This is a genomic window from Pseudomonas sp. VEM90 (assembly GCF_054611535.1).
This window is the reverse complement of sequence record NZ_JBTRAR010000005.1, coordinates 56194-110351: the sequence shown is the minus strand read 5'-3', so window position 1 is coordinate 110351 and position 54158 is coordinate 56194. Positions and strand designations below refer to the sequence as shown.

Here is a 54158-nt window from a genome sequence, read left to right as displayed (position 1 = left end):
CAGGTGGCATCGGCCGACACTGGCGGGCAGTACAGTGCGCCAACCAGTACATCGTTGCCGCGTGGCTCCAGCAGGCAGGCGCGGCGCCACCGGTCGTGCAGTTCGCGCAGTTCGTCGCGCTGTTCGGCCATGCTGCGGCCGTGCAGTTGCGGAAAGCCCTTCATCACCAGGCGGGTCGGTTCGCCGCCAGTGTGGGAGTCGATGACGTGAATCTGTTTCATGGGCTTGTCCCTTGCGTAAAAGATCAGGAAGCGACGGCAACAGGGCGGCCGTTAGAGGTTTCAGCGCAGGCTTCGCTTTCGTCGTCGCCTTCCAGGCGTACCAGGTGGGCAGGCACGCCTGTAGCCGCGCCCCAGTAGTAGATGCCCAGCGCGCAGGCGGCCACGACCACGGTGTCGAGCGGGTGGCCGATTACCCCCAGGCCGCCGAAGCTGCCCAGCCACGACAGCAGGATGGTCACCGCATAGAACCCGATCAGCCACGCCGATGAGCGAACTTGCTGGGCCAGCGAAAGGTGCTGGGTGGGTACGAAACGGCTGCACAGCAGGTACAGCACGAACATCACGATCTGCAGGGCCAGCAGCCACGACACGGTTTTCCAGCCAGACCAGTACACGATCAGGGCAGCGATGATGAACGACAGCGGGCCGAGCACGGCCATGCCCTTGACCCGGAACGGACGCGGCATGTGTGGTGCATTGCGGCGCAGGGCGGCGACGCTGACCGGGGCCACGGCGTAGCTCAGCACCAGGGCAGCGGACACCACGTTGATCAGCGCTTCCCACGATGGGAACGGCAGGGTCCAGAACACCGACAGGCCAAATGTCAGCCACAGGGCCGGGCGCGGGATGCCGGACTCTGCATCGATGCGGGTGAAGTACTTGAAGAAGGTGCCGGTCTGCGCCCAGCCATAGATCACGCGTGGGGTGGCGTTCATGTAGATGTTGCCGCAGCCGCTTGGCGAGATCACTGCGTCGGCCACCACCAGGTAGGCGAGCCAGCCCACACCCAGGGCCAGGGCGATGTCACGGTAGGGCAGGGCCAATTCCTTGGTCACGCTGGCCCAGCCGTTGGCCAGCATTTCGGTCGGCACGCTGCCAAGGAAAGCCAGTTGCAGCAGCGCGTAGATGGCGGTGGACAGCAGTACCGACAAGATCAGTGCAATGGGGATGGTGCGTTGCGGGTTCTTCACCTCGCTGGCCACCGAAATGATCGGCGTCAGGCCCAGGTAGGCGAAGATGATGCCACCGGCGGATACCGCCATTTCCACCCCGGACAGGCCGAACGGGGCAAAGCCCTGGACCTCGAAGTTTTCCGGTTTGAAGAAGGTGAACAGCACGCCGATCACCAGCAGCGGCACGATGAACTTGAACACGCTGACCAGGTTGTTGGCCTTGGCAAAGGTTTTCACGCTGCGGTAGTTGAGGAAGAAGAACAGCCCCAGCAAGGCGAACTGCACCAGCCAGCCGAGCACGGTCGGGTCGCTGGAGCCGGCCTTGGTCAGCCCGGGAAACCAGGCGGCGGCGTATTGGCGTGAGGCGACCACCTCGATGGCGATCAGGCTGGAAAAGGCGATCAGGGTGATGAAGCCCATCAGGTAGCCTAGCAGCGGGCCGTGCGAGTACACCGGGTAGCGAACCACGCCACCGGCGCGGGGCAAGGCGGCGCCCAGCTCGCAGTAGACGATGCCCAGCAACAGTACGGCGAACCCGCCCAGGAACCAGGAGAGGATGCCGGCCGGGCCGGCGATGGCCGAGACGTGGCTGGCGGCAAACAGCCAGCCGGAGCCGAAGATGGCGCCTAGGCCGATGAAGGTGAGGTCCAGCAGTGATAACTGTTTTTTGAATTTGCCTGACATGGGTTCGCCTTTTTGTTGGTTATTGGATAGGCAGGTCTGATGTCACGAGATGCGGCTTTTGGGGCCGCGCTCTTGTAGGACTTGGGCGGCTTGCGTGGGGCATAGAGTGAACCGGTTGGGGCGGCGGTTCTTGATGGTTTTCTGCAGAGGGGATGACGAAATCGGCACAGTTGCAGAAAAAAAGTGGTAAGGCGCAAAGCGGGGGGATAGGCTCAAAGCCATACCGGATAAGGGTTTGAGAGATGCAGTGCTAGTGTCGGCCCTTTCGCGGGTGAACCCGCTCCTACAGGTACGGCGCAGAATTCGAAATCTGTGGGGGCCCTGTAGGAGCGGGTTCACCCGCGAAGAGGCCGGCCCAGCCAGCAGAGAACCGACAGATGACCGACACCCCCCTGGCAACCCTCTACCAGTCCCTGGACCAGCACCGCCCCGCCACCCTCGAGGCCCTGCTCGCCGGTGTATCGCTGTTGCTGCCGATGCTCGACGCCATCCCCAACGCCGCGATCTTCATCAAGGATTCTGCCGCCCGCTATGCGTTGGCCAACAACACACTGGTCCAGCGCTGTGGCCTCAAGCGCCTGCAACCGCTGCTGGGCAAGACCAGCGCCGAGGTGTTTCCGGCACAGTTTGGCCCCGGCTATACCGAGCAGGATCGACGTGTTCTCAAGGAAGGTCTGGTGCTGGAGGACCAGTTGGAGCTGCACCTCTACGGCAGCCGTGAGCCCGGCTGGTGCCTGACCCACAAGCGCCCGCTGTACAACCCTGCTGGCGAAATCATCGGCCTGGTCGGCATCTCGGTCGACTTGCAGTCAGCCGCTGACAGCCACCCCGCCTATCAGCGCCTGGCTGCGGTGGACGAGCACATCCGCCGGCATTTTCATCAGCCGATCAGCATGGGCGAGCTGACCCGCATCGCTGGTATCTCCGTGGCTCAGTTGGAGCGCTACTGCAAGCGCGTGTTCCACCTCACGCCCCGGCAGATGATCCACAAGGCACGCCTGGAGCACGCCCACCGACTGCTGCATTCGGAGCTGCCGATCACTGAAGTGGCGATGTGCTGCGGCTACACCGATCACAGCGCCTTCAGCCGCCAGTTCAAGCAACTGACCGGCTTTACGCCGCGCCAGTACCGCCAGGCTACCGCCGATCAGGTTGCCTGAAACAGCCCACGGGCCTCGGCAAAGCACTGCTCGGCAATCGCCGAGCGCGGCTCGCTGCGGCGCAGCAGCAGCCCGACCGGGCTGAGGATGGCGGCGTCGGCCACTGGCAGGATTCGCAGGTGCTCGCTGAGGTCTTCCAGGCCGCAGTCCAATGGCATGATCGCGCAGCATATGCCGGTGTTGATGGCCTGGATAAGCTGGAAGCTCGAGTCGCTCTCAAGCACCGCATTGGGTTCAAGACCACGGCTACGGAAGCTCAGGTCCAGCGACTGGCGGTAGTGCATGCCTTTGCTCAGCAGCCCCAGCGGAATGTCGCCGAGCTCGTCCCAGCGCAGTCGGTCGCTGGCGAACTGGAAGTGCCGCGTGTCGTGCAGCAGGCCCATGGTGGTGGTGCCGAGTTCGATCACTTCGAAGAAGCTGGTGTTGACCTGGTCCAGGTAGCAGATACCCAGGTCGAGCTGGTTGCGGCTCAGGCCGTCGAGGACCTGTTCCGAACTCAGCGAGCTAAGCTGAAAGTGCAGTTCGGGGTATTTTTCGCGCAGGGGCAGCAGCAGGTGCATGGGATTGAAGCTGGCCAGCGGCACCGTGCCCAGGCGCAGGCTGCCGACCACTTGGCCACGGCAACTTGCAGCCTCGGCCTGCAGGCCGTCGTGGGCCGCGAGCAGGGTGCGGGCCCAGGCCAGGATGCGCTCGCCGGCCTCGGTGAAGCCTTCGAAGCGCTGGCCACGCTTGACCAGCACCAGGTCCAGCTCATCCTCCAGGTTGCGCAGGCGCATGGACAGCGTCGGCTGGGTGATATGGCACAGCGCCGCCGCCTGGCCGAAGTGGCGGGTCTGGTCGAGTGCGATGAGGAACTTGAGCTGCTTGATGTCCATGGAAGTGCCTGGCGTCTGATTGTGCAGACCATAACCCACGTCTGCGATAGATGTCATTGATCGGCCGGTACGCCATATCGATTGGACGCACCTGGGGCTATGCCTCTAGCGTGGTGAAAATGCCCTTCAAGGAGCTTCATTGTGCGCGTCCAACTTGATGCGGTCTTCGTACCGCTGAACATCGCCGTGCTGACTGTCAGCGACACCCGTACCTACGACAACGATACTTCCGGCGAGCTGCTGGCCAACCGCTCGGTCGAGGTCGGTCACCGGCTGGTGGCGCGAGCGCTGCTCAAGGACGACCTGTACAAGATCCGCGCTCAGGTGGCCAGCTGGATTGCTGATGAACAGGTGCAGGTGGTGCTGATCACCGGCGGTACCGGCTTTACCGGGCGCGACAGCACACCCGAAGCGGTCGAGTGCCTGCTGGACAAGCGTATCGATGGGTTTGGCGAGTTGTTCCGGGCATTGTCGATTCTCGATATTGGCAGCTCGACCGTGCAGAGCCGGGCGTTGGCCGGGTTGTCCAACCGCACGTTGGTGTGTTGCCTGCCGGGCTCGACCGGAGCCTGCCGCACCGCCTGGGAAGGGATTCTGGCCGAGCAGCTGGATGCACGGCACCGGCCATGCAACTTCGTCAAACACCTGTTGCCGATGTAGGAGCGGGTTTACCCGCGAAGAGGCCAGAACAGGCAACCACCCACGGTCAGCTCAACACATACCCCACCGGCAACAAGGCGGGAGGCAGTTGCTGTTCCCCCAATCCGGCCAGCACATCGCGCTCCACCGTCCGCACCATGGCATCGGTCGGCAGATCGTTCTCATCGCGCCCGAACGGGTCTTCCAGCTCGTTGCCGATCGCATCCAGCCCGAAGAACGTGTACCCCACGATGGTGGTGAACAGCGGTGCAAGCCAGCCCAGCGGCTCGGCCAGGGCAAACGGCAGCAGCAGGCAGAAAATGTAGATGGTACGGTGCAGCAGCAGCGTGTAGGGGAACGGCAAAGGCGTGCCCTTGATCCGCTCGCAGGTGGCCTGCACTTCGGTCAGGCCCACCAGACGTTGTTCCAGCAGGTTGTAGCGCCATTCGCTGATCTGTTGCTGCGCGGCCAACCGTGAACAGTGTCCACCGATTTCACGCAGGATGCCGTCGCACACATTGTGCGGGCTGATCGCATCGGCCTGGGCCAGCCACGGTCTGGCAGCTGCCCGTTCGTCCTCGTTACGCAGCCGGGCATTGAGTGCATGAGCGAAACCACACAAGTTGCGCAGCAGTTCGGTGCGCAGTGTTTCGTCGGCAATCGCCACGCTTTCCCGCACGAACGAGCGGGTTTCGATAATCAGTTTGCCCCAGGCCTTGCGCCCCTCCCACCAACGGTCATAGCACGCGTTGTTGCGAAAGCTCATGAAGATCGACAACGACAGGCCCAGCAAGGTGAACGGCGTGGCGCTGACCGGGTAGAAATACGCCGGGTAATGCCGCTCGACCAGCACGATCAGCGCGGCTAGCAGTGTCACCATCAGGCAACGCAGGGCAATGCGTTTGACGATCGACCCCTTGAGGGTGAACAACACGCGCAACACATCGGTGGAGGGGGGGACGATCATGGAAATCCAGAGACGGCTGCTCAGCCGCCGGTCATGTTCATGAAGCGCAGGATCTGCACATCGCCACCGACTTCGAAATGATGGCGATAGGGCTTGAGGTGCAGCGAGTCGCGAATGGCCTTTTCCAGGCGTTCGGGGTTGCCAGGGTGGGCGCGCAGCACGTGCTTGAGGTCTACCGAGTGTTCGTTGCCCAGGCACAGCAGCAGGCGGCCTTCGACGGTAAGGCGCACGCGGTTGCAGGTGGCGCAGAAGTTGTGGCTGTGCGGTGAAATGAAGCCGACCCGCGTATTCGCGGCTTCGGCCAGGCGCCAGTAACGGGCCGGCCCCATGGACGATTCGGTCGATTCGATCAGCGTGAACTGCTCGGCCAGGCGTGCCCGTACTTCATCGCTGGAGCAGAACGATTCGCCACGTTCATGCTCGCTTATCACCCCCAGCGGCATTTCCTCGATGAAGGTGATGTCCAGTTCACGTTCGATGGCAAAGCGCACCAGATCGACCAGTTCATGGTCGTTGCGGCCTTTGAGGACCACGCAGTTGAGTTTGGTGCGTTTGAAACCCGCCTGGCGTGCGGCGTCGATACCGGCGATTACCTGGGCAAGGTCGCCGGTGCGGGTCAGTTGCTTGAAACGGTCGGCATCCAGGCTATCCAGGCTGATATTCAGACGTGTCACCCCGGCGTCGAACAGCGGCTGAGCCAGGCGCCCGAGTTGCGAGCCGTTGCTGGTCAGGCACAGCTCGCGCAGGCCGGGCAGGGCGGCGATGCGCCCGCACAGGTCGACGATGCCCTGGCGTACCAGTGGCTCGCCACCCGTCAGGCGGATCTTGCGGGTGCCCAGAGCGACGAAGCGTTCGGCCACCTGGAACAGTTCTTCGAGGCTGAGGATTTGCTGGCGCGGCAGAAACTGCATGTCTTCGGCCATGCAGTACACGCAACGGAAGTCACAACGGTCGGTGACCGACATCCGCAGGTAGTCGATTTTCCGGTTGAAGCCGTCGATCAGGGCCCGGCTGTTCTGTTCCACGTTCGCACTCGAATGGGTTGGGACATGACTCCAAGCTATAACCTGGCTGCAGGGCCGTCAAATTGCTTTGCCTGACCGGTTGATCGATGGCCTCTATCGCTTGGTATGGCATCTGGCGGCCCGTGATCGAAACCGCTTATCACGCCGTAAGATCTTTCGATTGGACGCGGCCTCCCCACGCTCCATAGGCTGGAAAAAAGCATCGAAGCGTGAGGATTCATCGCATGAGCCAGGACGAACACATCAGGGACTACAAGGGCGCCGCCGCCGGCTGGGGGGCGCTGAAAAGCGTGACCAAGAGCTGGCTGGGCAGCGACAACGCCTTCAAGAACCTGCGGGCCATGCTCAAGACCAACCAGAACGGCGGCTTCGACTGCCCCGGCTGTGCCTGGGGCGAGTCGCCGGAAAGCGACATGGTCAAGTTCTGCGAAAACGGCGCCAAGGCGGTCAACTGGGAAGCCACTGGCCGTTCGGTGGACCCGGCATTCTTCGCCAGGTACAGCGTCAGCGCGCTGAAGGAACAGACCGACTACTGGCTGGAATACCAGGGCCGCCTCACCCACCCGATGCGTTACGACGCCGCCACCGACCACTATGTCGAAACCACCTGGCAGGAGGCCTTCGAGCTGGTCGCCAGGCATCTGCGTGCGCTTGAGTCGCCAGATGAGGCCGAGTTCTACACCTCGGGCCGGGCCAGCAACGAGGCGGCGTTCCTCTACCAGCTGTTCGTGCGCGCTTACGGCACCAACAACTTCCCTGATTGCTCGAACATGTGCCACGAAGCCAGCGGCGCGGGTATGTCGGAAACCCTTGGGGTGGGCAAGGGCACCGTGGTGTTCCACGACCTGGAGCTGGCCGACGCGATCTTCGTCATCGGCCAGAACCCCGGCACCAACCACCCGCGCATGCTCGAACCCCTGCGGGAAGCGGTCAAGCGTGGTGCCCAGGTAGTCTGCTTCAACCCGTTGAAAGAGCGTGGCCTCGAGCGCTTCCAGCACCCGCAGCACCCGTTCGAAATGCTCAGCAACGGCTCCGAGCCGACCTCCAGCGCCTACTTCCGCCCGGCCTTGGGTGGGGACATGGCGGCAATGCGCGGTATTGCCAAGTACTTGTTGCAATGGGAGCGCGAGGCGCAGGCCAAGGGCGAGCCGGCGGTGTTCGACCATGCCTTCATCGCCGAGCACACCAGCGGCGTCGACGATTACCTGGCGGCGGTGGACGCCACGTCCTGGGAGCACATCGTCAAGCAGTCGGGCTTGACCCTGGCCGAGATCGAGCTGGCCGCACGCATGTATCGCAAGGCCGAGCGGGTCATCATGTGCTGGGCCATGGGCGTCACCCAGCATCGCCATTCGGTGCCGACCGTGCAGGAAATCGTCAACCTGCAGCTGCTGCGCGGCAACGTCGGCAAACCCGGCGCAGGCCTGTCGCCGGTGCGTGGCCACAGCAACGTGCAGGGTGACCGTACCATGGGTATCGACGAGAAGCCGTCGGCGGCGCTGCTCGATGCCATCGAAAAACGCTTCCAGTTCAGTGTGCCGCGTACCCATGGGCACAACGCGGTGTTGGCGATCAAAGCCATGGAAGAGGGGCGGGCCAAGGTGTTCATCGGCTTGGGCGGCAACTTTGCCCAAGCCACCCCGGACACCGCGCGCACCCACGCGGCGCTGCAGAATTGCGCGTTGACCGTGCAGATTTCCACCAAGCTCAACCGCTCGCATCTGGTCACCGGCCGCGATGCGCTGATCCTGCCGTGCCTGGGCCGTACCGAAATCGACCTGCAGGCCGAAGGGCCGCAAGGCGTGACCGTGGAGGACACCTTCAGCATGGTGCACATCTCCAACGGCCAGTTGCGCCCGCGCTCGCCGCATATGCGCTCGGAACCCTGGATCATCGCCGGCATGGCCAAGGCTACGCTGGGCAACCAGCCGATAGACTGGGAGTTTGCGGTGGCCGACTACAGCCGTATTCGTCAGATGATCGCAGACGTTATCCCTGGTTTCGCCAGCTTCAATGAGCGCTTGCAGCAGCCGGGCGGTTTCCACCTGGGTAACACCGCCGCCGATCGCAACTTCCGAACGGCCACGGGCAAGGCCCGGTTCATGCCCCACGCGCTGCCCGAGGAGTTGGTCAATGCCAAGGTGCTGGCCCGGGGTGACAAACCCGACCTGATCCTGCAGACCCTGCGCTCGCATGACCAGTACAACACCACCCTGTATGGCCTGGACGACCGCTATCGGGGGGTGTTCGGCCTGCGTGAAGTGGTGTTCGTCAATGAGGCCGACATCCGTCGCCTGGGCTTCGAGCCGGGTGAGCAGGTGGACCTGGTGTCGCTGTGGGAGGATGGCGTGGAGCGGCGGGTGTCGGGCTTCCGCCTGGTGGCGTATGACGTGCCCGAGGGACAGGCGGCGGCGTATTACCCGGAAACCAACCCGTTGGTACCGCTGGAAAGTTATGGCGAGGGCACCTACACCCCGACCTCGAAATTTGTGGCGATCAAGGTTGAGAAAGCCAAGGCGGGGAACCGCATTGCGGCGGTGTTGGCCTCGGATTGATGGGGTGCCTGTACCGGCCTCTTCGCGGGTGAACCCGCTCCTACGGGACCTCACAGCGCTTGAGGTTGAGGTGATCCTGCGGGTTTGTCCGCGAAGCATCCAGCACCGGTCAGGCGCGATGCACCGGGTAAGCCGTGGTGTACTTCATCTGCTCCATGGCAAAACTGGAGGTGATGTTCGATAGCCCATCGGTACGGGTAATCAGCTTTTTGTAGAACCGGTCATACGCGGCGATATCGCCCACCACCACCCGCAGCATGTAGTCCCAGTCCCCGGACATGCGGTAGCACTCCATCACTTCCTCGAACCCGGTCACGGTCGCGGCAAACTGCTCCAGCCAGGCGCTGTCGTGGCGCTGGGTCTTGAGCTGGACGAACACGGTAAGCCCCAACCCCAGCCGTTCGGGGTCCAGCAGGGTGACACGGCCGAGGATATAGCCGTCTTCCTCCAGGCGCTTGACCCGCTTCCAGCACGGTGTGGTGGACAGGTTGACGGCCTCGGCCAGGTCCTTCAGCGAGATCGAGGCATCACGCTGTAGCAGGGTAAGAATGTGCTGGTCGAAACTGTCCATATCGTGCGCTGGCCGTGCAGAAAAATATTTCACAGATTACCCCAAGGCCAGACGATTTGGGTTGTGCGATAGTTGCAGCTTTCATTCTGCCAATGGGCCTGACCATGTCCGACAAGCCGCGCAATTTCGCCACCCGTACCATTCACGCCGGCGAGCAGTTCAGCGTTGCCGATAACGCCATTTTCCCGGCCATCGTCACCGCCAGTTCGTTCACCAAGCGCAGCCTGGATGACAAGCCGGAATATTCCTATAGCCGCGTCGGCAACCCCACCCGGCATGCCTACGAAACCTGTGTCGCTGCCCTGGAAGAAGGCGTGGGCGCTGTGGCCTGCGCCTCGGGAGTGAATGCCACCGCAACCGTGCTTGAGCTGCTGCCCAAGGATGCCCACGTGGTGGTGATGAACGGCGTGTACGGTGGCACATTCCGCATCATGGAAGATTACCGCAGCCGCACCTCGGGGCTGACCACCACTTATGTCGATCTCAACGACCTTGAAGCCGTAGCGGCTGCGATCAAGCCGGAAACCCAGCTGATCTGGATCGAATCGCCGACCAACCCGTTGCTGCACCTGGTCGACATCAAGGCGGTGTGCAGCCTGGCCAAGGCGCGGGGGATTCTTACCTGCATCGACAACACGTTCTGCTCGCCGTGGAACCAGCGCCCGATCACCTTGGGCGTGGACTTGGTGATGCACTCGGCCAGCAAGTACATCGGTGGCCACTCCGACCTCACCGGCGGTGTGGTGGTCGCCGCCAATGACGCGCTGCTGGCACGCCTGCGCCGCATCAGCATGGCGATTGGTGCGGTGCAGGGGCCGTTCGACTGCTACCTGGCCCTGCGCGGCCTGAAGACCCTGGATGTGCGCATGGAGCGCCAGTGCGCCAATGCCCTGAAGGTGGCGCGCTTCCTGGAAGGCCACGCGCAGGTCGAGCAGGTCTATTACCCGGGGCTGGAAAGCCACCCACAGCATGAACTGTGCAAACGCCAGATGCGCAGTGGCGGGGCAGTGGTGGCGATGAAGGTCAAGGGCGACCGCGCCGCGCTCAACCGCCTGGTGGAGGCACTGCAGATTTTTGTGCTGGCAGACTCGCTGGGCGGGGTTGAGAGCATGATCAACCATTCCTGGAGCATGTCGCACTGCTCGCTGAGCCCGGAGCAGAAAGGGGTGATGGGGATCAGCGAGAACCTGCTGCGGTTGTCGGTAGGTATCGAGGACTACCGTGATCTGGTCGAGGACCTGGATGGGGCGTTGAAAGCGCTGGTTGCTGTGTGAGGGCTGCTGGCCCTTTCGCGGGTAAACCCGCTCCTACGACGGTCTGCGCATTGGCGTAGGTGCGGGTTTACCCGCGAATACGGTAGCGGCGACAACGGTGAACGGCCAGGGACATTGGCCAGCAGGCCCGGCCCTTTCGCGGGTGAACCCGCTCCTACGACGGTCTGCGCATTGGCGTAGGAGCGGGTTTACCCGCGAATACGGTAGCGGCGGCAACGGTGAACGGCCAGGGGCATTGGCCAGCAGGCCCGGCCCTTTCGCGGGTGAACCCGCTCCTACGACGGTCTGCGCATCGATGTAGGAGCGGGTTTACCCGCGAATACGGTGGCGGCGACAACGGTGAACGGCCAGGGACCTTGGCCAGCAGGCCCGGCCCTTTCGCGGGTGAACCCGCTCCTACGACGGTCTACGCATTGGCGTAGGAGCGGGTTTACCCGCGAATACGGTGGCGGCGGCAACGGTGAACGGCCAGGGAAATTGGCCAGCAGGCCCGGCCCTTTCGCGGGTGAACCCGCTCCTACGACGGTCTGCGCATCGGTATAGGAGCGGGCTTGCCCGCGAAGAGGCCGGTGGATTCAATAGATGCCTGTCAGGATTTGGGCGGATGAATGATCCGTTCGATCTTGTCCTTGATCAGCAACCTTTCCTTGCGCAGGCGGTTGACGGCCTCGTCGTTGGTACCGTTGCCTTCGGCGGCGACCACCTCCTTGTCCTTGGCGTTGTACTCCTTGTGCAGTTTGTGCAGGTCCTGATCCTTGTCCATGAGCGCCTGGAATGCATCAGCGGTAACGTGCAGGTCAGCGAGCAGATCATGCGGAACTGGCATTTCTTCACCTCTGTCAGGGTTGTCGGTAAGGCTCTGATCACTGAGGATAGCTGTCTTTGCGCAGGCTTGTGACGGCTGCCCAGGCTGAATGGCAGCTGAATGATTTTGAGATTATTTGTAAAAGACGCACCTTCACGAAATTGTTACCGTCTTTTTCACAAAAATTTGATGGTGCCCTTTCTAGAGTTCGCCCAACTTTCCCACGGTGCCTTCTGGCCTGGGGGGTGAAAATCACTCTTGATTGCGAACGCTGATGCTCAACTTCAAATCCCTGCGGACTGAATGGGTCACGCTGCTGGCCAGTCTTTACCTTCTGATCGGCTTCAACATGTTCCTCTGGGAGCACCTGCAAGCGGTGGTTCCTGCCGGCCTGTCGGGGTTGTGGCTAAGCCTGGCGTTTGCCGTGTTGATGCTCTTCGCCTTCAATCTGATCCTCACGTTACTTGCTTTCCGGTATGTATTGAAGCCGGTACTTATCGTGTTGTTCATGAGTGGCGCAGGCGTGGCTTACTTCATGAACCAGTACGGCGTACTTATTGATACCGGCATGTTTCGTAATATGGCCGAAACCAATATTGCGGAAGTGCGCGACTTGATGTCGTTCAAGTTTGCCGCGTATATCCTGCTGCTGGGCGTGCTGCCTTCGGTGCTGCTGTGGAAGGCGAAGATCGCTTACCGCCCCTGGCACCGCGAGCTGCTGGGCAAGTTAGTGGTCGGTGGTGCCTGTGTGGTGACCATCGGTTCGGTCGCGTTGGTCAATTATCAAGGACTGTCGTCGTTGTTGCGCAATCACCATGAGCTGCGCCTGATGCTCACCCCCAGCAATATCGTCGGGGCGTCCATTGGTTATGTCAGCGAGCGTGTCGGTACGGCTTCGCGCCCGTTCCAGCATTATGGTGAAGATGCCAAGCGTGATGCGGCCTGGCAAAAACATGAGCGCAAGTCGTTGACCGTGCTGGTGGTCGGAGAAAGTGCCCGGGCAGACCATTTCGGCGTGCTGGGCTATGACCGCGATACCACGCCCAATCTCGCCAGGGAGCAGGGCCTGCTGGCGTTTTCCGACGTGCACTCGTGCGGTACGGAAACGGCGGTTTCGGTGCCTTGCATGTTCTCGGGCATGAAGCGCAGGGACTACGACGCCCGCGTAGCGAAAAACCGTGAAGGGCTGTTGGACATCCTTCAACGTGCCGGCCTGGCCGTGCAGTGGCGCGACAACCAATCGGGCTGCAAAGGCACCTGCGATCGTGTGCAGTTCATCGATGTCAGCAACCTCAAGGACCCGCAGCTGTGCGCCAATGGCGAATGCCATGACCAGATCCTGCTGCAAGGCCTGGACGCGCTGATCGACAACCTCGACAAGGACACCGTGCTGGTGCTGCACCAGATGGGTAGCCACGGCCCCGAGTACTTCAAGCGCTACCCCAGTGAAGACGAGCGCTTCACCCCGGTGTGCCAGAGCAACGCGTTGAACCAGTGCAGCCAGGAGGAAATCATCAACGGGTACGACAACACCCTTGCTTACACCGACAAGGTGCTGGCCTCGCTGATCGATATCCTGCGCAGCAAGCAAGACAAGGTCGACACGGCGATGATCTACCTGTCCGACCACGGCGAGTCGCTGGGCGAGTACAACCTGTTCCTGCACGGCACGCCGTACGCCATCGCTCCCGAGCCGCAGAAGCATGTGCCGCTGCTGACCTGGTTCTCCGACAGCTACAAGGAGGACTTCGGTATCGACAACGACTGCCTGGCCCGGCTCAGCGATACCCCGTTGTCCCAGGACAATCTGTTCCACTCGATGCTTGGCCTGTTGCAGGTACACACCGAGCTCTACCAGCAGTCGCTGGACATGTTCGCCGGTTGCCGGCCCTGGCTGGCAGCCAAGCGCTGAAGTCAGTCGCGTGTCATGCAGGCTTGGGTGATCCCTGGAGCGGGTAAGCCCGGGCCATACACCGTGTTGCCTTCATTCGCGGGCGCGCCCGCTCCCACAGGGTGGACTGCCCCCTGAAAGCTGGACAGTTTCACCAGCAGTGCCCTCGCCGTATATACTGCGCGCCAATGTTAGTGGGAGAGCCTTGTGGCCATCGAAATTCACTGGATCCGTGACGACCAGAGCCTGGCCGAGCACTGCCGCGACTGGCACCAGCTGCCCTTCGTCGCCGTCGACACCGAATTCATGCGGGTCGACACCTTCTACCCGAAAGCCGGGCTGATTCAGATCGGCGACGGCCAACGTGCCTTCCTGATCGACCCGCTGCTGATCGGCAACTGGCAACCCTTGGCCGACCTGCTGGAAGACAGCGGTGTGGTCAAGGTGCTGCACGCCTGCAGCGAAGACCTCGAAGTGCTGCTGCGCCTGACCGGCAAGCTGCCTCAGCCGTTGTTCGACACTCAGCTGGCCGCCGGTTACCTGAACCTGGGCTTCTCCATGGGCTATTCGCGCCTGGTGCAGGAAGTGCTGGGCATCGAATTGCCCAAAGGTGAAACCCGCTCTGACTGGCTGCAACGCCCGCTCTCGGAAACCCAGGTCAGCTACGCTGCCGAAGACGCCGTGCACCTGGCCGAGCTGTTCACCGTGCTGCGCCCGCGGCTGAGTGACGACAAGTACGCCTGGGTGCTGGAGGACGGCGCCGAATTGGTGGCTGCGTTGCGCCGTGAAGTCGAGCCCGAAAGCCTGTACCGCGACGTCAAGCTGGCCTGGAAGCTGGCGCCTCAACAACTGGCAGTGCTGCGTGAGCTGTGCGCTTGGCGCGAGCGCGAGGCGCGCAACCGCGATGTACCGCGCAATCGTATCCTCAAGGAGCACTCGCTGTGGCCCATGGCCAAGAGCCAGCCGAACAACCTGTCGGCCTTGGCCAAGATCGACGAGATGCACCCGCGCACCATTCGTCAGGACGGTGAGTTCCTCATCCAGCTGATCAAGCGCGCCGCCAGCCTGCCGGCCGAGCAATGGCCAGCGCCCTTGCCCGAGCCGCTGCCGATCGAGGCTGCCGGCCTCCTCAAGCAGTTGCGTGCCATCGGCCAGGCCGAAGGCGAGCGCCTGGGGATTGCGCCCGAGTTGATGCTGCGCAAGAAAGCCCTGGAGGCGCTGCTCAAGAGCGGTTACCCCAATGGCCCTTATAAACTGCCCGATTCGCTGCGCGGCTGGCGCCGTGAGCGCATGGGCCAGGCCCTGCTGGACAACCTGGCAGGCGCCGGAGAAACCCGATGAAACGCATTTGCTCGATCTACAAAAGCCCACGCAAGAACGAAATGTACCTGTACGTGCTCAAGGCTGACGGCCTGGAGCGCGTGCCTGAAGGCCTGCTGCCGTTCTTCGGCACCCCCGTGCACGCTTTCGACCTGGTGCTCAGCCCTGAGCGCAAGCTGGCCCGCGAGGACATCAGCAAGGTGCTGGAGAACCTCGAAAGCCAAGGCTACCACCTGCAGATGCCGCCGCTGGAAGATGAGTACATCGAGCACCTGCCCGAAGAGCTGCTGCGCCGTAACGACCCCGTCTGACCATGCGCGTACTGATTGCTGAGCATGACCATGCTCGATACGCCGAGCTTTTGCGCGCAGCCGCGCCTGAAGTGGAAGTTCTGACCAGCGGCGACTCTGCCGAACTGGCCCGCCAGGCACCGCAGTGCCCGGTGTGGCTGGGCCAGCCGGACTTGCTGGCAAGTCTGCTGCGCCAAGGCCATAAGCCTGCCTGGATGCAGTCGACATGGGCCGGTATCACGCCGTTGCTGGCCGATGGCCTACCGCGTGATTACCGCCTGAGCCGGGCAGTGGGTATCTTCGGTCAGGTGATGGCCGAGTACATGCTCACCTATATGCTAGGCCATGAGCGTGAGGTGCTGGCGCGTCTGGTCAGCCAGGTCGAGCGGCGTTGGGATGACCACCCGGGGCGCAGCCTGGAAGGGCGCAAGGCACTCATTGTGGGTGTAGGCGACATTGGTCAGCGTGTGGCCGAGTTCCTGCAGCCGTTTGGTGTAGAGCTTTACGGGGTCGCCAGCAGCGCCCGTGAGCAGGCGCCGTTCGTCGAGGTGGCGGCGCTGGCCGACCTGCCGCGCATGGTCGGCCAGGTCGACTACGTGCTAAACCTGCTGCCGGATACCCCCGCCACTCATGACCTGTATGACGCAGCGCTGTTCAAGTGCTTCCAGCCCTCGGCCTTGTTCATCAATGCCGGACGCGGTGTAGCAGTGGTCGATGCCGACTTGGTAGGGGCGCTGAAAGAAGGCCATCTGGCCGGTGCGGTGATCGATGTCTGCCGGCAAGAGCCGCTGCCCAGGCAACACCCGTTCTGGAGCGCGTGGGGCTTGTTGCTGACCGGACACAGTTCGGCACCCACCTCGCCGACAGCGATGGTGCGCTTGTTTGTCGAGAATGTGCGGGCTTATGAAGCGGGGCAGGGGTTGCGGGGTGAAGTCGATTTCGCCCGGGGCTACTGATCGCTGTGGCCTGTACCGGCCTCGTCGCGGGTAAACCCGCTCCAGCTCAGGGTGGTGATCCCCCCCGCAGGAGCGGGCTTGCCCGCGAAGAGGCCAGCACTGCCAACACAAACCTTACAGGCTGAAATCGCCTTCAGCAGCCAGCTCGCTCAGCGGTTTGCGCGGGCTCGGCACTTCACGCGCCTGCAGCGCTTCGTCCAGGCTGGCCTTGTCCCCCAGCTTGCCGATCGCCACCATGGCGTGCAGTACGTAACCCTCGGGAATCTTCAGTTCCTGACGTGCCAGGTCCTGATCGAAGCCGGCCATGCCATGGGTATGCCAGCCGCTGATGCTGGCCTGCAGGGCCAGGTGCCCCCAGGCAGAGCCCGTGTCGAAGGTGTGCCATAGCGCCGGTTTTTCTTCCGTAGCGCCCGGGGCCGCGAAGGTAGTCTTCGAAATGACCAGTACCAGCGCCGACGCCTGTTGCGCCCAGCTGCGATTGAAGGGAACCAGCAGGCTCAGGTAACGCTCCCAGTTCGGCGTGTCGCGGCGGGCATAAAGGAAGCGCCAAGGCTGCGAGTTATAGGCCGAAGGTGCCCAGCGGGCGGCTTCGAGGAAGCTCAACAGGGTTTCTTCGCTGATCGGCTCGGCGGTGAAGGCGCGTGGCGACCAGCGGTTGATGAACTGCTCGTTGATGGCGTAATCGGCAATGCGGGGGGTGGCGCTCATGGCGGCTCCTGCAAACGGACGGGAAAAGCGCACGCTACTGCGTGCCGTCGCGACTGACAAGCGGTCTGGCTTTGCCGAAGGCCAGGCTCTAGACTGGCGCCGCTGCGCGCCGTGGCCCCCAAGATGAAGGCAGGAACCCTGTGTGATGATCGCTGAAAACGCGCCGTTCTGGCGGCGCAAGACCCTCGAACAACTCAACCAGCAAGAGTGGGAGTCGCTGTGCGATGGCTGCGGCCTGTGCTGCCTGCAGAAGCTCGAGGACGAAGACGACAACAGCGTCTATTACACCCGCATCGCCTGCAAGTTGCTGGACCTGGATACGTGCCAGTGCAGCGACTACCCCAGCCGCTTTGCCCAAGTGCCGGACTGCATCCAGCTTACCCCGGGCAAGGCCGACCAGTTCAAGTGGCTGCCGAGTACCTGCGGTTACCGTCTGGTCAGTGAGGGCAAGGACTTGCCGGATTGGCATCACCTGGTCTGTGGCGATCGCCAACAGGTCCATGAACAGCGCATTTCCCAGTCGGGGCGTATGCTCAGTGAACACGATGTGCACGAAGACGACTGGGAAGACCACCTGATCTTCCGCGCCAGCTGACCGGCGCGGCCTGCCTCGGGGAAACAAGGAGTTTCTGTATGCGTTGCCAGCTGTTGTTGCTGTTGGGCCTGATGGCCAGTTCGCCGGCCTGGGCGAAAAAGGTCGACCTCGACTACCAGGTGCGCCTGCTGCCTGCCAGTGGCCAGGCTGAAGTGCGCGTTACATTGGCCGAAGGCAGTGTGGTGCGCAGCCTGGACTTCGACCTGAGCAAGGCTGGGGTTTACAGCGGCTTCCAGGCTGATGGGCAATGGCAGCTGAAGGGCCAGCGTGGTGTATGGCAACCAGCGGCCGGCAAGACCAGCCTCAGCTACCGCGTGCAGCTGGACCAGAAGCTTGCCAGCGGCGCCTATTCATCACGCATCACCCCGCACTGGGCACTGTTCCTCGGCGACCAGCTGATACCTCCTGCGCACCTCGACCAACAGGACGGTACCGAGCTGGTGGCGCGCCTGGCTTTCGACCTGCCCGAGGGCTGGAAGAGCATCGAAACGTCCTGGCCGCGCATCGGCAAGGAGAAGTTTCGCATCGACAACGTGTCACGCCTGTTCGATCGCCCGACCGGCTGGATGCTTGCCGGCGACCTGGGCAGCCGCCGCGCTCGCCTGGGCGAAACCGAAGTGACCGTGGCCGCGCCGGTGGGGCAGGGCATGCGACGCATGGACAGCCTGACCTTGCTCACATTCGTCTGGCCACAACTACAGGCTGTGTTCCCGCGCAACCCGCCCAAGCTGCTCTTGGTCGGGGCGCGTGACGGCATGTGGCGAGGGGCTATGGCTGCACAGGGCTCGTTGTACCTGCACAGTGCCCGGCCCATGGTCAGCGAGAACGGCAGTAGCCCGTTGCTGCGCGAACTGGTGCAACTGTTCGCGCAGGTTCACGGGCGTGACGGTAGTGACTGGCTGGTAGAGAGCCTGACCGATTATTACGCCAACGAGTTGCTGCGCCGCTCGGGCGGGATGAGTGACGACCGCTACCAGGTCTGGCAGGCGCGCCTGAGCAAGCAGGGCGCCAAGGTCAACCGGCTCAAGGGTGAGCGCGCCAGTCCGGCGCAGGTGGCCCGTGGCGTGATGCTGTTGCAGGCGCTGGACAAGGAAATCCGCATTCACACCCAGGCCAGGCGTTCGTTGGACGATGTGGTGCGTGGGCTGATGCGCCTGCCCAGCGTCAGTACCGAAGACTTCGTCCAGATCAGCGAGAACGTGCTGGGACGGCGTTCCGATGTGCTGCAGAGCAAGGTGCTGCACTAGGCCTCCCTGGCCCCTGGCAATCGGCAAGGCGACATCTTCAGCAAGTCGCATTTCAGGTGTGTAAAGTCGTACCTGGAATACACCGCCGAGCAGAAACTCAGCATTGTTCACGGGGCGAAACCGAGGAAGGGGAGCGCGCAGCCGACCATCGTCGGCAACGTTGATCGCGACAACCCATGGTTTGTCGAGGCAATGTTCCGCCCGGTTTCGGTGCTGTTCTGACGGAGCTCAGCACCTGGCCGTCCTGTGTTGGCAGGCCTGTCCTGCTGCCGCAGTGGCGGCCTTTTTATTTGAACTTGGGTCCCGAGCGGGTATTCAGCCCCTTGGCCAATCGGTCGTACAGCACCACATTCACCGTCGCCGCCAGGTTCATGCAGCCCTCGGTTGGTATGTAGATTGTCTCTTCACACCATCCCCTCACCTCTTCGCTCAACGAGCCATCCTCTGGCCCGAAGATGTAAATGGCACGGTCTGGATGGGTGTAGTCCGGCAATGGCCGTGCGCCCTCCACCAGTTCCACCGCCACGGGCGTGCAGCCCAGCGGGATAATGCGCTGCAGGTCGTCGATGCCGATCAGCGGGATGTCGTAGTGCACACGTTTGGTGTCGGTGACGAAGTCACGCGCGCGCTCATAGCGTTTGCCCGTGTAGAACACCGAATTGACGCCATAGCAGCCCGCGGCGCGCATCACAGAGCCGACGTTTTCTGCCGACTTGGGGTTGAACAGGCCGATGCAGCTGTATCGTTTGTTTGCCACGTACCGGGGCCCTTCGCGAAAAAAAGCGCGATTATACGGGCTGCCCGGTAGCAGCGGGGGGCGAATCGATGGTCAGTCTTTCTTCAGCATGCCCGCCAGCCCGGCAAACGGGTTGTGCGTGGCCTTGGCAATGCTCGGGGTGCTGGTGGAGCCTTCGCTGAAGTACTGCTGGTCGGTGTAGCGCGAGTGCTCGTTGTCGTGGCAGTACAGGCACAGCAGCTCCCAGTTGGAACCGTCCTGAGGATTGTTGTCGTGGTTGTGGTCACGGTGATGCACGGTCAGTTCGCTCAGGCGCTTGCCGGCGAACTCGCGGGCGCAGCGGCCGCACACGTGCGGGTACATTCTCAGGGCCTTGTCGCGGTAGCCCATTTCCTTGTCGCGCTTGGCATCGGCCAGGATGCGGTCGAGGCGCGCGGTAGCGGCGGCAGAAGAGGTGGAGCTCATGGTGTTTCCTTTGTTCTGATCAGGCAGGTGACGGTTATGCCATTGAGTCTAGCGCGCTTGCAGGTCAGGCGGACAGGCGAAAGCGTTGATTTAGGCGTAGCCTGTAGCAAGGTTCCCGACAGGAGGTTGCTGATGTTTCACGCGATCCTCGCCGCGCTGTTGATGGCTGGCCTGCCTCTGGCAGAAGCTGCCAGCACGCCACCTCGACTCAATACGCCAGTGCCTGGTGCACCGGGTACGCCCACGCCCACGCCATACCCGCAGATAACCCCGAGTACACCGCCCAAGGCTTATGACAGTCAGCCGGGGGCGCCGTTGTTGCCGCCGATGCCAGTGCCCGGCCCGCCGAAGGACCAGCCATTGCCCGGGTTGCGGCCGGAGCCGCCGAAGCCGCCGGCGCAGGATGATTGAGCATGAGCACTCTGCGCCGCCATCATGTGTGAGCAACTGTCTTGCTCAACTTCTAAAAGCTGGGCGATCGCTGTGGGAGCGGGCTTGCCCGCGAACACCGGCGCAGCCGGTGCCAGGGCACTGCATTGAATTTTTTGCGGGCTTGCCCGCTCCCACAGTGATCGCGCGGGTGCTCAAACCTGGGTTTAGGCAATACCTAGCTCGCCAAACACGAACGCATACTCCAGCGCCACATCCTTCAACCCTTGGTACCGCCCGCTCATCCCACCGTGCCCAGCCCCCATCTCGGTCTTGAGCAGCAGCAGGTTGCTGTCGGTCTTGAGCGTGCGCAACCTCGCCACCCATTTGGCGGCTTCCCAATACTGCACGCGGCTGTCGTTGTAGCCCGCCACCACCAGCATCGCCGGGTAGGCCTGCGCTTTCAGGTTCTCGTACGGCGCATAAGCCTTGATCCGTTCATACACCTCCGGCTCCTCAGGGTTGCCCCATTCGTCGTACTCGGTCACGGTCAGCGGCAGCTCCGGGTCGAGCATGGTGTTGAGCACGTCGACGAATGGCACTTCGGCAATGGCGCAGCGGAACAATTCCGGGCGCAGGTTGAGCACCGTGCCGATCAGCAGGCCGCCGGCGCTGCCACCACTGATGGCCAGGCGATCGGCGGCAGTCACGCCTTGGCTGATCAGGTGCTCGGCGCAGGCGATGAAGTCGCTGAAGGTGTTGTGCTTGTGCTCCTGCTTGCCGGCGCGGTACCAGGCCTCCCCCAGTTCACCGCCACCCCGCACATGGGCGATGGCAAAGGCCACGCCACGTTCCAGCAGGCTCAGGCGCGCATGCGAGAACCAGGGGTCGAGGCTTTCGCCATAGGCGCCATAACCGTAAAGGTACAGTGGCACGGTCTTGCCCAGGTCCTGGCGGCGGCGTACCAGGCTGATTGGCACCTGGGTGCCGTCCGCCGCGGTTGCCCACAGGCGCTCACTGACATAGTCATCGGCATCGAATGCACCGAGCACGGGGGTTTGTTTCAGCACCACCTGGGCGCCCGTGGACAACGCCAGTTGGCGCACCTGGGCCGGGCGGTTGAGCGCTTCGTAGCGCAAGCGTATGCGAGTGCTGGCAAACTCAAGGCTGTCCTGCACGTACAGGCTGTAGGCGGCATCTGGCAGCTCGACGCGGTAGGCCGGCAAACCCTGCGGGCGTACTTCGATGATTGGCAGGCCGCCTTCGCGCAGGCTCAGGGTCAGGGCACCGCTATTCAGGCTGAGGCCTTCGAGCATGACCGTGTCGCGGTGCGCCACCAGCACCTGCCACTGTTCGCGGCTAGGTACTGGCGCGACTGGCGCGTGGTACAGGGCGAAATTGATGCCATCCTGGTTGGTGCGGATGAACCAGCGCCACTCGCCGTCGAGCTGGCCATGGTCGGGGAAGTATTCGTGGCCTTCGACGCGCGGCGCCAGGCAGGTGAACGGCGCCTGCGGGGTTTCGGCGTCCAGTACCCAGGCCTCACTGGTGGTCTTGCTGTTCAGCAGCAGCACCAGCTGGCGCTCGGAACTGGTGCGGTAGCAGTGCAGGAAGAAACGCCCGTCCGGCTCTTCGAACACGGTTTGCGCGGCGTTGGTACCCAAGGTGTGGCGACGCAGGCGCCATGGGCGGTGGGTGTCGTCCAGCTCAGCGAAGAATAACGTCTGGCTGTCGTTGGCCCAGGTCAGGCTACCGTCGCAGTCGTCGAAGGGCAGGGTAGTGACACGGTCACTGGCCAGGTCTTTGATGTACAGGGTATGGATTTCGTCGCCGCTGGTGTCGAGGCTGTAGGCCAGCAGGCGGTGGTCGGGGCTGACGCTGAACGCGCCGAGGGAAAGGAAACCGCCGTTGGCCAGGACGTTGGGGTCGAGCAGCAGCTGCTCCTGGTTTTCATCGACGGTGTTCGAGTCGTCGGCGGGGCGTGGGCAGCGGTAGTGACGCGGGTATTCGTCGCCGGCGGTGGTACGGGTGTAGTACAGGTAGGGGCCCCAGGGCGCCGGCAATGACAGGTCGGTCTCCAGGATGCGGCCTTTGATCTCTTCGAACAGTTGCTCACGCAACGGTGCCTGGTCGGCCAGGCAGGCTTCCTGGTAGGCGTTTTCAGCGTGCAGGTAAGCGAGTACCTCGGGGGTGTCGCGCTTTTGCAGCCAGGCATACGGGTCGGTGGCCTGGTCGGCTTGGGCAATCGGGGGTTGGGGCTTGGTTGGCATTGAAGGTCTCTTGATTGGAGTTGCCTGTGCCGGCCTCTTCGCGGGCAAACCCGCTCCTACAGGGATCGCACCGAGGTAGGAGCGGGTTTGCCCGCGAAGACGCCGGCACAGGCAAACACTGTCTGCGCCCGGAAAAGTGTTTATCATAGGCATCTCTTTGCCTGGCTTGCACGAACACCATGACCGAGAACGACTACACCTTCGCCTGGGGCCTTTACGCAGTGGCCGCCTTAGGGTGCCTGCTGGTGGGCTTCAAGCTCACCGGCTGGATGTGGCGCTGGCTGCGCGAACCGCTACGGGTGGTGCTGGCGGTGCTGCTGCTGACCCCGACCATCGTCGACCCGGTCAAGGACAGTTTCGCCCCTGCAATCGCCATCACCGCACTGGATGTTGCCTTCAAGGTCGGCAATAACGCCTGGCGCGCTGTGTCGGATTTCGCCATGTACGGCATGATCGCCTTTGCCCTGTACTTCCTCTTCGTGCTGCTTCGCTGGCCGCTGGAAAAACGCGCGCGCACGCGCCGTGAACAGACCGAGGCCGCCGCCAGGCGTCAGCTGGCCGAGGATGATCAGCTCGGCGCCCAGGCGCCGCTGGCTGCCGAGCGCAGCGACCGGTACCGTGACGACTTGCCGCCAGCCGCAGCGCGTGGCGCAGGCCGGGTCGAGCCTCGTCTGTAAACGGAGACACGCCTGTGTGCGAACTGCTGGGCATGAGTGCCAATGTCCCTACCGACATCGTTTTCAGCTTCACCGGCCTGATGCAGCGGGGCGGGCGTACCGGCCCGCACCGTGACGGCTGGGGTATAGGCTTTTACGAAGGTCGTGGTCTGCGCCTGTTCCAGGACCCGGCAGCGAGCAGCGAGTCGGAAGTGGCCAACCTCGTGCAGCGCTACCCGATCAAAAGCGAAGTGGTGATCGGTCATATCCGTCAGGCCAACGTCGGCAGGGTGTGCCTGTCCAATACCCACCCGTTCGTGCGGGAAATGTGGGGCCGCAACTGGTGCTTCGCGCACAACGGCCAACTGGGTGACTTCAAGGGCCTGGCCAGTTTCTACCGGCCAGTGGGCGACACCGACAGCGAAGCGGCCTTCTGCGACCTGCTCAACCGCATCCGCAGCGCCTTCCCCGAACCGGTGCCGGTGGAACAGCTACTGCCAGTGCTGGTCGAAGCCTGTGCCGGCTACCGTGGTCAGGGCGTATTCAACTGCATGCTCAGCGATGGCGACTGGCTGTTCTGTTTTTGCTCGACCAAGCTGGTGCACATTACCCGCCGAGCGCCATTTGGTGCCGCACGGTTGAAGGATGTCGACCTGATCGTCGATTTTCATACCGAAACCACCCCCAACGACGTGGTCACGGTGATTGCCACCGAGGCCTTGACCGAGAACGAGACCTGGCACCGCTACGCGCCGGGTCAGTGGGCCCTGTGGCGGCACGGCGAGTGCGTGGCGCACGGCCAGAGCTAAGGACGCTGCATGTTCAGAAGTTACCTGCGATTGCTGTTGTTCACCTTCGGCCTGCTGGCCGGTATCCAGGTCCCGGGGCTGGTCAAGGACTATAGCCAGCGGGTCGAGGCGCACCTGTTCGAATCGCGCGAGGCGCTCGATGGGTTCCGGCAAACGGCCGAGCGCTTTTTCAAGGGCGACTTGCAGGCGCTGCTGCAGCACTACCGCAGCAGCGACGATCCGGTGTTCAACAGTGACGCCAACAGCATCGAAAGCCTGATGATCCGCAACGAACTGCTGGAAAACGAATGGCAGGTGCTGCAAGGGTCATGGGCCGAGCGTACCTGGCATGTGCTGGTGCAGGCCGACCCGCAGTTGCGCGAAGAAACCCTCAATGGCTACAGCTACCAGATTCTGCTGGTGCCCGAGGCGATTGGCTGGGGTGTGGGTGCCGGTTTTGTGCTGGCCTTTGTGGTCGAAAGCCTGTTGCTGGGGATTGGCTGGCTGATCCTGGGCGGGCGGCGCAGGGTGGTGAAAGAGAGCTGGCGCTAAGTTCTGCTGTGCCTGTACCGGCCCTTTCGCGGGCTTGGCCGCTCCCACAGGTACAACCTGGCCCGCCAGGCCTGTGATGACTCCTGTGGGAGCGGGCAAGCCCGCGAAAGGGCCGGTACAGGCGGAGACCGTCGTTCAGACCAGCACGATCCGCTGCCCACCCACATCCCGCGCATACCGCTCCAGCACCTGCCGGCAAACCCCAACCACCTCATCTACCAACACCACCCCGGTCTGCCACGCCACTACCAGCTCCAGGCTCGGCGGCGGCTGCAACCCTTCCAGCAGCACCAGCTCGCCCCGGCCCAACTCGGCATCCACCAGCGCCGGCGGTAGCGCGCCAATGCCAAAACCGTCGCGCAACAGCCGGGTAATCGCCGCCACCGAATTCACGCAATTCAACCGCGGCGCCTCTGCCCCCGCAGTCTGCAGCAAGCTCAGCACCTCCTGGTGCGGCCGTGAATTCTTCGAGAAGGTGATGATGCGCTCGCGCCCAAGTTCGGCCAGCGACGCATAGTCCCTGTGCTGGTGGGCGCCTGCGGCCACCACCCAGCCCATTGGGTAGCGCGCCAGGTCGAGGCTGCGGATCGATTGCTCGCGCAGCAAGTCGGTCTGCAAGATCACGTCAAGAAAACCCTTCTGCAACTGCTCGCGCAAGTTCAGCGCGGTGTCGGCCACCAGTTCGATTTCCACCTGCGGGTAGCGCTCGCTCAACTCCGCCACCAGTGCGCTCATCCAGGTGTGGATCACAGTGTCCATCACCCCGATGCGAATGCGTCCGACCTTGGCCCGGTCGCTGTCCAGCGACTGCTTCATGGCCTTGGCGGTTTCCAGCATGCGTTCGGCGTATTCCAGCACCTTGCCGCCCTCCGGGGTCAGGCTGACCCCGCGAGAGTCGCGTAGCAGCAGCTTCACGCCCAGGTCAGCCTCCAGTGCGGCAATACGGCTGGATTCCGAGGCCTGGGTGGTGAACAGCTTTTCTGCCGTCAAGCGGAAGCTCTTGAGCCGGGCGACCCAGACGAAGGTTTCGAGGAAGCGAAGGTTCATGATCAGTTTTTCTTGTTCCAGACCGGCGGTTTTTTTCGTTGGACGAAGGCGAGGCGGCCTCTGAACAATGGCGCCCAGGCCGCGACGCTTTATGTCGCCCATAAAACAATACCAACAAGCCGAGGCATCCATGAACCCCACCGGCGCGCAGCAGCAGGTCAGTTCCTTCCCTTCGTCCGGGCCTTTCGCCTGGTACCGCGACATCGACAAACAGCAACGACGTACCTTCTGGAGCTGCAAGATCGGCTATGGCCTGGACGGCATGGACACGCAGATGCTCAGCTTCGTCATCCCTACGCTGATCATGCTGTGGGGGCTCACCACCACCGAAGCCGGCTTGATCCACACCAGCACGCTGATCGCCTCCGCTGCAGGAGGCTGGGTGGCCGGTATCCTCTCCGACCGCATCGGCCGGGTGCGTACCCTGCAACTGACGGTATTGTGGTTCGCCTTCTTCACTTTCCTGTGTGGCTTCGCTCAGAACTACGAGCAACTGCTGATTGCCCGAACCCTGATGGGCTTTGGCTTCGGTGGCGAGTGGACCGCCGGTGCGGTGTTGATCGGCGAGGTGATCCGCGCCCAGGACCGCGGCAAGGCGGTGGGCATGGTGCAGTCCGGCTGGGCAATCGGCTGGGGCCTCACAGCCATCCTCTATGCGCTGCTGTTCTCTTGGCTGCCGGCAGAGCAGGCCTGGCGTGCGTTGTTCCTGCTGGGGCTGGTACCGGCAATCTTCGTGATCTTCGTTCGCCGCCTGGTCAAGGACCCTGAGGTATATCGCAAGGCCAAGGCAGTGGAAAACGCCGAGGCACCTTCGCGCTTCTACGAAATCTTCGCCCCGGGCATGCTCTGGACCACCGTGCGGGCATCCCTGCTGACCACCGGCGCGCTCGGCGGTTACTACGCCATCACCTCGTGGCTGCCAACCTTCCTGAAGAACGAACGCGGCCTGAGTGTGCTGGGCACGGGTGGCTATCTGGCCATGGTGATCCTCGGCTCGTACGTGGGCTATGTGGTCAGCGCTTATCTGTCCGACCTGCTGGGGCGCAAGAAGAACTTCATCCTGTTCGCCGTGGGCTCTTTCGTCATTGTGCTGTTGTACACGCAGATGCCGGTCAGCGATGGTGTGATGCTGTGGCTGGGCCTCCCGTTGGGCTTCTTCGCCTCGGGTATCTTCAGCGGCATGGGGGCATTTCTGACCGAACTGTTCCCCACGCGCATTCGGGGTTCGGGGCAAGGCTTCTGCTACAACATCGGCAAGGTCATCGCCGCGCTGTTCCCGTTGATGATCGGCATGCTCGGCCAGAATGTTCCGCTGGGCCTGGGTATCGGTGTGTTCTCTGCTGTGTCCTACGGCATTGTGATCTTGGCGGCGCTGAGCCTGCCAGAAACCCGCGGCAAACACCTGCAGGCGCGGTAAGGTAGGTATATGCACAACGACAAGGGAGACCGCGTGGTGGAACGCCTGCTACTCAATTGCGACATGGGCGAGAGTTTCGGCAGCTGGCGCATGGGCCTGGATGCCGAAGTCATGCCTTACATCGATTGCGCCAACATCGCCTGCGGTTACCATGCCGGTGACCCCGGTATCATGCGTCGCACCGTGGCGTTGGCGTTGGAGCACGGGGTGACTATCGGCGCTCATCCGGCCTACCCGGACCTGGTCGGCTTTGGCCGCCGTTCCATGGCCTGCAGCCCGGAAGAAATCCGCGACCTGCTGCATTACCAGATCGGTGCGCTGGATGGCATCTGCAAAGTGCTGGGTGGCCGTGTGGCCTATGTGAAGCCCCATGGGGCGCTGTACAACGACATGATGGCCGACCCGTTCAAGCTGCGTACCGTACTGGAGGCCGTAGCGGCCTATGACAGCCACCTGCCGTTGATGCTGATGGCCACCGCCGACAACCGAGCCGCCCAGGCACTGGGTGATGAAATGGGCGTGCAGCTGTGGTTCGAGGCGTTCGCAGACCGCGCATACACCGCCAGCGGCCATCTGCTGTCGCGGCGCCTGCCGGGCGCGGTGCATCACGACCCGGCGCGGGTGGTGGAGCAGGCTGTGCGTCTGGCCCGAGGCGAAACGCTGGTGGCTGACGATGGCAGTGCCTTGCAGCTCGCCGCCCGCACCCTCTGCGTGCATGGCGACAACGAGAGTTCGGTGGCGGCGGTGCGGCAGATTCGCCAGGCCCTCGATGGGCTGGAGGCGTGATGAAGCCCCGAATCGAAGTGGTCGCCATCGACAGCCTGATGGTACGCCTGTTCGACCGTATCGATGAGGCCAACATGCCATGGATGCTCGCCGCCAGCCGGCGCTTGAGCGCGGCGTTCGGCGAGCACCTGCTGGACCTGGTGCCGTCCTACACCACGCTGATGGTGCAGTCGGCCCTGCCGCCGGGCGAGGCGAGGGCGCGAATCGCTCAGGCGCTGGACGGCTTGCAGCCTGACACCGGCAATGGCGGCCGCCGACACGAGATCCCGGTGTGGTACGACGCCAGTGTCGGCCCTGAGCTGCCTGTGCTGGCGGCCCGCAGCGGCTTGAGTGAAGCCGAGATTGTTCGCTTGCACTGCGAACGTGTTTACCCGGTGTTTGCCCTGGGCTTCGCACCCGGTTTCGGCTTCATGGGCCTGGTCGACGAGCGCCTGGCCAGCCCTCGTCTGAGTACCCCGCGCAAGCGCGTGGCGGCGGGCAGCGTGGGCATTGCCGAACGCCAGACGGCAGCGTATCCGGCAGTATCGCCGGGTGGCTGGAACCTGATTGGGCGCACCCCGGTGCGTTTGTTCGACCGTGAGCGTGAGGGTTACAGCCTCTTGCAACCCGGTGACCGGGTGCGCTTCGTGCCGGTTTCGCGCAGTGAGTTCCTGACCATGGGTGGTGATGTGGAGGCGCAGGGATGAAGCTGTTGAGGATCGAGGCCAGTACGCCGTTGTGCCAGTTACAGGATGCCGGGCGCTTTGGCGTGCGTCATTTGGGCGTGACCCAGGGCGGGGCGCTGGACTGGGTGGCGATGCACTGGGCCAACTGGCTGCTGGGCAACCCGTTGGGGGCGCCGGTGGTCGAGGTGGCGCTGGGTGGTTTTTGCGTAGTGGCCGAACAGGATTGCGTGCTGGCCCTGGCCGGTGCCGACCTGGATGCGTGTGTCGATGGTCAGCCCCTGGCGCCATGGCGCAGTTTTGCCCTGGCCAAGGGGCAGCGCTTGACCCTGAAGCAGCCAAAACGGGGTGTGCGGGCGTATCTGGCGGCACCGGGAGGGTTTCAGGGCAAGGATGTGCTGGGCAGTTGTGCCACCGTGGTACGTGAAGCCTTGGGTGGCATCGATGGTCAGGGTGCTGCGCTGGCTAAACACCAGGCATTGGCTTTTACCGGTAGCAATGCACCCCTGCGCGAAGTGCCGCAAGCGTTGTGCCCGCAGTTTGCCAAAAAGCCGGTGCTCGATCTGGTGATAGGCGCACAGATCGGCGAATTCAGCGGTACCAGCCTGTTCGAGGCATTCAACCGAGAGTGGACACTGGATAGCCGGGCTGACCGCATGGGCATCCGGTTGTTGGGCCCGCAGCTGGTCTACCAAGGGGCGCCGATGATCTCCGAAGGGATCCCGCTGGGGGCGGTGCAGGTGCCGCCGGATGGCCAGCCGATCGTGTTGCTCAATGACCGGCAGACCATTGGTGGGTACCCGCGGCTGGGCGCGCTGACGCCGCTGGCGCTGGCGCAACTGGCGCAGTGCATGCCGGGGGCGGTGGTGCGGTTCAGGGCGGTGGTGCAGGACGAGGCCTGGCGTGAGCAGCAGATTTACCTGGGGCGTTGGTCGTAAGGCTGCTGGCCCTTTCGCGGGCTTGCCCGCTCCCACAGGGATAGCACTGCATTTGAGGGTTGTGAATGTGGGGGGCCTGTGGGAGCGGGCGAGCCCGCGAAAGGGCCGGTACAGGCAACCTCACTTGGACAGGTAGCGCATCCCTTCCTCCAACCCTTGCAGGGTCAGCGGATACATCTTGTCCTCGATCAGGTCCCGCACCAGATGGGTCGACGCGGTGTATTCCCAGGCCTGCTTGGGGTAAGGGTTGATCCAGATGATTTTCTTGAATTTTTCCATGAAGCGCTGGATCCACACATACCCGGCTTCTTCGTTCCAGTGCTCCACGCTGCCACCCGGCTGGGTGATCTCGTAGGGCGCCATGGCCGCGTCACCGACGAACACCACCTTGTAGTCATCGCCATACTTGTGCAGCAGGTCGAAGGTGGAAAAACGTTCGGACGTGCGGCGCAGGTTGTTCTTCCACACCGACTCATAAACGCAATTGTGGAAGTAGTAATACTCCAGGTGCTTGAACTCGGTCTTGCAGGCCGAGAACAGCTCTTCGCAGACTTTGACGTGCGCATCCATCGAACCGCCAATGTCGAACAGCAACAGCAGCTTCACGGTGTTGCGCCGTTCAGGGCGCATCTGGATGTTCAGCAACCCGGCATCCCGTGCGGTGTGGTCGATGGTGCCGTCGATGTCGAGCTCTTCGGCGGCGCCTTCGCGGGCGAACTTGCGCAGCCGACGCAGCGCCAGCTTGATGTTGCGGGTGCCCAGCTCGACCTGGTCGTCGAGGTTCTTGTACTCGCGTTGGTCCCAGACTTTTACCGCCTTGCCCTGACGCTTGCCGGCGTCACCGACGCGGATGCCCTCGGGATTGAAGCCGCCCGAGCCGAATGGGCTGGTACCGCCGGTACCAATCCACTTGTTGCCGCCAGCGTGGCGCTCCTTTTGCTCTTCGAGGCGTTTCTTGAATGCCTCGATAAGCTTGTCCAGGCCGCCCAGCGACTGGATCTGCGCGCGCTCTTCGTCAGTCAGCGAGCGCTCGAACTCTTTGCGCAGCCAGTCTTCAGGAATCAGCGCCTCGATGTGCCGGTCGAGGTTTTCCAGGCCCTTGAAATAGGCGGCGAAGGCACGGTCGAACTTGTCGAAGTGGCGTTCGTCCTTCACCAGGATGGCGCGGGCGAGGTAGTAGAACTCGTCCATGTCGGCAAACACCACGCGCTTTTGCAAGGCCTGGTGCAGGTCGAGCAGCTCACGCACCGAAACCGGCACCTTGGCCGCACGCATCTCATTGAACAGATTGAGCAGCATGGCCCTGCTCCTGTCAGCGGTTGCCGCGCCGGCTCATGAAGGCCAGGCGCTCGAGCAGTTGTACATCCTGCTCGTTTTTCACCAGCGCACCGGCCAGCGGTGGGATGGCCTTGGTCGGGTCGCGTTCGCGCAGCACCGCTTCACCGATGTTGTCGGCCATCAGCAGCTTGAGCCAGTCGACCAGCTCGGAGGTGGACGGCTTTTTCTTCAGGCCCGGCACCTTGCGCACATCGAAGAACACATCCAGCGCCTCGCTGACCAGCGACTGGCTGATGTTCGGGTAGTGCACGTCGACAATCTGCTGCAGGGTAGTGCGGTCGGGGAAGGCGATGTAGTGGAAGAAGCAGCGGCGCAGGAAGGCATCCGGCAGCTCTTTTTCGTTGTTCGAGGTAATGATGATGATCGGACGCTGTCTGGCCTTGATGGTCTCGTCGATTTCATAGACGTAGAACTCCATCTTGTCGAGTTCTTGCAGCAGGTCGTTGGGGAATTCGATATCGGCCTTGTCGATTTCGTCGATCAGCAGGATGACCCGCTCGTCGGCCTCGAAGGCCTCCCAGAGTTTGCCCTTTTTCAGGTAGTTGCGCACATCGTGCACCTTGTCCACGCCCAGCTGCGAATCACGCAGGCGGCTGACTGCGTCGTACTCGTACAGCCCCTGGTGGGCCTTGGTGGTGGACTTGATGTGCCAGGTGATCAGGCGCGCCCCGAAAGAGGCCGCCAACTGCTCGGCGAGCATGGTTTTGCCAGTGCCTGGTTCGCCCTTGACCAACAGCGGGCGTTCGAGGGTAATGGCCGCGTTTACCGCCAGTTTCAGGTCGTCTGTGGCGACGTAGTCGCGGGTGCCTTCGAACTTCATGGGGGGCTGTCCTCTGTTTAGGGCTGTGCGGGCCTTTCCGCGGGTAAACCCGCGCCTAATAAGGTTGCAGGAGCGGGTTTACCCGCGAAGAGGCCCGAACAGGCAGCACATAATCTGGATTTGTTTCCGACTATAACGCGGGGCCAGGCGGCTGCAAACGCAGACCGGGCATTCAGTCCCTGAATGCCCCGTCACGTTCTCTCAGTCAGACTTCGGCGCTGGCTGCTCGTAGCGTGCATTGAACGCCTGGATAAACCCGTTGCGCAGGATCTGCAAGAACGCCTCGAAGGCACTGATATCCTGTTGGCGCACACTGCCGCTGAGTTCCACCCGGGTGGCGAACTGGTTTTTCGGCTGGTTTTTCAGCACCGTCTCGGTCGCCCCCACCAGGGCCTCCCACACCGAGCGGAAGAAGCCCTTGTCCTTTTCCTCGACGTCCTGTCGCCAGTCGAACACGTCGACATCGCGCAGCAACGGTTTTATATAGCCGTTCAGCCGGCCGTTTTCTGCCTGGGCCTCGATGACCACGTCACCGTGCCCGGCATTGAAGTCGAATTTGCCGTAGGCGCTGGCAAAGTCATTCAGTTTGCGCAGCTCGATGCCGGTGGCGCGAAGCCTGAATTCGAAGTCATCGAAATCACTGAACGGGTCGAAGGTGGCACGGCTTTCTACCTTCGCATCACCCGCGATGAGCGCCGTACCTTCGAAACTGGCATCGCGACGGCCTTTCTGGTCGCGCACATTGGTCAAGTTGTGGATGCTGGCATTCAACCGGGTGGCCTTGAGGTCGACCGGTGGTTTGGAATTGAAGTTACGGAACGTCAGCACGCCGTTGTCGATACGCACTTCGTTGAGGGTGATGGGCAGGAGTTTTTCCAGCTGTTGGCGCCAGTCGGTACCTTGGCCGGTCTGCGATGCCTGTTTGCTACCACCGTCGACAAAATTCAGCTCGGGGCGCACGAAGGTCACCTCGGCCACCACTGCCTTGTCGTACCACAACGAGCGCCAGCTCACCGAAAGGTCGATCAGTGGGGCGTCGAGAAGCGGTACGGGCACCTTGCCGGTGGTCTTGACGACCTTCAGCCCATTGATCTGATACGCACCGCGCCACCAGGCCAGGTCCACATCGGCCACCTGGCCGCGGTAGTCACCCATGTCGGCCAGCTTGTCGTTGAGGTAGTCGCGCACCAGGTAGGGCAGGGCCAGGTGCAGCGCCACCAGCAGCACGGTCAGGCTGGCCAGGCCGACCAGCGGCCAGCGATAGCGGGCTTTCATGAGGCGGTCTCCAAGGCGGGATGTGCGGTTGACCGCACCGCGGCGGGCTGAGTTCGAACAGGCTTTACGGGCCACCGCCGCAGGCTTACCCTTGAGGCATTTCCCTGCTTTTTCATGCCAAGGACCCCTGCCATGAGCCGTATCTTTGCAGACAACGCCCACTCCATCGGTAACACGCCGCTGGTGCAGATCAACCGCATCGCCCCGCGCGGCGTAACCATCCTGGCCAAGATCGAAGGGCGCAACCCGGGCTATTCGGTCAAATGCCGCATTGGCGCGAACATGGTCTGGGACGCCGAGAGCAGCGGCAAGCTCAAGCCGGGCATGACCATCGTCGAGCCCACCTCGGGCAACACCGGTATCGGCCTGGCCTTCGTCGCCGCCGCCCGCGGCTACAAACTGATACTGACCATGCCCGCCTCGATGAGCCTGGAGCGCCGCAAGGTGCTGAAGGCACTGGGCGCCGAGCTGGTGCTGACCGATCCGGCCAAGGGCATGAAGGGCGCCATCGAGAAGGCCAACGAAATCGTCGCCTCCGCGCCGGACCAGTACTTCCTGCCGGGCCAGTTCGAAAACCCGGCCAACCCGGCCATTCATGAAAAAACCACCGGCCCGGAGATCTGGAGCGACACTGACGGCGCCATCGACGTGCTGGTGGCGGGCGTGGGCACTGGCGGCACCATCACCGGCGTGTCGCGTTACATCAAGCATACCCAAGGCAAGGCCATCCTTTCGGTGGCAGTGGAACCCGTGGCATCGCCACTGATCAGCCAGACCCTGGCCGGCGAAGAGCTCAAGCCAAGCCCGCACAAAATCCAGGGTATCGGCGCCGGCTTCGTGCCGAAAAACCTCGACCTTTCGATCGTCGACCAAGTGGAGACGGTGACCGACGAAGCGGCCAAGACCATGGCTATTCGCCTGATGCAGGAAGAGGGCATCCTTTGCGGTATTTCCTGCGGTGCGGCAATGGCGGCGGCGGTGCGCCTGGCCGAGAAACCGGAAATGCAGGGTAAGACCATCGTCGTAATCCTGCCCGATTCGGGCGAGCGATATTTGTCGAGCATGCTGTTCAGCGACATGTTCAGCGAGCAGGAAAACCAACAGTAATCGGCCTTGCCGCTGACCCGGCGCAACAATCGGCGGCCGGGTTTATTGCAGAATCTTCATGAATGCGATCCCGCCCGGGTTGTTTTTACCGCGGCGGGATCGGTTTATGATGGCAGGATGATTTTCTGGAGAGCAGGCAGCGCAGCCCTGGCTCTTCCCCAAGGAGTGAAAGCATGACCTTTTCCTTTGCAGCCAAGGCGGGTGTCTTGCTGGTGTTTTTCGGCAGCGTGCTGTTCGTGCACCTGCGCGGCAAGGCCCGCCTGCCGGTGTTGCGCCAGTTCGTCAACCACTCGGCGCTGTTCGCCCCCTACAACGCGTTGATGTACCTGTTTTCCGGCGTGCCGTCCAAGCCCTATCTGGACCGTCAGCGCTTCCCGGAGCTGGACGTGCTGAAGGACAACTGGCAGGAAATCCGCGAAGAGGCCATGCGCCTGTTCGACGAAGGCTATATCCGTGCCGCCGAGAAGGATAACGACGCCGGCTTTGGTTCGTTCTTCAAGAAGGGCTGGAAGCGCTTTTACCTGAAGTGGTACGACAAACCGCTGCCTTCGGCGCAAACCCTGTGCCCGCGCACCGTCGAGCTGGTCAGCAGCATCCCCAATGTCAAGGGCGCAATGTTTGCCCTGCTGCCCGGCGGCAGCCACCTGAACCCGCACCGTGACCCGTTCGCAGGCTCGCTGCGCTACCACCTGGGGTTGTCCACGCCGAACTCCGACGCATGCCGCATCTACGTGGACGGTGAGCAGTACGCCTGGCGTGATGGCGAAGACGTGATGTTCGACGAAACCTACGTGCACTGGGTCAAGAACGAAACCGACGTAACCCGCGTGATCCTGTTCTGCGACATCGAGCGCCCGCTGAGTAGCCCGCTGATGACGCGCATCAACCGTAAGGTCAGTGCCTTCCTCGGCCGCGCCACCGCGCCGCAGAACACTGACGAAGAGCGCGTGGGCGGGATCAACCAGGCGTACGCCTGGAGCAAGCGCTTCAGCAACAGGATCAGCAGCCATGTGAAGCAGTTCAAGCGCGCCAACCCCAAGGCTTACCGCGTGCTACGGCCGGTACTGGCGGTGGTGGTGGCGTATCTGCTGTATCGCTGGTTGTTCTGATTTTTTGTAGTCTGTTCGGGCCTCTTCGCGGGGGCAAACCCGCTTCCACAAGTGCATCACCCTCCTTGAAGGATGAGCAGAACCTGTGAAAGCAGGCTTGTGCCGCGAAGAATCACTCGCTATATTCCAGAACATTCACTTCTTCAAAGACCGCTGTCATGCCTGCCATTCCTTCCACCACATGCTTTGCCATCGCGCCAGTCGCGGGCATGGTCGTGCGTGGTAGCCAGCAGCCGGTCATGATCTGTCACTCCCCACCACCTGTCAGTGGCGTCGTAGGCGGCGTAGCTCCGCCTCATTGCGTGGTTGTGCTGGGCTGATCGGCTTCGTGCCGCAACCCTTCGCACGCGCAACCTACTGAACACGGTCGGCCACTTCTTACGTCGAAGCGCACGCCGTCCGTTTGGCTTATCTGCCTACTATCAGGTGGCAATTCATGTCTGTCTTTACCAAAGCGTCCGTGGCCTCGGCGGCCACTACCTGCCTGTTCGTCCTGCTGTGGAGCAGCGGGGCGATCGTCTCCAAACTTGGCCTGGCGCATGCCAGCCCGTTCGCCTTTCTGCTGTTGCGCTCGGCGCTGGCACTGGCTGGCCTGTTGCTGATCGGCCCGTTGCTAGGGCTGCGCTGGCCGCGTACTCGCGGGAGCATTCTGCGCGCCCTGGGTACCGGGTGTGTGCTGCTCGGTGCCTATCAGATCTTCTATCTGTTGGCGCTTGATACCCATGTCACCCCTGGTGTCATGGCGACGGTGATGGGCGTCCAACCGATCCTCACCGTGGTGCTGATGGAGCGCCAGCGTTCCTGGAGCCGTTTGTTCGGCCTGGGTTTGGGGCTGGGTGGCTTGATCATGGTGGTCTACCAGGGCATCAACCTGGGCGGGGTATCGCTGGCGGGGATGCTGTTCGCCCTGCTGGCGCTGGTCAGCATGACCTTTGGCTCGATCCTGCAGAAGCGCATTACCGACAACCCCATGGGCACACTGCCGCTGCAGTACCTGGCCGGCTTTGCCATGTGCGCGCTGTTCGCACCTTTGCAACCGCTCCATGTCGAGTGGACCGGCAGCTTCGTCGGTGCGCTGCTGTGGATGGGCCTGGTGGTCTCGCTGCTGGCAACCTTGCTGCTGTACCGGCTGATCGCCAAGGGCAACCTGGTCAATGTCACCAGCCTGTTCTACCTGGTGCCGGCAGTGACTGCAGTGATGGACTTGCTGATCTTCGGTAATCGCCTGGCGCCGCTAAGCTTGCTGGGCATGGGGCTGATCGTTGTTGGGCTGCTGTTCGTGTTTCGCAAGCCCGCGGCGCGCCTGGCGGAAGCGTAGGCCCTAGCGGAATTCTTCGGGGATGGCGTGGCGCAACACGCCTTCCTCGAAGTCCAGCAGGCCGGCTTCGCGCTGGGTGAGCAGGTAGTAGAGCAGGGTGTCGAGCGAGCGTTGCGGCGGGACCTCGACAGCCAACATCTTCACTGCTTGCTCGGTTTCACAGGCACAGCCGAAATCCAGCAATGCCGCGCGCACCTGGTCGAGGGTTTCCGGTGGTTTGACGACCACCCGGAACACCGAGCTGCCGCTGCTGTGGCGCAGTTCTGCGAACCAGGTTTCGCCTTCTTCTTCACGGGTGTCGATCACATCGCCTGGGGCGATGCCGTAGACATGGAAGGGTATGTTGTCGATGGCATAGCCGCCTTCCACGGCCTTGGCCCACAGGCCCTCGACCGAGGCCGGTGGGTAGCCGTTCTCGTCCTGTTCCAGGCGGAACAGGACCTTCTTGTACGCGCTGTTCATGCAGTACCCCGCTTCAGCGGCGCGCTGGGCGCAGCACCAGCCACAAGGCCAGGCCAATCAGCAGGCCGCCGTAAAGATGCGCCATCGACAACGGCTCGTTCAGCAGCCATGCCCCCCACAATACACCGAACACCGGGATCAGGAAGGTCACGGTGCTGGCTTTGATCGGTCCGATCTCGGCCAGCAGGCGGAAGTACAGGATGTAGGCAAAGGCGGTGCATAGCAGCCCCAGCCCCAGCAACGACAACCACACCTCCCAGCCCCCCCAGCTGGCGGGCGGTTGGGTGAGTGCGCTCCAGCCGAACAGCGGGGTCAGCATCAGCGTGGCGCCGAGCATGCTGCCCAGCGCGGAAAGACGGCTGTCCAGGCCGCTGACCCAGCGGCGGGCGAGGAACCCGGCAAAGCCGTAGCAGGTGGTGGCCGCCAGGCAGGCGAGGGCGCCTTGCAGCAGGTCCATGTCCAGCGCCACCGGGCCGGCACCGCTGAGAATGCCGACGCCGAACAGGCCAAGGAAGATGCCGCAGAGTTTGGCCAGGGTCATTGGCTCGCGGAAGAACAGTACGCCGACCAGCACGCCCATCAACGGGGTGGTGGCGTTGAAGATCGCCGAATAGCCGGCAGGCAGCACCTGGGCCGCCACCGAGTAGAAGGTGGCGGGGATGCCGGAGTTGATCATGCCCAGCACCAGGCACGCGCCGAGCTTGCCCTGGAAGTCCCAGCGCACGCGGGCGGCGGCGAGTAGCACGATCAGGCCCAGACAGGCGATGGAGACCCGGAAGAACGCGGTCGGCACCGTGCCCAGTTCGGGAGCGATGATGCGCATGAACAGGAAACTCGCTCCCCAGACGGCGGCAAGGGTCAGCAGGCGGGCTAGGGCGATGGGGCTCACAACGGTCTCCGAAGGCAAGGCAGGGGCGCGAGTGTACGCCAGGGGGCGGGGGGATTCTTGTGCTTTCTTGCTGTGTAATTCCTCTCGGGCTGCGGGCGTTGGACAACGCTGCTGTAACTACGCCAGCTCGGGCCTTCAATGGCAGTAACCCATGCACCCAAGGGCGGCTAAGCTCTGTACTCAATCCCTGCTCCGAGGCCCCACGCATGTCCCAGCCCTGGCCCGCTGTCGAAATCGCCCGGATGATCCTCGCCGGCTTCGACGACTACCGCGATCATTTCCAGCGCATCACTCTCGGAGCCCGCAAGCGCTTCGAGCAGGCGCGCTGGCAGGATATCCAGCAGGCCGCCGCCGCCCGCATCAATCTCTATGAAGAGAAAGTCGCTGAAGTCAACGGCTGGCTGCGCCAGGCCTTTGCCACGGAGGTGCTGCTGGACGTGGAGCAGTGGCCGCTGGTGAAAAACGCCTATATCCACCTGATTGACCCCCGCCTGGACGACGAGCTGGCAGAGACCTGGTACAACTCGCTGTTCTGCAGCCTGTTCAGCCATGACCAGATCAGCGACGGCTGCATGTTCATCCACACCACCCGGCCTTCCATGCGCGGCCGTGAGCGCGCCGCGCAAACACGTACCTATCGGCTTGACGGCAGTCTCAGGAACTTGCTGCGTGCGGTGTTCGCCGATTACCCGTTCGACATGCCGTATGGCGACCTGGAAGGCGACCTGACGCGGCTGGAAGAACAATTGCGTGAATGCCTGCCCGACTGGGTGTGCAAGGACCCGGCGCTGGCCTTGGAGCTGTTTGTACCCGTGCTTTACCGCAACAAGGGGGCCTATCTGGTTGGCCGCCTGTACAACAGCGATGAGCAGTGGCCGTTGGTGATTCCCTTGCTGCACCGCGAAGGCCACGGCATCGAGGCCGATGCATTGATCACCGACGAGGCCGAGGTGTCGATCATCTTTTCGTTCACCCGCTCTTACTTCATGGCCGATGTACCGGTGCCGGCCGAGTTCGTCAATTTCCTCAAGCGCATCCTCCCAGGCAAGCACATTGCCGAGCTATACACCTCGATCGGGTTCTACAAGCAGGGCAAGTCGGAGTTCTACCGCGCGCTGATCAACCACCTGGCCAGCAGTGATGACCGCTTTGTCATGGCGCCAGGGGTACGGGGCATGGTCATGAGTGTATTCACCTTGCCTGGCTTCAATACGGTGTTCAAGATCATCAAGGACCGCTTTTCGCCATCGAAAACCGTGGACCGCGCCACGGTGATCGACAAGTACCGGCTGGTGAAAAGCGTCGACCGGGTGGGCCGTATGGCCGACACCCAGGAGTTTGCCGATTTTCGCTTTCCGCGCAGCAAGTTCGAGCCGGATTGCCTGGCCGAGTTGCTGGAGGTGGCACCGTCGACGGTGGCGCTGGAGGGCGATACGGTGCTGATCCGCCACTGTTGGACCGAGCGGCGCATGACGCCGTTGAACCTGTACCTGGAGCAGGCCACCGAGGGCCAGGTGCTGGAGGCACTGGAGGACTACGGCCTGGCCATCAAGCAACTGGCGGCGGCGAATATCTTCCCCGGCGACATGCTGCTGAAGAACTTTGGCGTGACCCGCCATGGCCGGGTCGTGTTCTACGACTATGACGAAATCAGCTTCCTGACCGAGGTGAATTTCCGCCACATCCCGCCACCGCGTTACCCGGAGGACGAAATGTCGGGCGAGCCGTGGTACTCGATCGGGCCGCATGATGTGTTCCCCGAAGAGTTTCCGCCGTTTCTGTTTGCCGATATGGGCCAGCGGCGGTTGTTCAGCCGCTTGCATGGGGAACTGTATGACGCGGATTACTGGAAGGGGCTGCAGGCGGCGATACGTGAAGGGAAAGTGATCGATGTGTTTCCGTATCGGCGCAAGGCCCGGTGAATCAGGTCGAACAGGGCTGTCAGCCCTTCAAACACTTCATATCGCTCAAATGGGTGCGCACCTTGCCCAACCGTTCCTGCAGGAACCGCCGCTGCTGCGGAGTGCTTTGCTGCACCAGGTCAACCAGCAGGCTGCGCGCCTGGCGCTCGGTATTCCGATACGCCGCCCGGTACTCGGGTGTCCACAAACTTTCCTTGCGCTGCAACAAGGTCGCCAGGCGCGGCTCGAAGCTGGAGTCGTTGCGCTGGTTCATCGCCAACAGCAATTGCTGCTGCCAGTGGGCGCGGTTGGCGATCCATTCACGGTTCTGGTCACCCAGCGCTTGAGACCAGGTCTGGATGCGTTGCTTCTGTACCGCAGTCAACTCGCCAAACCAGGGTGCCAGGCGTTTTTCCATGCGCTCGCTACGGCGGGCAATCTGCTTCGGCAAGGGCGTATCCACATACTGCTTCTGCCGCTCACTGATGTCTTCGCGGAAAGCTTCACGCATTTTTGCTACCTGGTCGTCGCTCATGCCACGCAGCAGTTCGGTGGCCGAAGGGGTGATTTCCTCGGTCACCCGACCAATCGCTTCACGCACGTCGTGGGTGGTTTGCTGGAGGGCCCGGTCGGTTAGCTGGCCGGCGGCGACCAGGCCACGTAGCCGGTCGAGCCAGTCGAGGTAGCCGGGCAGTTGAGTCTTGCAATGCCAGGCCAGGTGCTCGCGCAACCGATCATCCAGCAGCGCCCTCTGCTCGCGGTTCATGTCCAGGTAGTCACTCAGCGACCACGGCACCAGGCGGTCGAGGTTGCGATAGGCCAGGTCGATGCGGCTGCAGGCGGCCAAGGCCAAGGCCAAGCCGATGGCGATAAGCAGGGCTTTGGGCAGGCGTAGCGGCATGTGCTGTTCCTTCCTCAGGCTGGCCAGAAGGTAGATGCAAGTGCGGGCTGGCGGTTCCACTGCATGAGTGGTCGGGCCATGTGGTGGCTTCAGGTGTAGAATAGTCGCCTTGTCTTGAGGATCATCGGAAATGGCTCTGCTTGGGCGTTACAACAGTTTGCAAATCGTGAAACACGTGGACTTCGGTCTGTACCTGGACGGCGGCGCCGATGGCGAGATCCTGCTGCCCGGGCGCTATATCCCGAAAAACGCCGAGACCGAGGTCGATGACTGGTTGAACGTGTTCATCTACCTGGACAGCGAAGACCAGCTGATCGCCACCACCGAGAAGCCCAAGGTGCAGGTTGGCGAGTTTGCCAGCCTCAAGGTCAAGGACATCAACGGTGCCGGTATCTTCCTGGACTGGGGCCTGTCCAAGGACTTGCTGATGCCGTACTCGGAAGAGGCACGGCCGCTGAAGATTGGCGATTACTGCGTGGTGCACGTGTACCTCGACAAGCGCACCCGCCGTATCACTGCCACCTCGCGCCTGGACCGCTACCTCGATGTCACCCCGGCCGACTACAAGGTTGGTCAGCCGGTCGAGCTGCTGGTGGCCGGCGAAACGCCGATGGGCTTCAAGGCCATCATCAACAACCTCCACTGGGGCCTGATCCACAAGAACGAAGTGTTCAAGTTCTTGCGCTCGGGCATGCACGAGAAAGGCTTCATCAAGGAAGTGCGGCAGGACGGCAAGATTTCACTGAGCCTGCAGCCGGTAGGCGCTGCCCTGGCGGACACCCTTCAAGAGCAGATCATGGCGCGCCTGGAAGCAGAGGGCGGGGTGTTGGGTGTGTGCGACAAGAGTGACCCTGCGCTGATCAGCAAGCTGTTCAACGTCAGCAAGGGCAACTTCAAGAAGGCCATTGGCGGGTTGTTCAAGCAGGGCCTGATCGTCATCCATGACGATCGTATCGAGAAAGCCTGACCGCGTTACGCCTGTACGAAGTTACGGAAGTCCAACTGCTCGCCACCCGGACGGGTGTCGCGCAGCAGCGAGTCACGGTCGGCGCTGAGGGCCAGGCTGATGGTGGAGCGGCGCTTGCCAGGCTTGCGCACTTCCATCTGCTCCAGGTGGGCCTTGAGGAAATTGGTGGGCACCTTCAGGTGCTGCAGCTCATCGCTTTCTGGCGTGTGCAGCAGCAGGTTGACCCAGTCGGCCTGGCCTTTGCCCAGCAGTGCCACTGGCACTTCGAACCACCACAGGTTGCGTTTGTTGTCCAGGATGGCGAACAGCGTATTGCTGCTGGTCAGCACCGGGCGGGCCAGTGCTTCGTTGCGCCGGGCGATGGCGGCGGGTTTGTCGAGTTTCATGCAGGTTCCTGCGGGTTGACGCTATGAAGGCCTGCATTGTGAGGGGTGGCACGGGGCGGGGCAAGGTTTGTAACTTGCGGTGCCTGTGCGGACCTCTTCACCGGCTTGTGCGGTATTCGCCCGTAGTCTTACCGTCCGGCTTCTGAGCGGGAAATCCGTTGAAACTCCTGGCGAAGGCGTTGGGTCCACCTAATGTCGACACGGTTCACGTGTCTCCATTTGCAGGAGTTTTGCCATGAGCGGTACTAAAGACAAAGCGAAAGGCTTGGCCAACGAAGCGATCGGCAACGTGAAACAGGGTGTTGGCAAGGTGACCGACAACGACAAGCTGCGGGCCGAAGGCAAGGCGCAGGAGCTCAAAGGCGAGGCGCAACAGGTCAAGGGCAATGTGAAGGATGCGGTGAAGAAGCCTTGACTTGAGGCGGCCTGTGCCGGCCTCTTCCGGGTGATACGCGAAGAGGCCGGGACTATATGTAAGCAAAGCCTTCAACCATGGCCGGGAGCAGCACAGCACGGGCAGGGTCTATTAGACTTGTCTGTTGTAACGATCAAGCGGCGAAAGGAGACGCTATGATTTTCCCCGACCTGCGCGGCTTGCCCCTGCACCGCGTGCTGGTACGTACCGTCAAGGAATTCCTCGACGACGAGATGTCCACCTATGCCTCAGCGCTGGCCTACCAGGCGCTGTTCTCGCTGTTCCCCTTCCTGTTGTTCCTGATTGCCCTGATCGGTTTCCTGCACTTGCCGGACTTTTTCTCCTGGCTGCGTCTGCAATCGGAACTGGTATTGCCGCCTCAGGCGCTGGAGCAGGTGAATCCGGTGATCGACCAGTTGCAACAATCCAAGGGTGGGCTGCTGTCGGTGGGTATCGTGATCGCCCTGTGGACCGCCTCCGCTGGCGTGCGCTTGATGATGAGCGCCATGAACGCCGCTTACGATGTGCCCGAAGGTCGCCCGGTGTGGAAGCGTATCCCGCTTTCCATTTTCTACACCGTGGGCCTGGCTGGCATGCTACTGGCGGCCGCAGCACTGATGGTGCTGGGCCCCCAGGTGATGGAATGGATCGCCGCCCAGATCGGCATGCAGGAGTTCATCGTCACACTGTGGACCATCCTGCGCTGGCCGGTGATCATCATTCTGCTGATGGTGGCAGTGGCCCTGATCTATTACGTGATGCCTGACGTGAAACAACAGTTTCGCTTCATCACCCCGGGCTCTGTGCTGGCGGTGGTGGTGTGGATCGTGGCCTCGCTGGGCTTTGCCTACTACGTGAAGACCTTTGCCGACTACAACGCCATGTACGGCAGCATTGGTGCAATCATCGTGCTGTTGCTGTATTTCTATATTTCGGCTGCCGTGTTGTTGCTCGGCGCCGAAATGAATGCGGTGATCGAGCACATGTCAGCCGAAGGCAAGAATCCGGGCGAGAAAGACTTCGACGAAGATAAGCCCAAGGAAACCTTGACTGTACTGGGTCACGAGCACCCGAACCCGAGCAAGCCTCATAGCGTCGAGCCGAACCCCTGATGATCCGTGACATTCTCAAGATGGGCGACGAACGCCTGCTGCGCATCGCTCCGCCAGTGCCCGAGCACATGCTTGGCAGTGCCGAACTGCAGCAACTGATCGACGACATGTTCGAAACCATGCGTCACGTAGGCGGTGTGGGCCTGGCCGCCCCGCAGGTCGGCATCGACCTGCAGTTGGTGATCTTTGGTTTCGAGCGCAGTGAGCGATACCCCGAGGCCGAGGCGGTGCCGCAGACCATTCTGCTGAATCCGGTCATCACTCCGACCTCCACCGAGGTCGAGGACGGCTGGGAGGGTTGCCTGTCGGTGCCTGGCCTGCGCGGCGTGGTGCCGCGCTTCAAGCACATCGGCTACCAAGGCATCGACCCCCACGGCAACCCGATCAACCGCTTTGCCGATGGCTTCCATGCGCGGGTGGTGCAGCATGAGTGCGACCACCTGATCGGCCGGCTGTACCCCTCGCGCATCCAGGACTTTGCCAGGTTCGGCTACACCGAGGTGCTGTTCCCTGGGCTCGAGGTCAGCGACGACTGACCTCTCTGCAGGGCTACCAGGCGTTTGCTGCGCTGATAGCGTAGCAGGCGGCTGGCCAGGGCTTCTGGCAGCTGTTGGGCCAGGTCGAAGCCCAGGCGCTGGTAGAAGGGCGTCAGCTCGGGATGACAGAACAGCCAGACAGGCCCGCCAACTTGCGCCAGCGCTGTCTCGACCAACCGCGCGGCCACCCCTTGGCTGCGTCGCTGCGGGTCGACGAACAGGCCGGTCAGCCAGAACCCCTCACTCACCGCACTCAAGCTCAGCCCGGCGATGATGCCAGGGGCCCGTGCTACCCACAGTTCGGCGTCGCTTGCAGCGCGCATGCGTGAGCTGTGCTGGCGGTAGAAGTGGTCCAGCAAACGGCGTTCTGTGTCCGATAGCTTCGAACAGGACAATTGGTCAGAAATGGTGAGTCCTACCCTGAAACGTGGCCAGGGGCTCTGGCCTGATGATTTGCGGCCACTTTGTCGCAGATTGTTGCAAAACCGGCAAGGGTGAATATCCGACTCCGGGGTTCAACTATTGCTGGCCGGGAGTAGAATTTTGTTCATCCCCCCTGGCAGTACGAAGCGGGATCGGTACTTCGTGCCATCTAGACCATAGATGACAACTTCTCCGCGCCGGATACGGCAATAGAAGTCAATCGATCAGCTTGAACGCTCAAAAGGCAAAACCACATGAAACCATTACTGATTCTTGCATTGGTCGGTATGTCCTCGTTCGCCCTCGCCGATGAGGCCAAACCCGTCTCCAGCGAGCCTGTGGCTCAGCAGTACGACTACTCGATGAACCTGGACATCAAGCGGGTGATCAACCTGTCGACCATACCCAACGTCTGCGAAGTGGTACCTGCGACCATGACCTATGAAGACCACCAGGGCCAGGTGCACACCATTCAGTACCGGGCCATGGGTGAAGGTTGCCAGCAGGGTTGACTGGTTGTGCCCGCCGCAGGCGCTGAAAACGCCGTGGCGGGCACTTGCTGGCCTTGATGCGACCTCCCAGGTGCACCGCCAATACAGATAATTTCTCCGCCTGTCGAATCCTCCGTTTCCCGTTCGACCATAGCTGAAGGCACGCGTCACACCGTGCCGCACCCCCTATGATCTGTCGGAGGAACCCCCGATGAGCACCGCAGCCGAATCCGAAATCCGCCAATTGATCGAGCGCTGGATGCAAGCCGTGCGCGATCGCGACATCCCGGGCATCATCGCCCCCTACGCCGACGATATCGTCGCCTTCGATGCCATCCAGGCCCTGCAATTCAAAGGCAAGTCCGCCTACACGGCGCACTGGGAAATGTGCATGGGCATGTGCACTGGTCCCATGGTCTTCGAACTTGCCGAACTTACCGTGCACGCCGCTGGCGATCTGGCCCTGGCCCATTGGCTGAACCACTGCGGCCCAGGCGACGACGAAAGCCAGTGCGGCTTCATGCGCGCCACGGTGGGCTATCGTCGTCAAGGCGGCCAGTGGCAGGTAATCCACGAACACTGGTCGGCGCCTTTCGACATGGAAACGCAAAAAGCCCTGTTCGATCTCAAGCCCTGAGCCGTTATCGCCAAACGCACTTTGCCAATGCCCTGGAGGCGACCATGAAATACCTGTGCCTGGTCTATTGTGACGAGGGGCTGTTGCACAGCCTGCCCGACAGCCCGGCAGACGCCGAGTGCCTGGCTTACGCCGAAGCCATTCACGGTTCCGGGCGAATGCTCGCGGCCGAGGCGCTGAAGTCGGTGCAGACTGCCACCACGGTGCGCATGCGTAACGGGCACATGAGCCTGACCGACGGCCCGTTTGCCGAAACCAAGGAGCAACTGGCCGGCTTTTACCTGGTGGAGGCCCGCGACCTCAACGAAGCGCTGAATATCGCCAAGGGCATCCCTGCCGCGCGGGTCGGCAGTGTCGAGGTGCGACCAGTGCGCGAGCTGCAACCCTGACAGCCAAGGAGAACCATCAGCATGAGCCTTGCACCCATTGCGCAAGCGCAATACGAGTTGTCCATCAGCCGTCTGATCGACGCACCACCGGCCAAGGTATTCCGCGCCTGGACCGAACCCCAGTGGCTGATGCAGTGGTGGGGGCCGCACGGCATGACCACCCCGGAATGTGAAATGCAGCTGTGGGCCGGTGGCCTGTTTCGTACCCTGATGCGGGCGCCGGATGGCAGCGAGTACCCGAACCAAGGCGTTTTTCTGGAAATTGCCGCGCCACGCCGGCTGGTGTTCACCGATGCCTTCGGCCCCGGTTGGGTACCGTCGGACAAGGCCTTCATGACCGCCGTGATCAGCTTTGACGAGGAACAGGGCAAAACCCGTTACACCGCCCGTGCCTGGCACTGGAATGCCACTGACTGCCAGGCTCATGAAGAAATGGGCTTCTACCAAGGCTGGGGAGAAAGCCTGGACCGCCTGGTGGAGGTGGTGACCCAGCGGATGCCCGACTGATGACCGCATTGGCCCTGGTGCGCACCGAAGTCGAGTCCGTGTACCGGCAGGAGTCGCGGCGGATCCTGGCGACACTGATCCGCTTGCTGGGTGATTTCGACCTGGCCGAGGAGGCCATGCATGATGCCTTCTTCATTGCCGTCGAGCGCTGGCAACGCGACGGTATCCCCGCCAACCCGCGAGCGTGGCTGGTCTCTGTGGGGCGCTTCAAGGCCATTGATGCGCTGCGCCGGCGCGCCCGCTTCGATCGCTCCCAGGCTGACTTGAGCATGCTGCTGGAGGGTCAGGCGCAGGACCCCAGTGAAGAAGAGCTGCTGGCGGATGACCGCCTGCGGCTGATCTTCACCTGTTGCCATCCGGCCCTGTCGTCCGACGCTCAGGTGCCATTGACCCTTCGCGAAGTCTGCGACCTGACCACCGAGCAGATTGCCCGGGCCTTTCTGCAAAGCCCGGCCACCATTGCCCAGCGTATCGTGCGCGCCAAGGCCAAGATCCGTGATGCCGGCATACCGTACCAGGTACCAGAGCTGAATGAGCTGCCCGAGCGCCTGGAAAGCGTGTTGCGGGTGATCTACCTGGTGTTCAACGAGGGTTATTCGGCGTCATCGGGCGAGACACTGCTGCAGCAGGCGCTGAGTGATGAAGCCATTCGCCTGGCGCGGTTGCTGGTGCAGTTGCTGCCCGACCCGGAGGCGGTCGGCCTGTTGGCGTTGATGTTGCTGCAGGCGTCCCGGCAGCGGGCGCGTATCGATGGCCAAGGCAATCTGGTGGTTCTGGAGCAGCAGGACCGTAGCTTGTGGGACCGGCAGTTCATTGCCGAGGGCTGTGATCTGGTGCGCCAGGCCCTGCAGAGCCGTGCGTTCGGGGCCTATACCGTCCAGGCGGCGATTGCTGCTGTGCATGCCGAAGCGGCGACGGCTGAAGAGACGGACTGGGGGGAGATCGTTGGGCTGTATGATGTGTTGCAGCGGTATTGGCCATCAGCGGTGGTGGAGCTGAACCGGGCGGTGGCGCTGGCGAAGCGGGATGGGCCGGAGGTTGGCTTGCGGGAAGTCGAAGGGATCCTGGCGCGGGGGGAGTTGCTGGACTATCACCTGGCACATGCGGCGCGGGCCGAGCTGCATTGCCAGCTGGGGCAGGTGGAAGCGGCGCGTGCGGCCTGGCAGAAGGCGCTGGCCTTGACACGGCAGGCGCCAGAACGGCGGCATATCGAGCGGCGCTTGCAGGCTATCGAGTGATGTGGGGGGGCGCCGGCCTCTTCGCGGGCAAGCCCGCTTCCGCAGGATTCCCGCTAAATCAACGAATTAGCGGGTTACCCAGGAGAGCAGCCTCGACGAAGAGGCTGGCTGCATCACACGTCAGCTAGCCACAAAATTCGGCGGTGACACCAGCTCGACGGTCTGCTGCTTGCGCGGCGCCAGGATCTCGGCTTCACCCGCGACCACCAGCTCATCGTTCTGGTTGTACACATTGGTGGCGATGCGCACCTTGAACTTGGGCAGCTTCTCGAGGATTTCCAGGCGCACGGTCAGGGTGTCGCCAATTTTCACCGGCTTCTGGAAGCTCATTTGCTGGCCCAGGTAGATGGTGCCAGGGCCCGGCAGGGTGCAGGCCACTGCAGCACTGATCAGCGCGCCGCTGAACATGCCATGGGCAATACGCTCGCGGAACATGCTCTTGGCGGCGAACTCGGCATCCAGGTGAACCGGGTTGTGGTCACCGGACATCGCAGCGAACAGCTGGATGTCGCGTTCTTCTACGGACTTCTTGTACTCGGCCTTCTGGCCGACTTCGAGGGCTTCGTAAGGCGTGTTGGTGACCTGGGACATCGATGCTTCCTTAAGCGTTGGGCGAGGGCGACTATCATTCACTGCGCGCAGGGCGGCCAAGGGCCAGCGCCTGTTCAAGCCAGCCGAGAATGTCGGCGATGACCTCGCCACGGTTGGTTTCGTTGAGTACTTCATGCCGCGCATCAGGATAGACGCGCAACTGTACATGTCGATTGCCGGTCGCGCGCAGGGCGTCGGCCAGATGGGTGAGACGCTTGCCGGCACTGACCGGATCACATTCACCGCCGATCACCAGCATCGGCAGGTTGGGATCGATCTGCGCGAGGTTACCCGGCTGGCTGATCTGCGCCAAGCCTTGCAGCAGGTCGAGCCACAACTGGTTGGTGCAGCGAAAGCCGCATAACGGGTCATTCACGTACTGATCGACCTCGCCCGGGTCGCGGCTGAGCCAGTCGAATGCCGTGCGGTTGGGCTTGAAGGCGTTGTTGAACGAACCGAAGGACAACCATTCGATCAGTGCACTCTTGCCCAGTGGCCCCTGGCGCCAGGACTCCAGCCGGGCAATCAGCCGCGCAACGCGGTACAGCACGGCCGGTTGGTAGTTGGAGCCGCTGAGGATCGCCCCGTGCAGGCTGCCACTGTGATGCAGCAGGTAGGCCTGGGCGATGTAGCTGCCCATGCTGTGGCCGAACAGGAACAGCGGCGTGCACGGGAACTGCTGGCCGATGTGCTGGGCCACGCATCCCAGGTCGTTGACCACGGCATTCCAGCCATGATGGCGGGCGAACAGGCCGAGGTTGCCCAGTTCGGCAGTGCGCCCGTGGCCACGCTGATCGGCAGCGAACAGAGCAAAGCCGGCCTCGCTCAGGGCCTGGCCCAGGCGCTGGTAGCGCCCGGCATGCTCGGCCATGCCATGGGCCAGCAGCACCACGGCCTTTACCGGTGTGGCCGGCAGCCATTGGTATACATACAGGCTGCAGTGCTCACTGGCGGGCAGCCAGAAGGCGTCGTGGTGCATGGCGGGTCCTTGTGCGCGCGGTTACCCGAACAGTGTATGCACAACCGGCCGGATTGCAGGAGGGGCACAAATAAGATTCACAATGTTAATGGCGGGACTTGGCGTATATGCCACCTTGGGTTTACCTGCTAACGTCGAATCAACGCCTTTTCGCCAGTAGGCGGTCAGGCAAAGGACTAAAGGACGCAGTGCAGGTCCAGGCAGAGGAACAATAATAAATGCAAGCCGACTTCTGGAATGACAAGCGCCCGGCGGGCGTGCCTTCCACCATCGACATCAATGCCTACGCCTCGGTCGTCGAGGTGTTTGAACGCTCCTGCAAGCGCTTTGCGGACCGCCCGGCGTTCAGCAACCTGGGCGTGACCCTCAGCTACGCGGAACTGGAGCGCCATTCGGCAGCCTTCGCTGCCTGGTTGCAGCAGCACACCGACCTCAAGCCGGGTGAGCGCATCGCCGTGCAGATGCCCAACGTGCTGCAGTACCCCATCGCCGTTTTCGGTGCCATGCGCGCCGGACTGATCGTAGTCAACACCAATCCGCTGTACACCGAGCGCGAGATGCGCCACCAGTTCAAGGACAGCGGCGCGCGTGCGCTGGTGTACCTGAACATGTTCGGCAAGCGCGTGCAGGAGGTGCTGCCCGATACCAGTATCGAGTACCTGATCGAGGCAAAGATGGGCGACCTGCTGCCGACCGCCAAGGGCTGGCTGGTCAACACGGTGGTCGACAAGTTGAAGAAGATGGTGCCGGCCTACCAGTTGCCTCAAGCGGTGCCGTTCAAGCAGGTGCTGCGCGAGGGCCGCGGGCTGTCGCCCAAACCGGTGTCGCTGAACCTCGATGACATCGCTGTGCTGCAGTACACCGGCGGCACCACTGGCCTGGCCAAGGGCGCCATGCTCACCCACGGCAACCTGGTGGCCAACATGCTGCAGGTGCTGGCCTGCTTTTCGCAGCACGGCCCCGATGGGCAGAAGCTGCTGAAGGACGGCCAGGAGGTGATGATCGCGCCGCTGCCGCTTTACCACATCTATGCATTCACCGCGAATTGCATGTGCATGATGGTGACCGGCAACCATAATGTGCTGATTACCAACCCGCGGGATATTCCCGGCTTCATCAAGGAGCTGGGCAAATGGCGTTTCTCTGGCTTGCTGGGCCTCAATACCCTGTTTGTCGCACTGATGGACCACCCGGGCTTCCGTCAGTTGGACTTCTCGGCGCTGAAGGTCACCAATTCTGGTGGCACAGCGCTGGTCAAGGCCACCGCCGAGCGCTGGGAAAACCTTACCGGGTGCCGCATCGTTGAAGGCTACGGCCTGACAGAAACCTCGCCTGTAGCCAGCACCAACCCATACGGCCAGCTGGCGCGTCTGGGGACGGTGGGCATCCCTGTGGCGGGTACTGCGTTCAAGGTCATCGATGATGACGGCAACGAACTGCCGCTGGGCGAGCGGGGCGAGCTTTGCATCAAAGGCCCGCAGGTCATGAAGGGGTACTGGCAGCAGCCCGAGGCAACGGCCCAGGCACTGGATGCAGAAGGCTGGTTCAAGACCGGTGATATCGCGGTGATCGACCCGGACGGCTTCACCCGCATCGTCGACCGCAAGAAGGATATGATCATCGTCTCGGGCTTCAATGTGTACCCCAACGAAATCGAGGATGTGGTGATGGGGCATCCCAAGGTCGCCAACTGTGCGGCTATCGGCGTGCCGGACGAGCGTTCAGGCGAGGCGGTCAAGCTGTTCGTGGTGCCGCGCGAGGGCGGGGTGAGCGTTGATGAGCTGAAGGCCTACTGCAAGGCCAACTTCACCGGCTACAAAGTACCCAAGCACATCGTGCTGCGCGAATCGTTGCCGATGACGCCGGTGGGCAAGATATTGCGGCGGGAGTTGCGCGATATAGCTTGATACGGGGATGGCGTCTTCGCGGGTAACCCGCTCCTACACCGCCCAATGTAGGAGCGGGTTTACCCGCGAATGCCTTAAACCGCTCTAACAGGCTCTATACAGCCTTATCTGCGACATTTTGGATAATTACTCTAAAAATGACCTGTATTGTTCATTGAGTCATTTTTGTGACCGTAAGGCCTGTTTTGGCCTCTAGGCGACCCCGGACAAAGCTGTTACTCTCGGCCCGCTTCCAGATGATCCGGTTTGCAACGAACCGTCATCTCATATCAATAATAAGCGCATCGACGCGTGAATCGAACTTCGCTGTTGCTGAAGGAGTGGGCTTCCATGATCGAAAATTTTTGGAAGGATAAGTACCCAGCCGGGATTACGGCGGAAATCAATCCTGACGAATTCCCCAATATCCAGGCGGTACTCAAGCAATCCTGCCAACGCTTTGCCGACAAACCGGCCTTTAGCAACCTGGGCAAGACTATCACTTATGGCGAGTTGTATGCGTTGTCGGGGGCGTTTGCCGCCTGGCTGCAGCAGCATACCGACCTCAAGCCGGGTGACCGCATTGCCGTGCAATTGCCCAATGTCCTGCAATACCCGGTCGCGGTCTTCGGTGCCATGCGTGCCGGGCTGATCGTGGTCAACACCAACCCGCTGTACACCGCGCGGGAGATGGAACACCAGTTCAACGACTCCGGTGCCAAGGCCCTGGTGTGCCTGGCCAACATGGCTCACCTGGCCGAGAAAGTGCTGCCAAAAACCCAGGTCAGGCACGTTATCGTCACCGAAGTGGCCGACCTGCTGCCGCCACTCAAGCGCTTGTTGATCAACAGCGTGATCAAGTACGTGAAGAAGATGGTGCCGGCCTACAGCCTGCCGCAGGCCGTGCGTTTCAATGACGCCCTGGCGTTGGGCAAGGGCCAGCCAGTGACCGAAGCCAACCCGCAGGCCAACGACGTGGCGGTGCTGCAATACACCGGCGGTACCACCGGCGTGGCCAAGGGCGCCATGCTGACCCACCGCAACCTGGTGGCCAACATGCTGCAGTGCCGGGCACTGATGGGCTCCAACCTGCACGAAGGCTGCGAAATCCTCATCACCCCGCTGCCGCTGTACCACATCTATGCGTTTACCTTCCATTGCATGGCGATGATGCTGATCGGCAACCACAACGTGCTGATCAGCAACCCGCGAGACCTGCCGGCGATGGTCAAGGAACTGGGCAAGTGGAAGTTCAGCGGCTTTGTCGGCCTCAACACCCTTTTCGTTGCCCTGTGCAACAACGAGGCATTCCGTGCCCTGGATTTCTCGGCGCTGAAGATCACGCTGTCGGGTGGCATGGCCCTGCAGCTGAGTGTGGCCGAGCGCTGGAAGGCCGTTACCGGTTGCGCCATCTGCGAAGGCTACGGCATGACCGAAACCAGCCCGGTGGCGGCGGTGAACCCGTCGGAAGCGAACCAGGTGGGTACTATCGGTATTCCGGTGCCGTCGACCCTGTGCAAGATCATCGACGACGCCGGCAAAGAGCTGCCGCTTGGCGAGGTGGGCGAACTGTGCGTCAAGGGCCCGCAGGTGATGAAGGGCTACTGGCAGCGTGAAGACGCCACGGCCGAGATTCTCGACAGCGAAGGCTGGCTGAAGACCGGTGACATCGCCCTGATACAGGCCGATGGCTACATGCGTATCGTCGACCGCAAGAAAGACATGATTCTGGTCTCGGGCTTCAATGTGTACCCCAACGAGCTGGAAGATGTGTTGGCGGCCTTGCCGGGCGTGCTGCAGTGCGCAGCCATTGGTGTGCCGGACGAGAAGTCGGGTGAAGTGATCAAGGTCTTCATCGTGGTCAAGCCGGGCATGACCGTGACCAAGGAACAGGTGATGGAGCACATGCGTGCCAACGTTACCGGCTACAAGGTACCGCGCCATATCGAGTTCCGCGATTCGCTGCCAACCACCAACGTGGGCAAGATCCTGCGCCGCGAACTGCGTGATGAAGAGCTCAAGAAGCAAGGCTTGAAGAAAATCGCCTGACCATAAGCCTGCACGCTCAGTGTGGCAGCGGCCTCGTGTCGCGAAAGGGCCGCGAAGCGGCCCTGGGATTTTGGCGGCGATGCGACAATGGTTGGGGGCGCTATGCGCCCCTTTCGCGACACAAGGCCCCACAATAAGATGCGGCGCCGTCTTCAGACATTGTGAGCCCCTGTAGGCGCGGGTTTACCCGCGAATACGGTAGTGGCGACAACGGTGAACGGCGGGTGGAGATCGGTCAGCAGGGCCGGCCCTTTCGCGGGTAAACCCGCTCCTACATCCGCGCAACTCAGCGCAGCTTCTCGAGCATCTGGTAGTACCACATCCCCGCCGCCAGCAGCGGGTTCCCCAGCAAGTCCCCCATCGGCACCCGCACATGCTTGCACTGGGCGAAGGTGTCGAACTTCTCCAGCGTTCCGGTCAACGCTTCGGCCATGATCTCACCCATGATGTGGCTGGTGGCGATGCCGTGCCCTGAGTAACCCTGGCAGTACCACACGTTGTCCGACAGCTTGCCCAACTGCGGAATGCGGTTGACCACGATGCCCATGGCGCAGCTCCACTGGAATTCGATCGGCACCCCCTTCAATGCCGGGAAGGTGCGTTCGATGCAGGGGCGCAATTCGCCTTCGATGTCGCGTGAATCCTTGCCGGAGTAGTTGGCGCCGCCGCCGAACAGCAGGCGTTTGTCGGCTGTCAGGCGATAGTAGTCGAGGACGAAGCGGCAGTCGTACACCGCCAGGTCCTGTGGGTTGATCTGCTCGGCCAGCTCACCCAGGGGCGCGGTGGTGACGATACCGCCCATGGCCGGGAAGATCTTGCCCTTGAGCTGGCGCTTTTCCAGCTTGTGATACACATCACCGGCCAACATCACCTGGCGTGCTTCCACCCGGCCGTGGGCGGTAACCACCGCCGGGCGCGGGCCGTGGACGATGTCCAGCACTTCCGAATTTTCGAATATCAGTGCACCCAGGCCATGCGCGGCACGGGCTTCGCCCAGGCACAGGTTGAGT

Annotated in this window: 58 protein-coding genes (2 of these 58 only partly in view); 34 read left to right on the top strand and 24 right to left on the bottom strand. The window is 62.4% G+C overall.

What is annotated here, in order from left to right; all coding sequences use genetic code 11:
* Both ACYCCG_RS07330 and ACYCCG_RS07325 read right to left on the bottom strand, forming a co-directional pair.
* Positions 1–221 carry the start of a 4-hydroxyproline epimerase gene (locus ACYCCG_RS07330; protein WP_209967556.1) on the bottom strand. The gene continues 706 nt to the left of window position 1, outside the view, so 221 of the gene's 927 nt are visible here — the first part of the coding sequence; the start codon lies at positions 219–221; its stop codon lies off the left edge, out of view.
* Positions 222–244: 23 nt separating this feature from the next.
* Positions 245–1858 carry an APC family permease gene (locus ACYCCG_RS07325; protein ID WP_176685074.1) on the bottom strand — a complete coding sequence of 538 codons (1614 nt, stop codon included), beginning with the start codon at positions 1856–1858 and terminating at the stop codon, positions 245–247.
* A gap of 377 nt (positions 1859–2235) precedes the next feature.
* On the opposite strand from ACYCCG_RS07325, the gene ACYCCG_RS07320 reads away from it, so the two are divergent.
* The gene (locus ACYCCG_RS07320; protein ID WP_459669909.1) at positions 2236–3018 is read left to right on the top strand and encodes a helix-turn-helix domain-containing protein; all 783 of its coding nucleotides are present in this window, start codon (positions 2236–2238) and stop codon (positions 3016–3018) included.
* Here the strand turns inward: ACYCCG_RS07320 and ACYCCG_RS07315 are convergent.
* Positions 3006–3893, bottom strand: a complete 888-nt coding sequence (locus ACYCCG_RS07315; RefSeq protein ID WP_176685826.1) for a LysR family transcriptional regulator — start codon at positions 3891–3893, stop codon at positions 3006–3008. The two genes, ACYCCG_RS07320 and ACYCCG_RS07315, sit on opposite strands and share 13 nt — an antisense overlap.
* A 141-nt stretch (positions 3894–4034) precedes the next feature.
* On the opposite strand from ACYCCG_RS07315, the gene moaB reads away from it, so the two are divergent.
* Positions 4035–4553: a molybdenum cofactor biosynthesis protein B gene (moaB, locus tag ACYCCG_RS07310; RefSeq protein WP_102885781.1), complete on the top strand. Its 519-nt coding sequence runs from the start codon at positions 4035–4037 to the stop codon at positions 4551–4553.
* 46 nt (positions 4554–4599) lie between these two features.
* Here moaB and ACYCCG_RS07305 read toward each other — a convergent pair whose 3' ends face one another.
* Positions 4600–5499, bottom strand: coding sequence for a bestrophin family protein (locus ACYCCG_RS07305; protein ID WP_176685822.1), 900 nt, complete (start codon positions 5497–5499; stop codon positions 4600–4602).
* A gap of 20 nt (positions 5500–5519) precedes the next feature.
* Positions 5520–6524, bottom strand: a complete 1005-nt coding sequence (gene moaA, locus ACYCCG_RS07300) for a GTP 3',8-cyclase MoaA (protein ID WP_176685823.1) — start codon at positions 6522–6524, stop codon at positions 5520–5522.
* Between the two features lie 224 nt (positions 6525–6748).
* Between moaA and ACYCCG_RS07295 the strand changes: the two genes are divergently transcribed.
* Positions 6749–9079, top strand: coding sequence for an FdhF/YdeP family oxidoreductase (locus tag ACYCCG_RS07295; protein ID WP_176685824.1), 2331 nt, complete (start codon positions 6749–6751; stop codon positions 9077–9079).
* Between the two features lie 109 nt (positions 9080–9188).
* Here the strand turns inward: ACYCCG_RS07295 and ACYCCG_RS07290 are convergent, their stop codons facing one another.
* The gene (locus ACYCCG_RS07290) at positions 9189–9650 is read right to left on the bottom strand and encodes an Lrp/AsnC family transcriptional regulator (protein ID WP_459669906.1); all 462 of its coding nucleotides are present in this window, start codon (positions 9648–9650) and stop codon (positions 9189–9191) included.
* 92 nt (positions 9651–9742) lie between these two features.
* Here ACYCCG_RS07290 and ACYCCG_RS07285 point away from each other — a divergent pair, with 92 nt between their 5' ends.
* Complete coding sequence (locus ACYCCG_RS07285) at positions 9743–10924, top strand: trans-sulfuration enzyme family protein (RefSeq protein WP_209967548.1); 1182 nt, start codon at positions 9743–9745, stop codon at positions 10922–10924.
* 589 nt (positions 10925–11513) lie between these two features.
* Here ACYCCG_RS07285 and ACYCCG_RS07280 read toward each other — a convergent pair.
* Positions 11514–11750, bottom strand: a complete 237-nt coding sequence (locus ACYCCG_RS07280; protein WP_209967547.1) for a YdcH family protein — start codon at positions 11748–11750, stop codon at positions 11514–11516.
* Between the two features lie 253 nt (positions 11751–12003).
* Between ACYCCG_RS07280 and ACYCCG_RS07275 the strand changes: the two genes are divergently transcribed.
* The 4 genes from ACYCCG_RS07275 to ACYCCG_RS07260 all read left to right on the top strand — a co-directional run bounded on the left by ACYCCG_RS07275 (position 12004) and on the right by ACYCCG_RS07260 (position 16186).
* The gene (locus ACYCCG_RS07275) at positions 12004–13641 is read left to right on the top strand and encodes a phosphoethanolamine transferase (RefSeq protein WP_459669904.1); all 1638 of its coding nucleotides are present in this window, start codon (positions 12004–12006) and stop codon (positions 13639–13641) included.
* Positions 13642–13827: 186 nt separating this feature from the next.
* Complete coding sequence (rnd, locus tag ACYCCG_RS07270; RefSeq protein WP_176685783.1) at positions 13828–14961, top strand: ribonuclease D; 1134 nt, start codon at positions 13828–13830, stop codon at positions 14959–14961.
* A complete protein-coding gene (locus ACYCCG_RS07265; protein ID WP_021783370.1) occupies positions 14958–15251 on the top strand; it encodes a YcgL domain-containing protein in 294 nt (97 codons plus the stop codon). Before rnd ends, ACYCCG_RS07265 begins: the two co-directional genes overlap by 4 nt.
* Positions 15252–15253: 2 nt before the next feature.
* Entirely contained in the window at positions 15254–16186 is a 933-nt protein-coding gene (locus tag ACYCCG_RS07260; RefSeq protein ID WP_209967543.1) for a D-2-hydroxyacid dehydrogenase, read from the top strand.
* Between the two features lie 114 nt (positions 16187–16300).
* On the opposite strand, the gene ACYCCG_RS07255 is transcribed toward ACYCCG_RS07260, so the two are convergent.
* Positions 16301–16894, bottom strand: a complete 594-nt coding sequence (locus ACYCCG_RS07255) for a nitroreductase family protein (protein WP_176685785.1) — start codon at positions 16892–16894, stop codon at positions 16301–16303.
* Positions 16895–17039: 145 nt separating this feature from the next.
* On the opposite strand from ACYCCG_RS07255, the gene ACYCCG_RS07250 reads away from it, so the two are divergent.
* Genes ACYCCG_RS07250 through ACYCCG_RS07240 form a run of 3 tightly spaced genes read left to right on the top strand, consistent with a single transcriptional unit; the run spans position 17040 to position 18958 of the window.
* Complete coding sequence (locus ACYCCG_RS07250; RefSeq protein WP_176685786.1) at positions 17040–17489, top strand: YcgN family cysteine cluster protein; 450 nt, start codon at positions 17040–17042, stop codon at positions 17487–17489.
* Positions 17490–17527: 38 nt separating this feature from the next.
* Positions 17528–18736 carry a hypothetical protein gene (locus ACYCCG_RS07245; RefSeq protein ID WP_176685787.1) on the top strand — a complete coding sequence of 403 codons (1209 nt, stop codon included), beginning with the start codon at positions 17528–17530 and terminating at the stop codon, positions 18734–18736.
* A gap of 6 nt (positions 18737–18742) precedes the next feature.
* Positions 18743–18958 carry a hypothetical protein gene (locus ACYCCG_RS07240; protein ID WP_370844815.1) on the top strand — a complete coding sequence of 72 codons (216 nt, stop codon included), beginning with the start codon at positions 18743–18745 and terminating at the stop codon, positions 18956–18958.
* A gap of 64 nt (positions 18959–19022) precedes the next feature.
* On the opposite strand, the gene ACYCCG_RS07235 is transcribed toward ACYCCG_RS07240, so the two are convergent.
* Both ACYCCG_RS07235 and ACYCCG_RS07230 read right to left on the bottom strand, forming a co-directional pair.
* Complete coding sequence (locus ACYCCG_RS07235; RefSeq protein ID WP_003254677.1) at positions 19023–19493, bottom strand: RNA methyltransferase; 471 nt, start codon at positions 19491–19493, stop codon at positions 19023–19025.
* Between the two features lie 72 nt (positions 19494–19565).
* Positions 19566–19937 carry a YajD family HNH nuclease gene (locus ACYCCG_RS07230; RefSeq protein WP_003254676.1) on the bottom strand — a complete coding sequence of 124 codons (372 nt, stop codon included), beginning with the start codon at positions 19935–19937 and terminating at the stop codon, positions 19566–19568.
* 132 nt (positions 19938–20069) lie between these two features.
* On the opposite strand from ACYCCG_RS07230, the gene ACYCCG_RS07225 reads away from it, so the two are divergent.
* Positions 20070–20348, top strand: coding sequence for a hypothetical protein (locus tag ACYCCG_RS07225; protein ID WP_176685788.1), 279 nt, complete (start codon positions 20070–20072; stop codon positions 20346–20348).
* 185 nt (positions 20349–20533) lie between these two features.
* Here ACYCCG_RS07225 and ACYCCG_RS07220 read toward each other — a convergent pair whose 3' ends face one another.
* The gene (locus ACYCCG_RS07220; RefSeq protein WP_209967538.1) at positions 20534–22576 is read right to left on the bottom strand and encodes a S9 family peptidase; all 2043 of its coding nucleotides are present in this window, start codon (positions 22574–22576) and stop codon (positions 20534–20536) included.
* A gap of 179 nt (positions 22577–22755) precedes the next feature.
* On the opposite strand from ACYCCG_RS07220, the gene ACYCCG_RS07215 reads away from it, so the two are divergent.
* Genes ACYCCG_RS07215 through ACYCCG_RS07205 form a run of 3 tightly spaced genes read left to right on the top strand, consistent with a single transcriptional unit; the run spans position 22756 to position 24572 of the window.
* Positions 22756–23253 (top strand): MFS transporter, encoded by a 498-nt coding sequence (locus ACYCCG_RS07215; RefSeq protein WP_176685790.1) that lies wholly within the window; start codon positions 22756–22758, stop codon positions 23251–23253.
* A 14-nt stretch (positions 23254–23267) separates the two neighbouring features.
* Positions 23268–24041: a class II glutamine amidotransferase gene (locus tag ACYCCG_RS07210; RefSeq protein ID WP_003254671.1), complete on the top strand. Its 774-nt coding sequence runs from the start codon at positions 23268–23270 to the stop codon at positions 24039–24041.
* Positions 24042–24050: 9 nt separating this feature from the next.
* Complete coding sequence (locus ACYCCG_RS07205; protein WP_003254669.1) at positions 24051–24572, top strand: DUF2937 family protein; 522 nt, start codon at positions 24051–24053, stop codon at positions 24570–24572.
* Positions 24573–24707: 135 nt separating this feature from the next.
* On the opposite strand, the gene ACYCCG_RS07200 is transcribed toward ACYCCG_RS07205, so the two are convergent.
* Positions 24708–25619 carry a LysR family transcriptional regulator gene (locus ACYCCG_RS07200; protein WP_459669898.1) on the bottom strand — a complete coding sequence of 304 codons (912 nt, stop codon included), beginning with the start codon at positions 25617–25619 and terminating at the stop codon, positions 24708–24710.
* A 130-nt stretch (positions 25620–25749) separates the two neighbouring features.
* Here ACYCCG_RS07200 and ACYCCG_RS07195 point away from each other — a divergent pair, with 130 nt between their 5' ends.
* From ACYCCG_RS07195 to ACYCCG_RS07180, 4 genes are read left to right on the top strand one after another with little or no spacing between them, the layout of a single operon-like run.
* On the top strand, positions 25750–27036 hold the full coding sequence (locus tag ACYCCG_RS07195) for an MFS transporter (RefSeq protein ID WP_209967533.1): 1287 nt from the start codon (positions 25750–25752) through the stop codon (positions 27034–27036).
* Between the two features lie 9 nt (positions 27037–27045).
* A complete protein-coding gene (locus tag ACYCCG_RS07190) occupies positions 27046–27822 on the top strand; it encodes a 5-oxoprolinase subunit PxpA (RefSeq protein ID WP_209967530.1) in 777 nt (258 codons plus the stop codon).
* Entirely contained in the window at positions 27822–28508 is a 687-nt protein-coding gene (pxpB, locus tag ACYCCG_RS07185) for a 5-oxoprolinase subunit PxpB (RefSeq protein ID WP_209967528.1), read from the top strand. Before ACYCCG_RS07190 ends, pxpB begins: the two co-directional genes overlap by 1 nt.
* Complete coding sequence (locus ACYCCG_RS07180) at positions 28505–29422, top strand: 5-oxoprolinase subunit C family protein (protein ID WP_459669895.1); 918 nt, start codon at positions 28505–28507, stop codon at positions 29420–29422. The genes pxpB and ACYCCG_RS07180 overlap by 4 nt, the downstream gene beginning before the upstream one ends.
* 120 nt (positions 29423–29542) lie before the next feature.
* Here the strand turns inward: ACYCCG_RS07180 and ACYCCG_RS07175 are convergent, their stop codons facing one another.
* The 3 genes from ACYCCG_RS07175 to ACYCCG_RS07165 form a co-directional block, all read right to left on the bottom strand.
* Positions 29543–30721 carry a vWA domain-containing protein gene (locus ACYCCG_RS07175; RefSeq protein ID WP_021783384.1) on the bottom strand — a complete coding sequence of 393 codons (1179 nt, stop codon included), beginning with the start codon at positions 30719–30721 and terminating at the stop codon, positions 29543–29545.
* A gap of 13 nt (positions 30722–30734) precedes the next feature.
* A complete protein-coding gene (locus tag ACYCCG_RS07170; RefSeq protein WP_016488585.1) occupies positions 30735–31580 on the bottom strand; it encodes an AAA family ATPase in 846 nt (281 codons plus the stop codon).
* A gap of 201 nt (positions 31581–31781) precedes the next feature.
* A complete protein-coding gene (locus ACYCCG_RS07165) occupies positions 31782–32855 on the bottom strand; it encodes a DUF748 domain-containing protein (protein ID WP_459669894.1) in 1074 nt (357 codons plus the stop codon).
* A gap of 132 nt (positions 32856–32987) precedes the next feature.
* On the opposite strand from ACYCCG_RS07165, the gene cysK reads away from it, so the two are divergent.
* Both cysK and ACYCCG_RS07155 read left to right on the top strand, forming a co-directional pair.
* A complete protein-coding gene (gene cysK / locus ACYCCG_RS07160; protein WP_339443826.1) occupies positions 32988–33962 on the top strand; it encodes a cysteine synthase A in 975 nt (324 codons plus the stop codon).
* Between the two features lie 173 nt (positions 33963–34135).
* On the top strand, positions 34136–35071 hold the full coding sequence (locus ACYCCG_RS07155) for an aspartyl/asparaginyl beta-hydroxylase domain-containing protein (RefSeq protein ID WP_176685594.1): 936 nt from the start codon (positions 34136–34138) through the stop codon (positions 35069–35071).
* Positions 35072–35183: 112 nt separating this feature from the next.
* On the opposite strand, the gene ACYCCG_RS07150 is transcribed toward ACYCCG_RS07155, so the two are convergent.
* Positions 35184–35312 carry a hypothetical protein gene (locus tag ACYCCG_RS07150; protein WP_339443827.1) on the bottom strand — a complete coding sequence of 43 codons (129 nt, stop codon included), beginning with the start codon at positions 35310–35312 and terminating at the stop codon, positions 35184–35186.
* A gap of 195 nt (positions 35313–35507) precedes the next feature.
* Here ACYCCG_RS07150 and ACYCCG_RS07145 point away from each other — a divergent pair, with 195 nt between their 5' ends.
* A complete protein-coding gene (locus tag ACYCCG_RS07145) occupies positions 35508–36389 on the top strand; it encodes a DMT family transporter (protein ID WP_392462481.1) in 882 nt (293 codons plus the stop codon).
* 3 nt (positions 36390–36392) lie between these two features.
* Here the strand turns inward: ACYCCG_RS07145 and ACYCCG_RS07140 are convergent, their stop codons facing one another.
* A complete protein-coding gene (locus ACYCCG_RS07140) occupies positions 36393–36851 on the bottom strand; it encodes a DUF4265 domain-containing protein (RefSeq protein ID WP_176685592.1) in 459 nt (152 codons plus the stop codon).
* A 13-nt stretch (positions 36852–36864) separates the two neighbouring features.
* Positions 36865–37740 carry a DMT family transporter gene (locus ACYCCG_RS07135; protein WP_459669891.1) on the bottom strand — a complete coding sequence of 292 codons (876 nt, stop codon included), beginning with the start codon at positions 37738–37740 and terminating at the stop codon, positions 36865–36867.
* A gap of 206 nt (positions 37741–37946) precedes the next feature.
* Between ACYCCG_RS07135 and aceK the strand changes: the two genes are divergently transcribed.
* Positions 37947–39662, top strand: coding sequence for a bifunctional isocitrate dehydrogenase kinase/phosphatase (gene aceK / locus ACYCCG_RS07130; RefSeq protein ID WP_176685590.1), 1716 nt, complete (start codon positions 37947–37949; stop codon positions 39660–39662).
* A gap of 19 nt (positions 39663–39681) precedes the next feature.
* Here the strand turns inward: aceK and ACYCCG_RS07125 are convergent, their stop codons facing one another.
* Complete coding sequence (locus ACYCCG_RS07125; protein WP_176685589.1) at positions 39682–40542, bottom strand: DUF6279 family lipoprotein; 861 nt, start codon at positions 40540–40542, stop codon at positions 39682–39684.
* A 130-nt stretch (positions 40543–40672) separates the two neighbouring features.
* Here ACYCCG_RS07125 and ACYCCG_RS07120 point away from each other — a divergent pair, with 130 nt between their 5' ends.
* Positions 40673–41509 (top strand): CvfB family protein, encoded by an 837-nt coding sequence (locus ACYCCG_RS07120; RefSeq protein WP_459669889.1) that lies wholly within the window; start codon positions 40673–40675, stop codon positions 41507–41509.
* A 5-nt stretch (positions 41510–41514) separates the two neighbouring features.
* Here the strand turns inward: ACYCCG_RS07120 and ACYCCG_RS07115 are convergent, their stop codons facing one another.
* A complete protein-coding gene (locus ACYCCG_RS07115; RefSeq protein WP_003254641.1) occupies positions 41515–41895 on the bottom strand; it encodes a hypothetical protein in 381 nt (126 codons plus the stop codon).
* 235 nt (positions 41896–42130) lie between these two features.
* On the opposite strand from ACYCCG_RS07115, the gene ACYCCG_RS07110 reads away from it, so the two are divergent.
* From ACYCCG_RS07110 to def, 3 genes are all read left to right on the top strand, one after another.
* The gene (locus tag ACYCCG_RS07110; protein WP_012051514.1) at positions 42131–42310 is read left to right on the top strand and encodes a CsbD family protein; all 180 of its coding nucleotides are present in this window, start codon (positions 42131–42133) and stop codon (positions 42308–42310) included.
* Between the two features lie 155 nt (positions 42311–42465).
* Positions 42466–43422, top strand: coding sequence for a YihY/virulence factor BrkB family protein (locus ACYCCG_RS07105; protein ID WP_021783396.1), 957 nt, complete (start codon positions 42466–42468; stop codon positions 43420–43422).
* Complete coding sequence (gene def, locus ACYCCG_RS07100) at positions 43422–43958, top strand: peptide deformylase (RefSeq protein ID WP_176685588.1); 537 nt, start codon at positions 43422–43424, stop codon at positions 43956–43958. The genes ACYCCG_RS07105 and def overlap by 1 nt, the downstream gene beginning before the upstream one ends.
* Here def and ACYCCG_RS07095 read toward each other — a convergent pair.
* On the bottom strand, positions 43913–44317 hold the full coding sequence (locus ACYCCG_RS07095; protein WP_209967520.1) for a GNAT family N-acetyltransferase: 405 nt from the start codon (positions 44315–44317) through the stop codon (positions 43913–43915). The two genes, def and ACYCCG_RS07095, sit on opposite strands and share 46 nt — an antisense overlap.
* Positions 44318–44635: 318 nt before the next feature.
* Here ACYCCG_RS07095 and ACYCCG_RS07090 point away from each other — a divergent pair, with 318 nt between their 5' ends.
* From ACYCCG_RS07090 to ACYCCG_RS07070, 5 genes are all read left to right on the top strand, one after another.
* Positions 44636–44893, top strand: a complete 258-nt coding sequence (locus ACYCCG_RS07090; RefSeq protein ID WP_003254632.1) for a DUF2790 domain-containing protein — start codon at positions 44636–44638, stop codon at positions 44891–44893.
* Between the two features lie 190 nt (positions 44894–45083).
* Positions 45084–45509: a YybH family protein gene (locus tag ACYCCG_RS07085; RefSeq protein ID WP_209967517.1), complete on the top strand. Its 426-nt coding sequence runs from the start codon at positions 45084–45086 to the stop codon at positions 45507–45509.
* Between the two features lie 44 nt (positions 45510–45553).
* Positions 45554–45898, top strand: coding sequence for a YciI family protein (locus ACYCCG_RS07080; protein WP_176685585.1), 345 nt, complete (start codon positions 45554–45556; stop codon positions 45896–45898).
* Between the two features lie 21 nt (positions 45899–45919).
* On the top strand, positions 45920–46405 hold the full coding sequence (locus ACYCCG_RS07075; protein WP_176685584.1) for an SRPBCC family protein: 486 nt from the start codon (positions 45920–45922) through the stop codon (positions 46403–46405).
* Positions 46405–47643, top strand: a complete 1239-nt coding sequence (locus tag ACYCCG_RS07070) for an RNA polymerase sigma factor (protein ID WP_339534888.1) — start codon at positions 46405–46407, stop codon at positions 47641–47643. The genes ACYCCG_RS07075 and ACYCCG_RS07070 overlap by 1 nt, the downstream gene beginning before the upstream one ends.
* Positions 47644–47763: 120 nt before the next feature.
* On the opposite strand, the gene ACYCCG_RS07065 is transcribed toward ACYCCG_RS07070, so the two are convergent.
* Together ACYCCG_RS07065 and ACYCCG_RS07060 are read right to left on the bottom strand one after the other, a co-directional pair.
* Positions 47764–48234, bottom strand: coding sequence for a MaoC family dehydratase (locus tag ACYCCG_RS07065; RefSeq protein ID WP_003254624.1), 471 nt, complete (start codon positions 48232–48234; stop codon positions 47764–47766).
* Between the two features lie 34 nt (positions 48235–48268).
* Positions 48269–49213, bottom strand: coding sequence for an alpha/beta hydrolase (locus ACYCCG_RS07060; RefSeq protein ID WP_209967513.1), 945 nt, complete (start codon positions 49211–49213; stop codon positions 48269–48271).
* A gap of 218 nt (positions 49214–49431) precedes the next feature.
* Here ACYCCG_RS07060 and fadD2 point away from each other — a divergent pair, with 218 nt between their 5' ends.
* Together fadD2 and fadD1 are read left to right on the top strand one after the other, a co-directional pair.
* Positions 49432–51120 carry a long-chain-fatty-acid--CoA ligase FadD2 gene (fadD2, locus tag ACYCCG_RS07055; protein WP_339443833.1) on the top strand — a complete coding sequence of 563 codons (1689 nt, stop codon included), beginning with the start codon at positions 49432–49434 and terminating at the stop codon, positions 51118–51120.
* Between the two features lie 330 nt (positions 51121–51450).
* Positions 51451–53148: a long-chain-fatty-acid--CoA ligase FadD1 gene (fadD1, locus tag ACYCCG_RS07050; protein ID WP_392487636.1), complete on the top strand. Its 1698-nt coding sequence runs from the start codon at positions 51451–51453 to the stop codon at positions 53146–53148.
* 286 nt (positions 53149–53434) lie between these two features.
* Here the strand turns inward: fadD1 and ACYCCG_RS07045 are convergent, their stop codons facing one another.
* On the bottom strand, positions 53435–54158 hold the 3' portion of the coding sequence (locus tag ACYCCG_RS07045) for an NAD(P)/FAD-dependent oxidoreductase (RefSeq protein ID WP_339443834.1). The gene runs 584 nt beyond the window's last position; the window shows 724 of its 1308 coding nt (coding positions 585–1308); the start codon falls outside the window, past its right edge; it ends in the stop codon at positions 53435–53437.

What these genes read in the sequence shown, in the direction of transcription:
- ACYCCG_RS07205 (WP_003254669.1), top strand. Translation starts at nt 24,051, where the DNA reads ATGTTCAGAAGTTACCTGCGATTGCTGTTGTTCACCTTCGGCCTGCTG.
- aceK (WP_176685590.1), top strand. Translation starts at nt 37,947, where the DNA reads ATGTCCCAGCCCTGGCCCGCTGTCGAAATCGCCCGGATGATCCTCGCC.
- ACYCCG_RS07200 (WP_459669898.1), bottom strand. Translation starts at nt 25,619, where the DNA reads ATGAACCTTCGCTTCCTCGAAACCTTCGTCTGGGTCGCCCGGCTCAAG.
- ACYCCG_RS07090 (WP_003254632.1), top strand. Translation starts at nt 44,636, where the DNA reads ATGAAACCATTACTGATTCTTGCATTGGTCGGTATGTCCTCGTTCGCC.
- ACYCCG_RS07105 (WP_021783396.1), top strand. Translation starts at nt 42,466, where the DNA reads ATGATTTTCCCCGACCTGCGCGGCTTGCCCCTGCACCGCGTGCTGGTA.
- ACYCCG_RS07190 (WP_209967530.1), top strand. Translation starts at nt 27,046, where the DNA reads ATGCACAACGACAAGGGAGACCGCGTGGTGGAACGCCTGCTACTCAAT.
- ACYCCG_RS07245 (WP_176685787.1), top strand. Translation starts at nt 17,528, where the DNA reads ATGCGTTGCCAGCTGTTGTTGCTGTTGGGCCTGATGGCCAGTTCGCCG.
- ACYCCG_RS07255 (WP_176685785.1), bottom strand. Translation starts at nt 16,894, where the DNA reads ATGAGCGCCACCCCCCGCATTGCCGATTACGCCATCAACGAGCAGTTC.
- ACYCCG_RS07320 (WP_459669909.1), top strand. Translation starts at nt 2,236, where the DNA reads ATGACCGACACCCCCCTGGCAACCCTCTACCAGTCCCTGGACCAGCAC.
- ACYCCG_RS07080 (WP_176685585.1), top strand. Translation starts at nt 45,554, where the DNA reads ATGAAATACCTGTGCCTGGTCTATTGTGACGAGGGGCTGTTGCACAGC.
- ACYCCG_RS07170 (WP_016488585.1), bottom strand. Translation starts at nt 31,580, where the DNA reads ATGAAGTTCGAAGGCACCCGCGACTACGTCGCCACAGACGACCTGAAA.
- ACYCCG_RS07325 (WP_176685074.1), bottom strand. Translation starts at nt 1,858, where the DNA reads ATGTCAGGCAAATTCAAAAAACAGTTATCACTGCTGGACCTCACCTTC.
- ACYCCG_RS07155 (WP_176685594.1), top strand. Translation starts at nt 34,136, where the DNA reads ATGACCTTTTCCTTTGCAGCCAAGGCGGGTGTCTTGCTGGTGTTTTTC.
- ACYCCG_RS07065 (WP_003254624.1), bottom strand. Translation starts at nt 48,234, where the DNA reads ATGTCCCAGGTCACCAACACGCCTTACGAAGCCCTCGAAGTCGGCCAG.
- ACYCCG_RS07220 (WP_209967538.1), bottom strand. Translation starts at nt 22,576, where the DNA reads ATGCCAACCAAGCCCCAACCCCCGATTGCCCAAGCCGACCAGGCCACC.
- ACYCCG_RS07290 (WP_459669906.1), bottom strand. Translation starts at nt 9,650, where the DNA reads ATGGACAGTTTCGACCAGCACATTCTTACCCTGCTACAGCGTGATGCC.
- ACYCCG_RS07180 (WP_459669895.1), top strand. Translation starts at nt 28,505, where the DNA reads ATGAAGCTGTTGAGGATCGAGGCCAGTACGCCGTTGTGCCAGTTACAG.
- ACYCCG_RS07140 (WP_176685592.1), bottom strand. Translation starts at nt 36,851, where the DNA reads ATGAACAGCGCGTACAAGAAGGTCCTGTTCCGCCTGGAACAGGACGAG.
- pxpB (WP_209967528.1), top strand. Translation starts at nt 27,822, where the DNA reads ATGAAGCCCCGAATCGAAGTGGTCGCCATCGACAGCCTGATGGTACGC.
- ACYCCG_RS07125 (WP_176685589.1), bottom strand. Translation starts at nt 40,542, where the DNA reads ATGCCGCTACGCCTGCCCAAAGCCCTGCTTATCGCCATCGGCTTGGCC.
- ACYCCG_RS07280 (WP_209967547.1), bottom strand. Translation starts at nt 11,750, where the DNA reads ATGCCAGTTCCGCATGATCTGCTCGCTGACCTGCACGTTACCGCTGAT.
- ACYCCG_RS07295 (WP_176685824.1), top strand. Translation starts at nt 6,749, where the DNA reads ATGAGCCAGGACGAACACATCAGGGACTACAAGGGCGCCGCCGCCGGC.
- ACYCCG_RS07250 (WP_176685786.1), top strand. Translation starts at nt 17,040, where the DNA reads ATGATCGCTGAAAACGCGCCGTTCTGGCGGCGCAAGACCCTCGAACAA.
- ACYCCG_RS07070 (WP_339534888.1), top strand. Translation starts at nt 46,405, where the DNA reads ATGACCGCATTGGCCCTGGTGCGCACCGAAGTCGAGTCCGTGTACCGG.
- cysK (WP_339443826.1), top strand. Translation starts at nt 32,988, where the DNA reads ATGAGCCGTATCTTTGCAGACAACGCCCACTCCATCGGTAACACGCCG.
- ACYCCG_RS07275 (WP_459669904.1), top strand. Translation starts at nt 12,004, where the DNA reads ATGCTCAACTTCAAATCCCTGCGGACTGAATGGGTCACGCTGCTGGCC.
- def (WP_176685588.1), top strand. Translation starts at nt 43,422, where the DNA reads ATGATCCGTGACATTCTCAAGATGGGCGACGAACGCCTGCTGCGCATC.
- ACYCCG_RS07260 (WP_209967543.1), top strand. Translation starts at nt 15,254, where the DNA reads ATGCGCGTACTGATTGCTGAGCATGACCATGCTCGATACGCCGAGCTT.
- ACYCCG_RS07175 (WP_021783384.1), bottom strand. Translation starts at nt 30,721, where the DNA reads ATGCTGCTCAATCTGTTCAATGAGATGCGTGCGGCCAAGGTGCCGGTT.
- ACYCCG_RS07145 (WP_392462481.1), top strand. Translation starts at nt 35,508, where the DNA reads ATGTCTGTCTTTACCAAAGCGTCCGTGGCCTCGGCGGCCACTACCTGC.
- ACYCCG_RS07060 (WP_209967513.1), bottom strand. Translation starts at nt 49,213, where the DNA reads ATGCACCACGACGCCTTCTGGCTGCCCGCCAGTGAGCACTGCAGCCTG.
- fadD2 (WP_339443833.1), top strand. Translation starts at nt 49,432, where the DNA reads ATGCAAGCCGACTTCTGGAATGACAAGCGCCCGGCGGGCGTGCCTTCC.
- ACYCCG_RS07075 (WP_176685584.1), top strand. Translation starts at nt 45,920, where the DNA reads ATGAGCCTTGCACCCATTGCGCAAGCGCAATACGAGTTGTCCATCAGC.
- ACYCCG_RS07195 (WP_209967533.1), top strand. Translation starts at nt 25,750, where the DNA reads ATGAACCCCACCGGCGCGCAGCAGCAGGTCAGTTCCTTCCCTTCGTCC.
- ACYCCG_RS07265 (WP_021783370.1), top strand. Translation starts at nt 14,958, where the DNA reads ATGAAACGCATTTGCTCGATCTACAAAAGCCCACGCAAGAACGAAATG.
- ACYCCG_RS07225 (WP_176685788.1), top strand. Translation starts at nt 20,070, where the DNA reads ATGTTTCACGCGATCCTCGCCGCGCTGTTGATGGCTGGCCTGCCTCTG.
- ACYCCG_RS07230 (WP_003254676.1), bottom strand. Translation starts at nt 19,937, where the DNA reads ATGAGCTCCACCTCTTCTGCCGCCGCTACCGCGCGCCTCGACCGCATC.
- ACYCCG_RS07150 (WP_339443827.1), bottom strand. Translation starts at nt 35,312, where the DNA reads ATGACCGGCTGCTGGCTACCACGCACGACCATGCCCGCGACTGGCGCG.
- fadD1 (WP_392487636.1), top strand. Translation starts at nt 51,451, where the DNA reads ATGATCGAAAATTTTTGGAAGGATAAGTACCCAGCCGGGATTACGGCG.
- ACYCCG_RS07085 (WP_209967517.1), top strand. Translation starts at nt 45,084, where the DNA reads ATGAGCACCGCAGCCGAATCCGAAATCCGCCAATTGATCGAGCGCTGG.
- ACYCCG_RS07110 (WP_012051514.1), top strand. Translation starts at nt 42,131, where the DNA reads ATGAGCGGTACTAAAGACAAAGCGAAAGGCTTGGCCAACGAAGCGATC.
- ACYCCG_RS07305 (WP_176685822.1), bottom strand. Translation starts at nt 5,499, where the DNA reads ATGATCGTCCCCCCCTCCACCGATGTGTTGCGCGTGTTGTTCACCCTC.
- ACYCCG_RS07285 (WP_209967548.1), top strand. Translation starts at nt 9,743, where the DNA reads ATGGGCCTGACCATGTCCGACAAGCCGCGCAATTTCGCCACCCGTACC.
- ACYCCG_RS07120 (WP_459669889.1), top strand. Translation starts at nt 40,673, where the DNA reads ATGGCTCTGCTTGGGCGTTACAACAGTTTGCAAATCGTGAAACACGTG.
- ACYCCG_RS07215 (WP_176685790.1), top strand. Translation starts at nt 22,756, where the DNA reads ATGACCGAGAACGACTACACCTTCGCCTGGGGCCTTTACGCAGTGGCC.
- ACYCCG_RS07165 (WP_459669894.1), bottom strand. Translation starts at nt 32,855, where the DNA reads ATGAAAGCCCGCTATCGCTGGCCGCTGGTCGGCCTGGCCAGCCTGACC.
- ACYCCG_RS07315 (WP_176685826.1), bottom strand. Translation starts at nt 3,893, where the DNA reads ATGGACATCAAGCAGCTCAAGTTCCTCATCGCACTCGACCAGACCCGC.
- ACYCCG_RS07115 (WP_003254641.1), bottom strand. Translation starts at nt 41,895, where the DNA reads ATGAAACTCGACAAACCCGCCGCCATCGCCCGGCGCAACGAAGCACTG.